The following is a 57,671-nucleotide window of genomic DNA, read 5'->3' on the forward strand; positions in this document are numbered from 1 at the left end:
CGAATGGTGTGTTTTCAGGAATGCGAGTTTCCATGTTTTATCTCCTTGAATATGCTGGAGATACAATGCCTTTTTGCTAATTATGTTCCAAAAGTGAATAGATATGCGCCAAAAAGGAATAGGAAAAATCTAAAGCTAAGATCGAGATCATCATGGTGGGGCATTTTCTTTTGAAACTTTTGTTTAAAACGCGTTCATAGAGAGTTTTTGTTGATCATAAAAAAGGGTGTGAAAACGACAAGGTACGCCTATAGGGCTTTATGGGGTCATAATAATATAGATGCTTTTTTGTTTATATTCTTTCATAAATTTGAATTTTTATCTCATGACAACGTCTTGGTCGATAAACATATGATAAGCGTTACGAATGGGAATATATTTATGTTTCATAAATAAAAGCACATTTTGTATAGAGAGCTCTTTCTTTGTGTTTTCGCTATTGTATTCTTTTGACAAATGGTTTTCTTTTTGATTGTATCAAAAAGTTTAAAGAGAGACCTTGTTAGGATATAAAATGTTTCGTTCAACTTTTTTTAAAAATCGTGAAATCTATGGACCTCTTTGTATTGGCTTTGATCCGAGCCATAAAGTTTTGCAATCGTGGAAACTAAGCTTTGATTATAAAGGTCTAAAAGATTTTTGTGATATCCTCTTAACAGCGGTTGTGGGTAAAGTGGGGATGATAAAGCCGCAAGTCGCATTTTTTGAATTATATGGTGTGGAAGGTCTTCAAGCTCTCAAAGAACTGATTGAAAATGCACACGAACAAGGCATATTGGTTCTGGCGGATGTAAAGAGGGGAGATATTGGCTCTACTGCTGAAGCCTATGGTAAAGCTTGGCTGGGTCCAAGCAGTGCGTTCAAAGCTGATGCCATCACAGTTAATCCTTTTTTGGGTTTTGATGCTCTTATTCCTCTGATAAAGGTTGCAGAAGAAACAGGAGCAGGAGTTTTTGTGGTTGTTCAATCCTCTAATCCAGAGGGAAAACAAATACGAAATGCGCTTATTGGTGATCAGACACTCTCTCTTCATCTTGCACAGTGTATTTGTGATTATAATTCTCAGTCTCCGGTTCTCCATCATAATATTGGTCCCATAGGTGCGGTTATAGGAGCGACATTAGGATCTGAATCAAAAGACACAATCGAGCAGTTAAACAATAGTCTGTTTCTCGTTCCGGGTATTGGTGCCCAAGGTGGAACAATGACACAATTAGCAAATCAATTTCCACAAAGACTTTGGCAGAATGTTATTCCCTCTGTATCACGCTCTATTACAGATGTTGGACGAAATATTGTTGATTTAAAAAATGTTATCAATCATTTTGCAGAACAAGCGCAAAGCACACTGATGTCTTGAGGATTTTTGCATCTGTAATAAATCTGAAGAATTTTGAGAGGGAGGGCTTTTGAGGGGGATGTTTCCGATTTATCCAGAATCAACAGTTGCTTTGTGGTTTCATTCAAAAAGCGCGGATGTCTTTTCATTGAATGTTAAGCGGGCATTTCATGTTGAGCGGGAGGCTATGTTCCTATTGAAAGTACAAATATTTTCAGTAGATTGCCTTAAGGGTAAGGGTTTACATCCTTCAAAAGCAAAAGCTTATGCATATTGTTACCAGTTTCCAGTTGATAAAGTTATTGCAGCGTTTGTTTCTATAAGATAGACACACGTTATCGGTGAATATATATATTGTTGTTAGAGAAAAACATGTCATCAAAACAAGAAAAAACCAAAGCCCGTTTACCCCGTGGTTTTGTGGATCGTACAAGTGCACAGTTGTATGCAACTGAAACAATGATTGCGCAAATTCGTGAAGTCTATGAACTTTACGGTTTTGAAGCACTAGAAACTCCAATTTTTGAATATACAGATGTGCTGGGTAAGTTTTTACCGGATTCAGATCGTCCAAATGCGGGCGTTTTTTCGCTACAAGATGATGATGAGCAATGGATGTCTTTGCGCTATGATCTTACCGCGCCTCTTGCTCGTTATTTTGCCGAGAATTTTGAAGTTTTGCCAAAGCCTTATCGCAGTTATCGTCTTGGCTTTGTTTTTCGCAATGAAAAACCAGGTCCAGGGCGGTTTCGGCAATTTATGCAGTTTGATGCGGATATTGTTGGAACACCAACGGTTGCAGCTGATGCCGAAATTTGTATGATGGCAGCCGATAGTTTGGAAAAACTAGGGTTTCAGCATCATGAATATGCCATTCGTCTGAACAACAGAAAAATTCTCGATTGCGTTTTAGAGAAAATTGGTTTGGGGGGAAATGAGCAGGCTGAAAAGCGCTTAACTGTCTTAAGAGCAATTGATAAACTGGATAAATTTGGTTCTGAAGGGGTGCGTTTGCTTTTGGGAAAAGGGCGTTTGGATGAAAGTGGTGACTTTACAAAAGGGGCGGAGCTTAAGGATAAAGAGATTGAGTGTATTCTTACCTTAACTGCTGCTGGAGCTGAAACAGCAGAAGAAACGCTTGAGGTTCTTAAAGAAGTGGTTGGTGATCATGTTCAAGGGCGTGAGGGAATTCGTGAGCTTGAGGAAATGCAAGCAATTTTTGTCGCAAATGGCATTCAGAATCGTATCAAGATTGATCCATCGGTGGTGCGTGGACTGGATTATTATACAGGTCCTGTTTTTGAGGCTACGTTGCTTTTTGATGTTTTCAATGATGATGGGCAGAAAGTTGTTTTTGGCTCCGTTGGTGGTGGTGGGCGTTATGATGGATTGGTGGCACGCTTTCGTGGTGAAAACATTCCAGCAACAGGTTTTTCAATCGGGGTCTCACGCTTGATCGCTGCTTTGCAAAATCTTGGAAAGTTGCCTATGAAAGAGTCAACAGGGCCGGTTGTTGTGCTGATGATGGATAAAGAGCCAGAGGCGGTTGCTGGTTATCAAAAAATGGTGATGCAGTTGCGTGGTGCCGGAATTCGTGCTGAGCTCTATTTGGGGGCATCGGGGATAAAAGCGCAGATGAAATATGCAGATCGACGCCAAGCGCCTTGTGTGGTTATCCAAGGCTCACAAGAACGTGAGAGTGGAAAAATACAGATCAAAGATTTGATTGAAGGGGCGCGGTTATCTCATGAAATTAAGGATAATCAAACATGGCGTGAAAGTCGACCAGCACAAGTGACGGTTGATGAAGATCAATTGGTCAAAACGGTACAGGATATTTTAGCAGCTCAAAAATGATAATGGTAAAAGTCTTTATACAAGTGATTGTTCGAAATATTTTGGAAATTTGAAACTCAATTTTTAAAATTTGTACTTTGCTCGTTTACACGTGCTGACGCACGCGTTCAAAATCGAGTTTTTGGAGTGCGTTCGGAATAAAAGAGAGATTTTTAAAGAGGTAAATAAGCGCTATTTGCTATAAAATGTGCCCTTCTGAGGATGCGATGATAATGCGTTAAAATGAGCAAAAAAATTTTAACGAAGAAAAAACTCTGAGAAAATTAAAGGGTTTTACGTAACGCTTCTGCAAAAGTTTATAAAAATATTGACAAGTTCATATTGGCTTCATCTTTGAATTCTCATCTATGAGTATCAAATCCTTTGATGTTCTCTTCTTGGACATTACAAAATCTAGTCTTATTGCAAAAGGAGGGAGAACTAGAGCGTTTTATCCTAAAAGACTTTTTAAGCTTCAAAAAACAATGGAATGACTTAAATCGAACAATTTTTTACAGGAGCATGTTTGGATGAATTGTCAGCTGCCATAATGGTAACTTACTGATAATATGTATTATTTCATAAAATCAACTCTTTAATGGAGAAATGAAAATGGTCCAATATGATTTTACTCTGCTCTATGAACGAAATCCCTTTATTCTTGAAAGACCTGAGAATATTGGAAAATCATTTAAACTTCCTCCTTCAAATTTCGGATTTGAAGATCTTCCGCAAATTACCTTTTCAGGCGCCTCGTCATGTCGGCGTATGATTTTTGGGCTATCATTTAGTGGTATGAAAGCATTTTTTGTGATGTTGTGGCAAGTAGGGAAAATGTTAGATGAGGGGGATGATGTGGATTTATGGTTTGATCAGATAACATTGGATCATGATATTCTTGAGGAATTTTTGACTTGTGATCTTTCAATTCAAGAACCAGAATATCTTAATTTTGAAAGTTTTAAAGAAGGTATCAAAGAATTAGAAAAGAATAAAATTGTAGCGAAGGGGACAAAAAAAGATTGTTATTTCATCAATCCAGATATTTTTGGTCTTCCTGAATGTGATGAAGATTTTGAGTTCGATGAAGAGGAAGAGATAGAAGCACACTTTACGGTAGAATACCCGAATAAACAACTCCTTTAACCGTTTTTCTCTTAGAGAAAAATAAAAGCTTAGAATAAATAGCCATGAGAACAGCAATGAGTCTGTTTATGGTATGTGAATTGGAATGTTTGCGGGATCTGTTTTGATTTAATATTCTCCATGAATGGTTCTTTATGCAGAGCGGTTTTTATGCCATATTTTCTTCTTTTTATGAGACATAAGTTAATTTGAACTGTGCACCTCTTCAAACAAATGTTTGATCTGTATTTTCTTTCTTGATACTTTTGTAAACTTTGCAGTAATGATGTTCATAGCTCTTGTATTTTGGCGCGTTTACGAGAGGTATTTTTACTCTTTTTAATCGTTTATTCATATGCCAATCCCACTTGCTAATGAGCAAGAAAATAGTTTTAAGGGATTCAATATAAGAAGGGATAAAATAAAACAATCTTATGATATTCGGCTCCTCTCATTCAATATGCAAAATTATAAATTATCTTTATAAATCAAAGTATTGTTCGATACAAAGTTTTTCTCAGTATGAGAAATTTAGCATTGATCTTGCATATTTCATCAATACGTTAGTCCTTGATGTTTCTGAGAGAGTTTTGCATGAATTTGCGCATTTGGCAATTGCATCCCCATTTTTTGATAGCGTGCAACAGCTTTTAACTCTTTGATTTTTTAGCTCCACAACGGGTCCAGATTTTTCATCAGCAATTTTTCAAGTTTTTTCAAAGCCGTTAAAGCATGAAATATTTATTGAAAAAATTATTGCTGTAATATTTTTTCACAGAAGGCGCACAATCAACTTATCGTGTCTGCTTTCACGAATAGATGTTGTAAAAAGTAAACGACACAAATCTTCCTCCTCAGGAAATTTGTGTCGTAAAATTTTGTTTAAATAGACGATTGGGGGAATTAGCTTTTCAAGGCTTCTAAAACATGTTGTGGTGAAGAAACTTCATAAGGATCTGTTGCACAATTATCTGAAAAACCTGCTTCTTCGAACCATTGTTCAACCACACCATCATTAATAACAGCTGCATAGCGCCATGATCGCATGCCGAAACCAACATTGTCTTTTGCAACCAGCATACCCATTTTGCGTGTGAATTCACCAGAGCCATCGGGAATTAACTTCACGTTTTTGATATTTTGTGCTTTTCCCCAAGCATTCATGACAAAAGCATCATTGACGGAAAGGCAATAAATTTCATCAATACCCGCTTGTTTAAATTCATCATAGAGTTTTTCAAAATCAGGCAGCTGAAAGGTTGAGCAAGTAGGGGTAAAAGCTCCAGGAAGAGAAAAAAGAATAACACGCTTTCCTTTAAAGTAAGCATCGCTGTTAACTTCTTGCCACCGATAAGGATTGTCTCCAGCCATTGATTCATCGCGTACGCGTGTGTGGAATGTTACATTGGGAACTGTTTTTTTCATCATCATGATGCTCCTGTATTCTTTTACGAAAATTTTGTTTTAAAACAGCCTTCGTATTTAAAAACATATGGCAAAAAGCGTTTTAAACAAAAGGGCTTCTTTAAAAATTCTTACTTCTAACGAGTGTGCAAATATTTCACACTTCCGTCAAGTAGAATTAATGGTCGACTTTGGATACTCTTCACCTTAAAATTATAGGAAATCATATAAAGGTATTGATATGACCATAAAGACAGTTTTAACCACGGCTTTTGAGGGGCAAAAACCGGGAACGTCTGGTTTGCGCAAAAAAGTGTCTGTTTTTCAACAACCCCATTATGTAGAAAACTTTATACAGTCTCTTTTTGATAACATTGGGCCTCTTGAAGGAAAAATGTTGATTCTTGGGGGAGATGGGCGCACTTTTAATCGTACTCTTCTTCAGATTGTGTTGAAGATGGCGGCGGCGCATGGTGTTTTTTGTGTTAAAATGGGAAGGGGCGGTATTCTTTCTACACCTGCTGTTTCGCATCTTATTCGTAAAACTCATGCCCATGGTGGACTTATTCTTTCTGCAAGCCATAATCCTGGTGGTCCAGAGGGAGATTGTGGTATCAAATACAATGTTTCCAATGGTGGACCGGCTCCTAATTCTTTATGTGATGCTATTTTTGCAACATCGCAACGTCTTTCCTTTTATAAAATTCTTGAAGCACCAGATATTGATTTAGATAGGCAAGGTACGGTCTTTATGGGAGCCATGCGGATTGATATTATCGATCCTGTCACTGATTATGTTGCTTTGATGCAGGAGCTTTTTGATTTTGACTGTATTGCTAAGGCCGTTGCTCGAGGTCTTACTTTACGGTTTGATGCCATGCATGCGGTAACAGGGCCTTATGCTCATGAAATTTTTGAAAAATGCTTAGGATTTTCTGAAGGGACAGTGGTTAATGGTATTCCTTTGCCAGATTTTGGAGGCGGTCATCCAGATCCCAATTTGGTTTATGCCAAGGCTCTTTATGATTTATTGATGTCAGAGCAAGGACCAGATCTTGGCGCAGCCTCTGATGGTGATGGAGATCGTAACCTCATTATTGGTCGTGGGCAATTTGTCTCGCCTTCGGATTCTTTGGCTATTATGGCTGAACATGCACACCTTATTAAAGGATATCGAAAAGGTGTTGTAGGGATAGCGCGTTCTATGCCAACGGGGCGTGCTGCTGATTTAGTTGCGGAAAAACACGGATTAAACTTTTTTGAAACGCCAACGGGATGGAAGTTTTTTGGAACCCTTTTGGATGCGGGGAAAGTAACCTTTTGTGGTGAAGAAAGCTTTGGAACGGGCTCTCATCACATCCGCGAAAAAGATGGTTTATGGGCTGTCCTATTTTGGTTAAATCTTTTAGCGGTAACAGAAAAAACTGTCGCACAGATTGTTCAACAGCATTGGTCCACCTATGGGCGTTTTTACACGTTACGGCATGATTATGAAGAAGTCGAAGCAGATAAAGCTTTGGCATTACTAGAGTATTTGCGTGCGCACTTACCACATGCAGGAACTGAAATTGCTGGATTTTTCGTCAAAAAAGCAGATGATTTTACATATCATGATCCTGTTGATCAGAGCGTTAGCACGCGGCAAGGTATACGTATTTTTTTCGAGAATGGAGCACGGTTGGTGGTTCGTTTGTCGGGAACAGGGACGCTAGGTGCTACTTTACGACTTTATTTTGAACAGTATGAAAGTGATCCGCGCAAACACAATTTTAATCCGCAAGAAGTTCTCCAACCTTTGCAACAGGTGGCACTAAAACTGTTAAACATACAACAAGCATTGGGGCGAGATCGTCCTGATATTATCACCTAAGATCATTGGAATGTTTTTTTGTAAAGGTATGATGATTGATCACATGGATGTGATTTTAGGGGCGTGATTTTATGTGCCATAAGCCAGAGCTTAACTCTATTTTTAGGCGAGAATTGTTTTTTCCTCTCTTACATATCAATCGGATTCCTAAAACTGCCGGATTCTTAAAACTAAATGCTGTAGGAAATTATAATCGAGCATAATCGGAGCATTTATGTCCAATGGGTTTGCTCAATGGCTTGATAGAAATTTTTGTTTAATAGGGGAATGTTTCTCATACAAAACAAAATACGATCATTGTTGCACATTTCATATGTTTGTTTTAAAGAAGCTTCTCTCTCAAGACGCTAAAAACGCATCTTATGCGTGTTGCTTTGAAAGGGATAACCGGCCATCCATTGAGCAGCATCATTTTTACGCTTATGAGAGAGTAAGACGGCACCATCATTCACTTTGCCCGCTTTCAATGTTGGCTCTTATATTTGAGAGTGTTTAGTATTTTGGATAATCGTTTTACACGGATTTTCCTACTTGTAACATGCAAACAAAAGGCTTTGGTTGTTTCAATGTAAAAGGGGTTGAGAGAATCTCAGCTTATTTATCGGCTCTCATTCAATATACAAAACCATTAACTATGATCATAAATTAGTTTGTTCTCTAACATTATGAATGCTTTACTTAAATAAAAGGTCAAGTTGAGGCTATCATTTTCTTGTTTCTCAGTTTTTAGCTCTTTGGAAGCGTTTTTATTCAGAGATGTTCCTTTTCTAATTGTTTTTTATTCATTCGTTAATTGTATTGCTGATGTGTAAGAAAATGATTTTGATTAATTTATTAGAGAGAATGAAGTGAGTAAATTTTATGATATGCGGGGGCTCATTTAAGTTATATAATGATCAATCATTTTTATAAACTCATGTATGGTGTGTGATGATAGCATTCATGAACACAGTTGGCAGATGAGGATTGAAACAAAGGGAAATGTTTTTCTAAAATAATGGACAATAAGCACTTCTTGCTTTATGACCAGTCATAATGAATGATTTTTCTTTTAAAAGGGGAATTTATGACCCAATATCCCAAATGTCCTCGTTGTGATTGTCTTTATACTTATGAAGATGGTGAAAATTTTGTGTGTCCTGAATGCGCACATGAATGGCCGCAAAAAAACGATGATACGGTTCTTGTCAATACTGTTTATGATGCCAATGGTCAGATTTTAACAAACGGAGATACCGTTATGGTGATAAAAGATCTGAAAGTAAAAGGCGCTTCATCTGTTTTAAAAGGTGGTACTAAGGTAAAGAATATTCGCTTGGTGGATGGAGATCATAATATTGATTGCAAAATTCCAGGGATTGGTCAGATGAGTTTAAAGTCGGAGTTTGTGAAAAAAGTTTAAGCATTTGTCCTCTTGCAATTGTTTTTGGATTTCGTTGGTTTTCTATTTTTACATTCTTCTCTAATTGGGCATATTTTTCTCCAGTGGCTTCTTTTCTTGTTTCATAGATTACACCAATCAGATAGAAGCAATATGTTTTCCTTTATTGCAAAGCCATGTATCGCAGAGAAATAGCGACTCTGTCTTTTTCTTTTAATATGCGGTTATGGCGGACTGGATGTTGACTCACAAGCAACAATAAAAGTATGCGCTTTATGAGAAGAACAATACCGTAAAGTAGACAAACTTATTCCTGCTGAATTGAAAAAATATTCTCATTTTTTGTATCAGATAATTTTTCAAACAACCATAATAGATCTGGCTTCAATGTATTTATTTTTTACAGGTAGTTATATTTTTGCGTCATGTTTATGGAAATGAGATTGAAAATGATAGGGGGGAATTCTTGATTTTAAGAATGGAAAAAGGACGCTATGATCTTGATAAGGTCTTATTGCCATGCATTTTCCAGCTCTTAGTACTGCAACAGTCTCTTATAAAAGTGTACATAAGAGCTATTAAAAATAGTTTTTGTTATTATCCAGTTTGTGCTGTGTAAGCGGACGATTTTGATTGATTCAACATGGAACAGAATTGAAATAAGAAGAATGTCAGAATTCTCATTGCAAGTTGCAAAATGTGATCTTTGTCGAGTGGCTGAAACAACATATTGATTTATAATAATAAATTAGCGCTATTCATATTGAATTAGAACCCCGAATAACGTGGGATTCTCTCATTTCAAATCTGTTTCATGTTGAATCAATTAAAATCACTTGCTTGCACACCACAAGCGGGGCTGGCGTGTGGGTAAAAATGAGGAAAGAAAGGATTAAAAATGACTCTTATGAATTGTCTTAATGAAAGAGCTGTCGCATCATTAGAGGCTGGCAGATATGATGATGGTGCCGGCTTGCTACAAGGAGTATTTTGCGTGATTTGTCGTTGGAAGCACTGAGAAAGATAGAGCAAATGAGCACTCTATCTTACAATATTTTCTTTTTTGGGTTTTCTTTTTTTTAACGAGGTCGTGTTTTCCTCGTTAAAATTGCATGACAAGATTATAAAACAAAATAAATTTAAAGTGCACATCCATGCATTGTACTTCTGTGTACGTATAAATTGGTTTATTGAAACAACTTATGCTCTTAAAAGGGCAGAAAGCTTTTTAAGGCATATGTGGAGGTGAAAGGTGAGTGAAGGTATCATTATTGGACAGATTTTTTTAACAGTACTCTATTTTTATGGCTGCATGGCTTACTTCGAGAATTTCAGGAATAAAATGACGTAAGATCTTTACATTCCATGTTTGAGCACTGTTGAAGAGGGGCAATCGGTGTGGTTATTTTACCTATTGAGGTCAATATTTATTGTGGCATGGCTTCAACGCCTAAAACTTCAGGGATAAAATGGCGTAAAAGATTTTCAATACCATGTTTGAGGGTTGCCGTTGAAGAGGGACATCCAGCGCAGGAGCCGCGCATATTGAGATAAACAATACCATTTTCAAATCCACGAAAAGTAATATCTCCACCATCATTGGCAACCGCTGGGCGGATACGCGTTTCAAGCAGCTCTTTAATGGTTAAGACAATATCAACATCTTTTTCGTCATAAAATTCTTCGTTAAGGGCATGGGTTTGTGCTTGTGTTGTAGCGTTGGTAGTGATCACTGGCTCATTGGATAGAAAATGTTCCATGATTGTGCCTAAAATGACGGGCTTGAGATGTTGCCATTCCCCTTCTTTTTTGCTTACGGTGATAAAATCATAGCCTAAAAAGACACCATTGATATTGGGAATATTAAACAGTTTAGCCGCCAAAGGTGAGTTTTTAGCTGCTTCTTCAGGGTCACGAAATTCTAATACGCCCTCAGAAAGAACCACGCGTCCTGGCAAGAATTTAAGAGTTGCAGGATTTGGGGTGGTTTCAGTTTGTATAAACATAGATTCTCCTTTTATAACGAAGGCTTGGGAAGATCTTACATTGTAGAATATTATATTTTTTAGGCAATAGATCTAATATCTTCATCGGCAAGATTGCTAGGAATAACAATGACAGGGATTGAAAAAGCTGTTCCTTTATTCCCGATTAATTGAACAAGGGGTCCTGGTCCTTCTGTATGTCCACTGGCTGCTAAAACAATCAGTGCAATCCTTTTATCTTCGTCGATCAGTTTAGAAATCTCATCAATTTTTTTTCCTTCACGCACTACTATTTCTGTTTCAAGCGCATGGGTGGTGCGGACTTCACTGGCAATGTCTCCTAATATTTTATGAGCACTTTGCTTTGATTCTGTACGCATAACGTTGTTTACACCCAGAAAATGTTGAAATTCTACACTATCAACGACACAAAGTAATACCAATGTTCTACTGGTATTTTGGGCATGCTGTGCGGCAAACGCAACGGCACGCCGACACTCTGGTGTTTCATCGATAATAACTAAGTTTTTTTTCTTTGGTTCTTTTTTCGGATTTTGGGGTTTGGAAATCATGCACTTTCTCTATTTTGTACAAACGATTTTTTTGCTCTCTACAGTTTTTAGTTTTATTATTTTTATGTATCGTGCAAAAATCCAATAATTTCACGAATTTTTTTCATATTTTCTTCTGCGAGCATACTAGCACGTTTAGCGCCATCATGCAAAACAGAGTCGATATAATCATTTTCTTGATGAAGGCGACGTAATTCTTCTGTTATAGGGGCAAGCTTATGGACAACAAGGTCGGCTAGAGCTGTTTTAAAATGCGAAAATTGTTGACCAGAAAATTCTAAAAGAATCTTTTCTTTGCTAACTTTGGCAAAGGCGGCATAAATACCAAGCAGGTTATCTACTTCTGGTCGTTCTTTTAAAGCGGCAAGGGTATCGGGAAGTGGAGCCGAATCCGTTTTGGCTTTGCGTATTTTTTTTGCGATAAGATCAGCGTCATCGGTCAAATTAATGCGTGAAAAATCTGAAGGATCTGATTTTGACATTTTTTTCGTCCCATCGCGCAAAGACATAACGCGTGTGGCTGTTGTTCCAATTAGTGCTTCTGGAAGAGGAAAAAAGCCTTGTCTTTTTTCTTCATCTGTTTGCATAGAGATGCCAAAATTTAATTCGGCAATACGCTGTGCATAGTCGTTGTTAAATTTTTGTGCAATATCGCGTGTGAGTTCAACATGCTGTTTTTGATCTTCGCCTACTGGAACATGCGTTGCACGATAGACTAAAATATCAGCAGCCATCAAAGTGGGATAGGCAAAAAGCCCGATGGATGCTTTTTCGCGATCTTTTCCCGCTTTATCTTTAAATTGTGTCATGCGTTGAAGCCAGCCGATACGGGCAACACAATTAAAAATCCAGGCGAGTTCAGCATGTTGAAAAACACGTGATTGGTTAAAAATAATGTGTTTTTGAGGATCAATACCGGCGGCTAAAAAAGCTGCTGTCACTGTTCTGGTGGATTCGCGTAAAGTAAAGGGATCTGGGTTGACTGTGAGCGCATGCATATCCACAACACAATAGAGGCAGTGATGAGAGTTTTGCAGTTCAACCCAACGCTGAATGGCTCCAAGATAATTGCCAAGATGTAAATGACCACTCGGTTGTACGCCGGAAAAGACAAGTGGTGTGAAGGTATCCATAGGAGTGCTCTTTCTTCAATTAAGGTTATTCATTTTATTGTTTTTGACAAAGTATAGATATTATGAGCGTTTTTTCAAATTTTTAAGCGTGTGAAAAAAGGAACGGGTGTTGAATAAAAAATAGGCACTAAAATAGATCAAAAATATGCCAATCATGATCCCAGCTAAGGTGATCGCGCGCAAGAAAAATGATGCTTGTGAGGATAAAGGAAAAGACAAAAAACCAAGCACATTCAATCCGTAATAGAGGGCTAGTGCACTCAAAAGAGTTGCCATCATGAGACATAATATTCGTTTTATCAGTTGGAAGTCGTATTTCCAATAACCGCGTTTGATAAGGACACTCCACAGCAAAAGGGTGTTGGCCCATCCAGAGGTAATTTCAGCAATAACAATGCCTCGTGCAGATAGAATAGGAAATAATGTTAAGGCGAGACTGATATTGATGAAAACGCAAATACCTGTAAAAATCATCGGTGTTTTGGTATCTTCATGGGCAAAAAAATTAGGAATAAAGACCTTAATAAGAACAAAAGCTGGAAGTCCTAATCCATAAAGTTCTAGTAATTGTGCAACATGGTGTGTTGATTGACTGGTAAATTGTCCTCGCTCAAAGAGCAAACTGACAATGGGAGTGGAGAGCAGCAAAAAAGCAATGGATGCTGGAAGTGTTAACAACAATGTTAATTCAATAGAGCGATTTTGTAAATGGTGGGTTTCTTTATGCTTTTTGCTCCGCAAAGCGCGTGTTAACTCTGGTAAAAGAACGGTTGCAACGGCAATGGCAATTACGCCTAAAGGCAATTGATAAAGACGATCAGCATACATCAAAGAAGAGACAGCACCCGATTGACTAGAAGCAATGTTGGTATTAATAAGCAAATTAATTTGCGTGATGCCACCTGTGATGGCTGCGGGGAATGCTAAAGTTAATAGCTTACGAACATTAGGACTTAAATGGGGCTGGCGGAAGGAAATTTTCATTCCACTTTGACGCAAAGCAAGGGCAATTAAGGTGAGTTGAAGAAGCCCTGCTGCCAATACACCCCAAGAGAGATTTAAGCCGATATGCCAAGCGTCAAGTTTATAGATCCAAGCATAGGCAAGCACACCAATCAGAATAATGTTTAAAAAGAGTGGGGCAATGGCGGCAATAAAATAGCGTCGCAGTGCATTAAGCATGCCCCCCATCATGGCAGCAAGCGACATGCAGGTTAAATAGGGAAACATGATCGCCGTAAAATGAATTGTGGCGTTAAGCTTTGTTGCATCTTCGGTAAAACCTGGAGCAATAATGGTTCGTACCAAAAAAGGCATACTGAGTTCCATCGCAATCGTTAACAGTAAGAGCAGTGAAAAGAGAACGCCAAACACCTCTTCTGCAAACTTGCATGCCGTTTCGTGACCATCTTCAGTGATTTTTTTGGCAAAAAGAGGAATGAAAGCAGCATTAAAGGCACCTTCAGCAAAAAAACGGCGGAATGTGTTGGGAAAACGGAAAGCAGCATTAAACGCATCAGAAACAGGACCAGTTCCTAGTGCTGCTGCCATAAGCATTTCGCGTACGAAGCCAAAAATACGGCTCACGAGGGTTCCGGAAGCAACTGTTGCAATTTTTTTAATCAATGTCATAAAGATATATCAACTTTGTTGTAAAAGAGAAGCGATGACAGGAGAAATAAAGCGTTTTAAATCGTAAAAATCTGATCTCTATCCTAATCAAGGATACTTTTTGAAAGCGTTTTACGACGGTGTTTATCTTTCTGTCAACAATGGTGCTTGAAGACTTTTTTATGTTCCTTGTTTACTGTTGCATTAAAATTTTTATTGTTGCCATAAAATAATTAAAATTTCTTTTTCAAACTGAAATATGGGAGTGATATCATAACAGTTTGAAGAGACATGTAGGGATATATAATGATAATTTCTCTTTATGGTGTGATGTCGTGAATAGTGCAACCCAATGCCGTTCTGTTTTATGTGAGGGGTGTGACCCTATTAAAAGAATGCAAATAAAATAAAAGCGTGGAGCAATACGTAATTTCCATTATTTATTCATTATTTAAAAAAAAACAGCGCTTTAGATGTTTTAAAAAGTCGTAAGGCTGAGCTAAAAGGTGATGGTAAAACTGGTGATTACTTTTCACTTTTACGGCTTTATGTTCTCCCCAAATGTGGCTGCCTTCCCATTTTAGAGATTACATAAACAAGAGGATAGGAAGACATGATCTTTCAACAGCATTTTTCTTGTTCAGGTTTCTTTTCACAGTTGATGAGGATAAAATCTGAGAAAATAAGATAAAGTTGCTCTCTCATGGTTTCCATTCTCGTTGAGGTGCGATTGATTTGCCGATGAAGGCAAGGGGATAAAGGCTATCATTTTTACCAGAGGGGGCGAAAAAGTTAAAGTTTATGAACCTTTTAGACATTCATTGCCATTGCTTTTGCGTGCGCCGTTTTGTGAGGTTGAATATTTTCTTGTCTTTTGGGACTTTGATTGACGTTTTCTGTCATTTTTTGCACTTTAATTGCTTCTTTATCAGGCGTGTTGGAACATTTTTTTTCATTGTTTTTCTTTATAGATTGATGCTGGTTTGGTGCGAAGCGCTCATCGAATTTATGGTTATAAAAATACATGGGTTGTATATGCGGTTCTATCTCTTTTATCTGCTTGATTATTTCCATAATCTCTTTTGCTTTAATGGTTGATGTGCCAAGACTCTTCGCAAGTCTTTCAGGATTATTTTCTTTTATAACTTCATGCTCGTTTGAAGATAAGCGCTCATTGATTTTTTTGATATAAGTCCTTATCTCCCCCCTTAATTCAGGAGAGTTTGATAACATTTCTTGCTGTTGTGCTTTTGACAAGGAAAGGAGATTTTTCATCCAAGCCTTAGGCATTTCTACCGACTGTTCACACCGCCTTTGTTTTACATGATGGGTATGGAGAATGTCTCTTTCTGTTTGTTTAGAAATATTGATATAACGATCAATGGCTCTACAGAGGGGCAAAATATTTTCTTCAGCATGGGCGCGTGCGTTGTTTTTTATGCCAAATACATTGCTACCAGAAAGCTTAGAAATCGATTGGGGAGAGGTGGTAATTTGATAGGTGAGTTGTTCTCCTTCAGTATGATTTTCATGGATCATCTCAATTCTTTCCCGCAAAATATGACGATTGCCATAAATGATTTGGCACAAAGTTTCTATTTCTTTTCTTCTTGCTTGAATGGAAACGTTGTTTTTTATCCTTGTGGCAATTTCATTGTTGGTAAGGGGGGCTATTGTTTGTGCGGGGATAAGCACTTCTTGCTGGTTTTGAATTTTTGGTGCTGTAAAGGAGAGGGCGTCACCGATTTTTAATGTCTGTATTTGCTCTGGGGTGAGATCTTTTTTATTTCCCAAGATGAAAGTTCCGTTAGCATCAAGCATAAAGCCATTGGGTCCACTGCCTCTGTAAAAGCCTTTATAGGTATGACCTTCTTTTGCTGTTATAATAAGATGATGATGAATACTCTCAAGCCCGATATGTTTCATACTGTCCATGAATTCTTTTAAAATAAGTATTTTTTCTGGATTTGAGATATCCTCAAGCAGATGTTTCATTTCTTCTTTATCTTTATGTTTTAGCGATGCAATGCTGGCAAGATTCATGCGTTTTTCTGTTACAAGAGAAAAGTCGAGTGTGTGGCCAGCAACTTGCCCAAGTTTTTCAAAAAACATTCGTTGTGTGCGTCCATTACCTTCTCTGAAAGGATGCGTATAGTTGAGTTGTATCAACATTTCAGTGACATGTTCAATAAATGTTTCGCGGGTTAAGCCTTTTAAACTATTTGTTTCAGCAAGTATTTTATCTAAATTTTCTAGTCCCTCCTGTATCTGTTTTGCTGAGGCAAAAGAAATACCAGCTTTTTTCATCATTGGCATATAAGCAACGGTACCATCTTCAAATGTAAATGGTTTTTCGCGTGTTTGTCCGGCCCATTCAAAAGTATTTTTAAATAGGGTGTGATGAATATATTGGAGATATGTGGAGGTTAGTTTTTGTGGTGGCGCTTCTTGGCGCAGATGAATGATTGCTTTTGTTGTATCATGGGCACATTGCACTTTTAATTTTCCGTAATCTTTTATTCTATATTTATTCTTTAAGGTGATACTATTGGGGTAAAAGAAATTACGGTGTATTGTCTTATTTTCTTCGGTTTCAGGTGGTGATGATAATTTCTCCTGTAAGGTGAGAGGGATGGTGTCCGTTTTTCTTGTACCAGTATCCCAGTATGCCATTGCTTTTTTGATAGGCTGTTTTTCTATTTCTGGATGATCAGAGCGTGTTTCCTTTGTCATTTTGACAGATATTGGATCATTTGTCGCTGTATTACTGCTCTGTAAAATATTTTTTTGAAAATCTTTTTGCATTTGCCTCATAGCGGAAGCCGATTGAACAATTGGTTGTGCCATTTGTTCTTTTTCTTGTGCTTGCAAACTTTTGGGCATAACTTCAACGCTGTCATGTAAAGCATGAGGGGCAATCCACGGTGAAAAATGGGCTTGTTCTTTTTTCTTTGTTTGAATGGATGCGTTGTCTTTGCTCTTTTCAGTTATTTCATCGTTTTTAAGAGTGGCTCTTTTTTCTTCTTTTTCTTCTGGAAGCAATGTTTTTTGCTGGGTTTTTTCTGGTTTTTGAACTTTTGGTGCTGTAAAGGAGAGGGCGTCACCGATTTTTAATGTCTGTATTTGCTCTGGGGTGAGATCTTTTTTATTTCCCAAGATGAAAATGCCGTTGGCATCAAGCATGAAGCCATTGGGTCCACTGCCTCTATAGGTACCATGATAGGTTTCTCCTTCTTTTGCAACGACAGCGAGATGATAATTTTTTTCATCTAATCCAAGCTTTCTCATAGAGTTGGTGAATTCTCGTAAGAGGAGCAATTTTTCTGGATTTGAGATATCCTCAAGAAGATGCTTCATAGGCTCTGGGTTGCCATGTTCCATGGCAGCGGCGCGGACAAAGTCTTTACGTTTTTTGCTCACAAGAGAAAAGTCTAGCTCATGTCCTGCTGCTTGAGAGAGTTTTTCAACAAACAGTCTCTTTGTGCGCCTATTGCCCTCTCTGAAAGGATGCAAGTGGTGCAAATCTATCATTATACTAGCTGCTTGTTCAACGAATTCTTCGCGCGTTAAGCCTTGTAAATTATTCTTTTCAGCAAGCGTTTTATCTAACTTTTCTAGTCCCTCCTGTATTTTTCTGCCAATCGCAAAAGTTTTTGTAAATTCTTTTCTTTTCAAAATGGGCATAGAAGCAACAGTGCCATCTTCAAATGTAAAAGGCTTTTCGCGTGTTTGTCCGGCCCATTCAAATGCATGGGAAAAGAGGCGTTGATGAAGGTATTTTAGATAAGAGGCATTAAACTGCTCTGGTAGAGGTTCTTGGTGCAGTTTTATCATTTCTTTTTTTACATCATTAGAACAGCATTCTTTTAATATTTCTTTATCTTTGATGCGGTATTTATTTTTAAGCACTTTGCTATTGGGGTAGAAAAAATTTTGCGCTTCTTCATTGATTTGCTTTGAAATGGCTGCATTAATTACAGAGTGTTGTTCTTGCAATTCTTCCTGTGTAGAGGAGGCACAATGTTCTGTGTTTTCTTTCATGCATATTTCCTTTCAAATGGTAACATTATTTTTTGAAATCTTCTTTTTTACATTTTTTGCCTTATGTTATTTTCATAGCGTTTTCTTCAAAGAAGAATGCCTATTTGAATGATTGAAAAAATTGACCTTATTCGCATGGAACAAAGTTAAAGTTTATAATTTTGAAGTATTATCGTGAAATTTTATCAATGAATTCTGTAAAATAATGGGGTGTCTTATTCAAAGTTTTCTGTATTTCACACACCGTCTTTGGTGCAATCTTGGCAAGATAATTGCACCAAAGTTTTGGATAAAAAGCCAACAATTAGGAGATTTATCACGACAAAGCCATTGCTTTTGATGTTTCGGCTCTGCGCGGTCGAACATGCGGCTGGTCTTCTTGTCTAGAAGTTGCTGCAACTTCTAGATGCCGCTTTGCTGTTGAGCGTTCAGGCAGCTTTGGAGGCTGCGATAAGCTTTGCTGCTTTTGTAATTTTTTATCGAAATCGGTAGGTGGTTGATAACGTTTTTGTTGTTCTGCCTGATGGTTTTGCACAATGGTTTCTTTTAACTGTTTTACAGTTTCAGCATACTCCTTAATGACGGTACAAAGAGTAGGAAGATTTTCTTCAGCGGCTTTGCGTGCTCCATTTTTTACGCCAAGGACTTGCTTACCAGCAAGTGGAGCAACAGATGCAGAATCCTTTTCAATTTGAAATACAAGCTCTTCTCCCATCTCTGGAATTTTGTGCATATCTTCTATTCTATATTGCAAAATAAATGGATCATTATAAACAATTTGGCACCAATATTGGATCTCTCTTTGACCATATTGAACCGATGGATCTTGTTGAACTCTGCGGGCAATTTCCTGATTTGAGAGAGGCTTTATTTTCTTTTCTGAATTGAGCGGATTTTGTAAATGTTGATTTGTTAGCTCTTCCTCTTGTGTTTGTCGCTGATGTTGTTGTTCCGTGTGAGAACCTTGTAAAATATTTTCACTTTTTGTATATTTTGAAGTATACACATAACCGTTAATGGCAGCACATAGGGTGGGAAGAGTTTCTTCAGCTTTTCTGCGCGCATGGTTTTTTATGCCAAGAACTTTTCTACCAGCAAGCTTAGAAATAGACTTAGGCCGTTCTGTAACATCCCATAAGAGCTGTTCTCCCATATCGGGGTTTTCTTTGATTGCTTCTATTCTTTCATTTAAAATAAGTCGGTCGCCATAAACCTTTTCGCTCAAAAATCGTATTTCTTCTTGATATGCTACGAGCAATAGCTCTCTTTCCATTGTATTAATAGATGGTTTTTGTTCGTGAGACGGTTTTGGTTGTTCAATTGCTGTGTGTGGAGAGGAAGTTTTTGGGACGACAGTATCGCTTTGTTTTCTGTTTTCCATACGGTGCGGTTTTCTTGAAGGCGGGACGGCATATGTTCCACTGTCTTGTGATGATGAACTGCTTTGCTGCCTGACTTTCATATGTGATGATGTTTTGGGTCTAACACTTGGTTCGTGTGTTTCAGGATTTTGAATTTTTGTGCCGTTTTGTGCTCTTTCTCTCATGCGTGGGGGAAGGGGCGGAGCCACTTTTGTCTGTAGAGAAGGGGATTCTTGAGCAGTTGGTTTGTTTTGTTCTCTATCTTTTGCACGCGGTGGTCTTTGTGGGGCCATTTTTATGCGCGTGGAGGGGCTTTCTTGGGTTTCATGCTTTTGGATTTTTGCGTCGGCTTGTGTTTTTTCTCTCATACGTGGGGGCGGGGGCGGAGCCATTTTTTTTTGCGGGGAAGGGGACTCTTGAACTGTTGGTCTATGTTGTTGCCTCTCTTTTGCACGCGGAGGTTTTTGTGGAGCTGCTTTTGTGTGCGTGGAGGAGCTTTCTTGGTTTTTTGAGTTGGAGATTGTTGTGCCGGTTTGTGTTTTTTCTCTCATGCGTGGAGGAAGGGGCGGAGCCACTTTTGTCTGTAGGGAGGGGGACTCTTGAACTGTTGGTTTATGTTGTTGCCTCTCTTTTGCACGCGGGGGTCTTTGTGGGGCTGCTTTTTTTTGTGGGGGAGGCGTCTCTTGGTTTTTGGCGTTAGGAGGCATTGTGCTGGTTTGCATTGGGCTTTTCATACGTGGGGGAGGTGGTGGAGCAACTTTTGGGTGGGGGGATAAATTTTCTGGGCGTTTTTCTACAGTTGCTTTTGGCAAACTTTGAGAAACTTGGGAAGGAGGGGTTCTGGTGGGGGATTGTTCAGCCGGTTGTTGAAATTTTTCCATCATTTCGGTGATAAAAGGGGAGGGATTTCTTTTTTTCATGCATGTTCCTTTCAAACTCTTCCAATATTGTTTTTAAATACTATTTAAAAATGTACGTTGGTTTTTATTCTGTTTTATGCTTTTTCATTTGTTTCTATGAGAGAGGATATGAAACTGAATGGTTTCGCATGATTTGACTCTCTTGGCTCAGATCATATTCATTCTCTAAAGATTGTTTTCTCCAGTGTTTGGGTTAAGGGACGGAAAAATAAATTTTGTTTCAATTTTCTCTCTTTCTTGGCGCAAACACCTCTTTCCTGTGTTGCGCCAAGACGTTGGATTCAACGTGAAAACTTATGTCTGTTTAGCTGGCAAAAGCCATCGCTTTTGGGGCGGCAGTTTTGCGAGGACGAATATCTGTTTCTCTTTGTTGCGTAGAGGGTGTTGCTCCTTCATGCGTTACTATTGAAGGCTCCGGGCGTTGAGTAGACTGTGAGACGCTTTGTTGTTGATGCAAATTTTGCGCTCTGTCAGAAGATGCTTCATTGTGTTCTTGTTTTGTCTGCTGAGTTTTTGAAAGGCTCTCTCTTACTTGTGTTACAGCTGTTGCATAATTGTCAGCGGCGTCAATGAGGTGAGAAAGACCCGCTTCAGCATGTCTGCGTGCTTTATTTTTAAAGCCACAAAAGTTACGACCAGTGTATTTGTTAAAAGACTGAGGATTTCCGGCAAGTTGCTGTGCCAGCTGTTCTATTGTTTCAGGGTTTTGGAAAAGCATTTCCACCTGTGATTGCAAAATGTTTGTGTTGCCAAAAACAACTCCGCACCAATATTGGATTTGGGCATGGTGTCTTCTGACTTTTGAATGTTGGTGAATTTTGGTAGAAATTTCTGTCTCTGAAAGCGTTTCTTTTTCGCGTTGATCTGATTTTTGTAGAAGTTTAGTGACAGCTTCCTTCCCCATTAAGCGTTCATAGTTTTTGAGTTCTTGCTCTGGAGATTGTAAGAGGCTCTCTCTTGCCTGTTTTACGGCTTCTGTATAACAATCAACGGTGACACTGAGAGCGGAATAACTCTCTTCCGCTTGTCTACGCACTCGATTTTTAAAGCCCAACATGCTGGTGCCGGAAAGTTTAGCAAGACTTTCAGGATGGGCTGCCATGCGCCATGAGAGCTCCTCTCCTGCAGCGGGATTTCTTTGAATTTCCTGCATTTTTTCTTGCAAAATGTTTGGGTTACCATAGGCACTTGCGGATAAATGTTGGATTTCTTCTTGATAGGTTCGAACCAATGAATGGTGTGGAAGCAATAGAATGATCTCTTCCTCTGAGAGAACTCTTGTTGCCCTTTGTAATGCTGCTTGTGAAGGAATTGTTGCGTGTGTCGTTTCAGGTTTTCTCTGCCTTTTGGTAGAGCCGCCTCTTGTTAACGAAGCTGTTGGATTTGTTGATGCATATACAGTTTCTTCTCTTAAAAGAGATTGTCTTTCCTCATCTTCTTCCGGTATGGATGACAGTCTTTTGCTTTTTGAAGGCGTTTCTTTAAGAAGGGGGGCTGCTGCGCCTGAGACTTCTGCCGCTGCTTGTTCATAGAGCTTTATAAGTTCTTGTATTGAAGAGGATGGAAAAGGATGAGGGTGGGTTTTTTTCATGCATGTTTCCTTTCAAAAATTGTTTTAGAAAACCTCTTTGGTGCATTCTTGCCTTTTATGCTTGGATCGCTTTGAGATAAAAGAAATATCGAGCTGAATGAGCTTCCAAAGATCTGCGCTATTTGCAATCAGCTTAATGGACATTTGTGTCTTTTATACAGTTTTTTTGTGAAATATTATCAATAAGTTATCAATAGTCGGCATGAATTACAGGCGCCATTTTTAGGGCTATTTTTTGTAACATTCTAAAACAATTCTTGGCGCAATCGCGATAAAATGATTTGCGCCAAGAAACTCACTGAAAAAAAGATTACATGAAAAACAAAAACTATCTGTTTTTATGTTTATGCCCCCTTACATGGCATAAGCCATTCCTTTTTCTCCGTGTCTTTGTCGTTGAGGGCTGTGCTCTGGACTATTGTGTTCTTGTCCTCTTGTGTGATGATGACGATGATGATGATGGTGTCTCTCAACTTGCTGAGAATTTTCTTGATGGCGTCTTTGTTCCGCTAGAGGGGTTTGCGATAGTCTTGTTGCTGCGTCTTGTACAGCTTTCGTATAACCATCAACGGCATCAACGAGCGATCTAAAACCATCTTCAGCTGCTTTGCGTGTTTGATTTTTTAAGCCAAGTGTGGAGCGGCCAGCAAGTTTATGTATAGATTCAGGATTTTCAGCAAGTTGATTTGAAAGGTCTTTTCCTTTAGTGGGATCTGTAAGTATTCCTTGCAAGTGCTGCTGGAAAATCGTATCATCGCCATAAACAATTTTACTCCAGTGTATGACTTCTTCTGCATGTGCTTGGACGTGTGGATTTTTTAAAAGCATGACACTTATTTGATCAGCTGTGAGGGAAGATGGAGATCTTCCTCTTTGGTGCGGAGCAACCGTTGTATAGTCGGTTTCAGGATCTTCTGTCCTTTGATGTTTACCTCTTGAAGAAGGGGTAACGCTGCTAACTGATGCGTATAGAACATCAGTTTCATGTCTTGGAGAAGCAACCGTTGTATAGTCGGTTTCAGGATCTTCACTCCTTTGAGCATGATGTCTGTCTCTTGAAAGAGGGGAAGAGGTGCTAACTGATGCGTATAGAACTTCCTCTTCTGGGGTTGGACCGCGCTGGTTTCCTCTGGTTGGTTTATTAACTTTTGCATAGAGGGCTTCTGGATTTGCAGAAGGGCTTGGATGATGTTTTTTCATACATGTTTCCTTTCAATATTTTTAGAAAACCTCTTTGGTGCATTCCCCACTTTTAGTTTTGATAACTTTTATATAAGGAAGATATCCAACCGAATGACCTCCAAAGATTTTGCGCTATTCATATTGATATGTAATGAACATTTATGTCTTTTATACAGTTTTTTTATGAAATATTATCAATAAGTTATAATAAATTACAGAATCCATTTTTAGGACTATTTTTTGTAATATTTTAAAACAATTCTTGGTGCAATCACGATAAAATGATTTGCACCAAGAAACTCACTGAAAAAAATTACATGAAAAACAAAAACCTATCTGTTTTTATGTTTATGTCCACTTACATGGCAAAAGCCATTCCTTTTTCTCCATGTCTTTGTCGTTGTGGGCTGGGCTCTGGACTATTGTATTCTCGTCCTCTTGCGTGATGATGATGGTGGTGATGTCTGTGTTCTGGGTCTCTTTCTGGACTTTCGTGTCTTTGACTTCTTTCTCTTTCCTGCTCCCGTGTAAACTGTTTATGGAGCTTTTGTGTATTATGTATATGTCTCTCAAGAGCTGAGCAAAGGTGGGTAAACTCATCTTCAGCTTCTCTGCGGCTTGGAGATTTTACACCAAGTATTTTGTGACCTGCAAGCTTACCAGCGCTTTCAGGATTTTCTGCAAGCTCCAATAAGACTTTTTCTGCACCCTGAGGATCATCAAGGATCTTCGCAAGTGGTCCATTCAAAGCATGTTCGTTTTTATAAACAACTCTGCATCGCTCTTGGATTTCTCTTACACCATATTGAAAGTCTACGTTTGTTAAAAGCTTTGTTGTAACCACATCTTTTGGGGTTCTGGGAGGGGAGATTCTGCCTCCGCCAACGCCTTGATAGATGGGATTTTCTAGTTGTTCAGACTCTTGCCCGCCTTCAGCCCCCATGCCAACCGTTGTATAGACAGATTCGAGTGGTCTTTGGGGAGAGGGCTCACCACGTTCATCAAAGTTAAGCTCTGCATAGAGATGTTCTGGTTCATGGGGATGTCGTCCACCCTGTGCACCTCCACCAATTGTGTCATAGGGTGTTTGCCAACCTTGCGCTTCCAAGTCCGTTACTCTATAGGGGTCTACGAGTCTGTCGGCACGCCGCCCATCACTTGGTCTTCCACCAAGTCTGTCATAGGGATTTCCTAGTGGCTTTTGGGGAGCAAAGATCGTTTCTGCTGGTTGTTGAAGTGTATAGTGTTGTGGGTTGCGTTGTTCTTTGGGTGGTTTGTTAACCTTTGCGTAGAGGTCTCCTACATTAGAAGCTCCTAGATTTTGTTGTTCAAGTGGCTTTTGGGGAGCATAGATCGTTTCTGCTGGTTGTTGAAGTGTATAGTGTTGTGGGTTGCGTTGTTCTTTGGGTGGTTTGTTAACCTTTGCGTAGAGGTCTCCTACATTAGAAGCTCCTAGATTTTGTTGTTCAAGTGGCTTTTGGGGAGCATAGATCGTTTTTGGTGGTTGTTGAAGTGTATATTGTTGTGGGTGACTTTTTTTCATGGCTGTTTCCTTTCAATATTTTTAGAAAACCTCTTTGGCGCATTCCCCACTTTTTTGATATTTTTTAGGACAAAAGAAGAATATCAAACTGAATGGTCTCCAAAGACTTCGCGCTATTCATATTGATATGTAATGGACATTTATGTCTTTTATACAGTTTTTTTATGAAATATTATCAATAAGTTATAGGAGATTACAGGATTCATTTTTAGGACTATCTTTTGTAACATTTTAAAACAATTGGTGGGCGTAATGGAGATAAAATGATTGGTATAAAGAGTTCTGTTGGAAGGCAAAAGTTCACGCGTTTTTAGCCGGTAAGAGCCAGCGATGAGGAACGACTAACTTTCAAGCTGCGAGCTTGGCATTGTGCTTCTTGGGTGTTCTTTACAGTATTCGCAATTTCTTTTGCTTTGCTTTCCGATGTCCCAAGGAGGCAAGCTAGTCTGGTATAATCTTTTTCTTGTATGGCTTTACGATCTTCTGAGGATAGACGATTGTGTAGTTGTCGTGAAAAGGTATGGAGTTCTTGTCGCAGTGAACGAGAATGGAATAAAGCTTCCCTTTGTTGTTCTTCTGGTAAGGCAAAAAGGTTTTGTAAATTTTTTCCAGGTTTTTCGACAGTGTGGTTCAGGCGATTTTGTTCTCTTTGGTGTTGCTCTAGAATTGCATCTTTTGTTTGTTGTGTTATTGCGCCATAATTTTTAAGGGCTTGGCTGAGTTGTGGAACAGCCTGTTCGGCTTGTCTGCGATTTGAACTTTTCATGCCAAGTATTTTACTCCCAGCAAATTTAGAAATTGATTGAGGGTTTTGTAAAGTTTCATCGGCAAACTGATTTCCTAAGTTTGGAGCTGCCGTTATGATATCTAATGTTGTCTTTAAGGTGTGAGTTTTACCATAAACAGTCTTTGATAAATTTTCGATTTCTTTTCGGCTTCCTTCAACATAAGCGTCATTTGAAATCCTTTCAAATAACTCTTCATGGGTAAGAGGGGCTAAAGTTTCTTTTGGGATCAGTGTTTCTTTTAAGCTTTGAACGTTGGTTTTTTGAAAGCAGAGGCGGGCACCGTTTTGTAATGTTTTGACGAGTTCTGGGGTGAGATCATCTTTGTGTCCGACGACGAAAGCCCCTTCTATTTCCATGACAAAACCTTCTGCTGAAAAACCTCTAAAGACGCCTTCATAGGTTACATCTTCCTTTGCTGCAACAACAACACGATCGTTAATTTCATCCAGTCCAGCGTTTCTCATTTGGGAGACGAATTCTTTTAAAACAAGGGATTTTTGCGGATGGGTGATATCTTCAAAAAGATCTTTCATCGGTTGGGAATTGCCATATTGCATGGCTTCAATACAAGCTGTTGTCATGCGTCCTTTTGTGATGAAAGAAAAGTCAATGGTATGTCCTGCGGCTTGTCCAAGTTTTTCCATAAACATTCGATTGACGCGCCCATTGCCTTTTCTAAAAGGATGTGCGTGCTCTAGCACCATAAAAACATCAGCGGCACTTTCAGCAAATTCTTGGCGCGATAAACCTTTTAAATTGTTCTTTTCATTAAGTGTTTTTTCGAGTTGTGTGAGTTCTTTTTTAATCTGTGGACCGATAGCAAAAGGAACTTCATAACCTTTGGGACGCATCGCCGGCATATGGGCAGTGGTGCCGTCTTCAAATGTAAAGGATGTATCGCGGGTGTGGCCCGCCCATTCAAAAGTTTTGTAGAAGAGGCTCCAGTGGATTAGTTTTAGATAGGAAGCATCAAATTTTCGTGGGGGTGGTTCATGGCGAAAATTTACGGCTGCTTTAGTGACGTCATGGGTACTGCGTTGATACAGTTTTTTAGGGTCTTTGATGCCATATTTATTTTTGAGTGTTTTGGTTCCTTTATATAGATAATTTTGCTCTAACATGTAATCTCTCCTAAGTAGGTAGGGTGGTGGTTGATGAGCGTCTTAAACGCTGCATGTGAAAAATTCCCCTTCGCGTATTCTTTTGAGATTTTGGGTGTTATGAGAGGGAGTGCTTTTCCCTTCAGTGTATGGATGTTGTATCAATCGTTTTGTGATGCTTTTGAAAAGCTTTTCTGATGTTTCCTTTGTTTATTATCTTGTACTGTAAAATGCTGGTATTTAGGGCGCTGATATGAAGCCCATGAGTGGTCAGAAAATGGATTTTCTATAAATTGACTCTGGGTAAAATCTTCGTTTTTTGAGGTGTAAGGAAGAGGTCAAAAAGAAAAATGTTGCTTAAAATTGTTGTTTTTTCCTTTAACAAAGTTGTTTGCAAGAGCGCTTTGATGAGGGGCGTGGATATAGCGGGTGTAATCGCTCTTGGTTAGTGGATGGTGCTGGTACTTTTCATACACAGCTCTCAGATTGGTGAATCTATGGGCAAAAGCAGTCATCAAAAATTTTTCTCCATTATATTTTTTTTATTGCTCCATATGAATATCTTGCCATACGAACATCTTTTTTGTGTATTTTTGCAACAAAATGTTTTTTACTTTGTGTTGTTGCTCTTATTGTGTGCGCTGCTTTAAGATTTAAGACCCATAAGAGAATAAAAACTTTTCTTTGGTTGGGGAGAAAAGCCTTTTTCAGCGCTTTATCATTAAAATAGAACACTTTATGATATCGTAAAGGGGGAAAAGCTTGTATAAGAATGATTTATTCATTTTGGTGTATATCTTGGATGTTTTTTGGGGGGGAGGGAGAAAATCGATGTTTGTCGTGTGGGTGTTTTGAGAACTTCTTGTCTCAAAGGCAAATCTTTTGTTGATTATGTTCTTTAATGGAGGAACGCCCTTGACGTAAAACAGAATACCATTGGGGTGCTAATTCACGGGCTTGTTTTAAAGAGACATCTTTTAACACACCCATTTGGCGACGGTGCTCATAAATAGTACAACGTTAAAGCCCCCCATGAAGTGTATAAAATCTATTGAGCTTTCCCATTTTTACGCTTCATAAAGAAGCCAGTATCCTCACATACTTTGAGTGCCTAATGTTTCGGACAAGACCTTGGTCCTTAGAGACGGTTCATAAAAAGGTATGCCTTTCTTGTACAGTTTTACTCTACATGAGGCTCTCGCTTGTGACATGCAGGCGACAGAGTTTTGATTGATGCAACACGACATGGAACAGATTTAAGATGAGAGAATCTTACGCTATTTAGTCTCTTATTTAACAAAAAAATATAAATTATCATTTATAAATCAATTTATTATATAAATTATAGATGAAAAACTTTGTAGAAATGGGTTCCTTTTCCAAGTGGAGATATTAGTGTCGCTATTGGTTGGGTGTATGGGCGTTTTTATAAAGACTTTTTAAAGACCATGGGCGCTGATAAAGCTGATAAAACGATGCACAAAATATAAAACAGAAAATATAAAAAGAAAAATCATGGATTTTTTGAACCTGTTTTTCTTGTATGCGGGCGGTTATTTTTTGTCAATATCGCATCATGGAGGGTAGTTTTTCTTTTGTGGGGTAAAGTGGTTTTTTGTAGCTGCGGCTAACATTTCTTTCCTTCTGAAATAGATGGCGCAACCACATCGCGAAGGGGAGCCTTGCATCAGAATAATTTGTTCATCTTGACGCATTTCTCGAATAACTTCGTGGGGTAAAATGAGTGCTCTTTTTAAAATATTCATATAACCACGAAAATCGACTCCATCTAAGACAAATAAAATAGGCTTTTGTAGCTTTCGTTGGTAGTAATCATGACGTTTAAAAGGAATTAACAATTATCCTGTCCAATTGCTTTGGATATGGTGTATATGCTATGTGCAAAATTGGTGGTAGGGCGCTTAAGTAGTCTGTTTTTTGCATGTATGATAAGAATATTAAAATATCTCTTTCACATAGGTGTTTAAATCAAAAAAACAAAGTTTCATATTTTTAGTTGGCCATAGCAAGTGTATTTGAACGATTTTGTGTGCGTGTGTAGAATTGGCTATGAGTGTTCCTTGCTTTTTGAACAATGTCGGTAATTTCTCGTGCTTTCTGTTCTGATATACCAATACTTTGTGCAAGTGTTTCATAATCTTTATTTGTGATCGCACTACATTCGTTTGATGAGAGACGATGTTCTAAACTGTTTATAAAAGTACGGAGCTCTTGGTGTAATTGAGGAGATTGAGACAAGATTTCTCTTTGTTTTTCCGGTGATAAAGCAAAAATAATTTGCAAGTTTTGACTGGGATTCTCTACCGCTTTTCCAAGGCGTTCTTGTTTAATTTTATGGTCTCGAGTGACTATATTATAGGTAGCTTCTACAGTATACACATAATTCTCAATTGCAAGAGAGAGCACATCAAGATAATTTCGAGCGTGTACACGTGCCGGATTTTGTAGACCGCATATACTAAAACCTGCAAGAGGAGAAACAGAGTGCGGTGCCTGTTTAATCTGATTAGCAAACTGTCTGCCTAATTCTGGATTTTTAATAATCTCTTCTATCTGTTCGTTTAATACGTTTGCGTCACCATAAACAGCTTTTGCGTAAGCTCGGACTTGCTTTTGAGCTTTGAGAACGTAACTATCTAGCGCAACTGTTTTGGCACATTCACTTTTTGTGAGAGGCGCTAATGTTTCTTTTGGAATAAGCGTGTTTTCAAGCTCTTTGCTGTTGGGGGCGGTAAAGGTAATGATATCACCAGGTTTTAGTGTTTTTAATCGTTCTGGTGTGAGATCATCTTTGCTACCAATGATGTAAGTTCCTTGCATATCGAGTATAAAACCTTCTGAATAACAACCTTTATAAGTTCCTATATAGGTTTCTCCTGCCTTTGTTGCCATAACAAGGCGATCATCCACGTTGCGTCCCGTATTGTTTATGTGGTCCATAAATTCTTTTAAAAGACGTATTTTGGGGGGATTGGAGATATCCTCAAAAAGATCTTTCAACAGTTGTGTATTGCTATATTGCATTGCTTCGCTACAGGCAGCCATCATACGTTTTTGTGTGACAAGCGAAAAGTCAAGCTGATGTCCTGCAGCTTTGGCAAGATTTTCAAAAAAGACTTGTTCTGTGTGCTCATTGCCATCTATGAATGGGTGGATTTTGTGAAGAGAATAAAATAGACTCGTTGCTTCCTTGACAAATTCTTCGCGTGTTAAGCCTTGCAAATTGTCTTTTTCGGCAAGCGTTTGATCTAATTTTTGTAAGAGTTCAGGGATTTCTTCACCGGTTGCAAAATTATTGCCCCATTCCATTCTTTTCATTTCTGGCATGGCGGCAATGCTATCGTCTGTAAATGCGAAGGGGATATGGCGCAGATGTCCAGCCCATACAAAGGTATTTTTAAACAATTGTTGGTGGATATGGCATAGATAAGTTGAATTAAAATATTCTGGCAGGGGTTCTGCACGCAGATTGATCATGGCTTTTTGCCTATCATGTGAGCATTTTTCCAGAAAACGTTTTAAATCTGTTTCTCCATATCTATTTTTGAGAATTTGGGTACCAAGATAGATATAATTATGGGGTGAGGGAATTCCTTTTGTTTTTTCTTTTGCTTTGGGCATTGTTATATTCCTTATAATGTTACATTGTCTATGAGAGTGTGTTAAACTTTTTGTTTGAAAATCCCCCACGCATATTGTTTTGAGATGTTGAGACTTGGGTGAGGAAAAAATCCCTCAAATTCGTAGGTGTTTTTGAGTGTATCAATCTTTATCTTGGCACTTTTTTCTTTTACTGAGAGAGAATGGTTCATTTGGGTTGTTTTCATGCATATTGTCTTTTAATTTTTTTGTAGAAAAATTTCCCTATAAAAGCGGTGCCTTCAAAAGTTTCCTGATAGGATTCTCAAAGCATAGATATGATTGGTATTTATTATTTGGAGATGAGGAGAGTGCTTTATAAAGAAAATTGGCATTGGTAAGCACAGGCATAATACCATCATTTAAAGACTTTTCCCCATATTTTTCTTGTTGTATCAAGCGGGAATTCCTTCTTTATAGGCTTTTATGAGATAGAATCTCTGCTTTTATCCTTTGATGTTTTTGTTTTGATGCATGGCCTCCATTAGAGGGTGTTTTTTAGTTTTTCTTTTGTGGAGCAAAGCGGTTTTTTGCAGCTGCGGCTAACATTTCTTTTCTTCTGAAATAGATGGCGCGTCCACAACGTAAAGGGGGTTGTCCTTGCATAAGAATAATTTGTTCATCTTGACGCATTTCTTGAATAACCTCATGGGGTAAAATCAGGGCTCTTTGTTGGTAATTGACGTTGTATGAACTTTTTCCTAAAGATAAGCCTCTTGATTTGTTCGTTCCGGTTACTTCAACGGTCATTTGACCACAGCGTTCTGAAATGTCTTTGGCAGTTTGGAGATCTTTAATGGCAGCATAGCTGACAAAGGAACAACTTTCAAACCATGAACGTGCTCCTGCTTCTCCAAAGTGGTTGACCAACTGGCCAGAGGATTGATAGAAGAGCATCAAGGATGTACCGTATTTACGTCCACGGTCGCGGGCTTCTTCTAAAATATTCATATAGCCTAAAAGATCAACTTCATCTAAGACAAATAAAACACGCTTTTTATAGTTACCGTCTGCTGTAACCATGGCATTGAGAAAGGCGCCAATAATCACACGTCCAATAGCAGGATAACTGTTTAAAATGCTTGCGGGGAGATTGAGAAAAACATCTGTATTGCCATTGGTAATATCTGAGGAAAAAAAATCATCTCCGCAGACAAGATCTGCATAATTGGATAAAGAAAGCCATTGGGTGTCTTTTGAGGCGGTGGTATAAACCCCTGAAAAGGTTTGCTCTGCCATTTCTGTAAAAATACCAACCATTTCACGAATAAAAGGAGAAGGTGTTGTTTCTTGAATCATGCGTAATTGATTAACAACAGCTGTTTCTGATTGAGAGAGAATACCACGCAATGTTTTTAAATTGCGCTCGCTGTCTTCATATTCATCAGAAAATACAACATGAGCAAGAAGAGCTGTTAATAGATTATGGGCTTGTGTTGAGAAATATTCCGCTGAAGAATTGTCTGATTTTTTATCTGTAAGAAGCAACTTTGAAAAGCTTACAATATTTGCTTCGCGTTGTGTGCGTGGTACGCTGTCGTCTAAAAGCCAATCGATGACATTAAAGTTTTTTGTTAACAATGAGTTAGGGTCGAGAACAATGACATTTCTATTTCCCATTTTTTGACGCGCAAATTTGACCATTGGGGCAACTTCTGTTGAAGGATCAAGACAAATAATAGACCCTGGATAGGTTAAACACGTAGGAACTACTGTACTTGTTGTTTTATAGCCACCAGAACCAGCAAAAAAGATCATATGAGTTGAACCAAAATCAAGATTAAAGGTTAGCAAAGGGGCTGTTCCACCCTTACCCCATGTTGTTTTATTGCCAGGTGCAAAGGGAATGTTGCACACATTATCTTGATCGACACGGTATCTTTCACCCACAACAATTTGCCCATTGGCAGGAAAGATTTTTGCTGCCTCTCTTAAATTCATCCAAGCGGCCTCACCAAAAATACCTTTTTTTGCACGCTTGACCTTATTTTTAGGTGGAGAGGTTGTTATGAATTGAATGATGGAAAGAAAACCACCAATGATGATGCCAAAGACAACCATGGGGTCCATGAATTGAAGCGCATAGCTCCACGTTATTCCTTGTTGGCCAACATAGGGACTTAAACGTTTTATTTCACCACCAATATAGTAAAGAGCGGTTGTTCCAAAAAAAACAACGGAGACAAAAGTGATTATTTTACGTAAGTGCAGTTTTTGCGACAGACTATACAACAATGAAACAGCAGCCGTTAGTGCTAAGACTAATAAAGGCTCAGAACGAAGAGTCCAATAAATTTGATCGCTCTTTAGTCCATTTGTTATTAACAGTAAAAAATGAGGGACAAGGAATATCGTTAAAGCACCTAAAGCGATTGGTGTTAAAATAAGTACCATTTGTGTTTTGGTATATTTCATTGTATTTTACTCTCAATTCTATCAGAATATGTTGCGAAATGCTCTTTTTCAGGTACGTGATATTAACTCTCATCTCTTTTTGCAAAGGTGCAGATAACGCCAAACAGTTTTCGTTTATGAGCCTTTCTCATCAAGGAGGAAGGTTTTATCCATTCTTAGCAGGCCATAGCGAATGCTTTGGAATGGCGCATTGTGCATATTTGTGCTTGCTGATGTACTTCTTTGGTTTGCTTAATAATTTGTGTAATTTGTTTGGCTTTATTTTCTGATACACCAATGCTTTGAGCCAGTGTTTCATAATCATTATTTTGAACTGCTTTATGTTCATTTGGTGAAAGACGGGTGTTGATCTTTTTTACAAAGTTGCTGAGCTCTTTTTGACATAAAGAATTTTTTGCTAAAGCTTCTTGCTGTAATTCTTTTGGCAAGGCGAGGAGATCTTGCAAGCTTTGACTTGGCATTTCTATTGTTTTTGCAAGGCGACTTTGTTCTGTTGCATGTTCTTGCGTGATTTCCTTTTCAGCATATTTTACAGCATACGCGAAATTTGCAACGGCAGTACAGAGCATACCAATATGATTTTTAGCGTTTGCACGTGCCTGATTTTGTAGTCCACATAAACTGAAACCTGCAAGACGAGAAACAGAGCTCGGTGCCCTTTCAATCTTGTTGGCGAGCTGTTGGCCTAAGCTTGGATTTTTGATGATTTCTACCATCTGTTTGTCTAATGTTTTTGTATTACCATAAACAATTTTTGACAGTTTCTGGACCTGTTTTAGGCTTACGTGGACACAGGCATCTTCTGCAACCATTTGGGCCGTTTCATTTTTTGTCAAAGGGGCTAATTTCTCTTCTGGAATAAGAATGCTTTCAAGCTCTTTTGTTTTGGGAACGGTAAAGGTAAATTTATCACCGGGTTTTAATGTTTTGAGTTGTTCTGGTGTGAGATGTTCTTTATTGCCGATAATGTAAGCTCCTTTTACATTGCAGGCAAAGCTGTTAAGACCAGCACCTCTATAGGTGCCCGTGTAGGTTTCACCTTCCTTTGTGACCATAACAGGGCGATCATTCACACTACGCCCAAGTTCTTTCGTGTTGCTCATGAATTCCTTTAAAAGAGGTATTTTATTGGGATTAGAGATATCGTCAAACAGATGTTGCATTGGTTCTAGACTGTCATTTTGTATTGCTGCAACACTAGCAACCAACATGCGTTCTTTTGTAACCAGTGAAAAATCAAGCTGATGCCCTGCGGCTTTGGCAAGATTTTCAAAAAAGATCCGTTGTGTACGTCCGTTGCCTTCTCTAAAGGGGTGTGTATAGTTGAGAGAGGCAAATATTTTGGCTGCTTCATAAGCAAATTCTTTGCATGATAAATCCTGCAAATTATTTTTTTCGGCAAGCGTTTGATCTAATTTTTGTAAACCTTCTTGTAATTCGCTACCGACTGCAAAATTTGTTATTTTTTTCATTACTGGAGCGACGGCAGTAGTACCATCTTCAAATGTAAAGGGAACATTGCGGGTTTGTCCAGCCCATTCAAAGGTATTTTCAAATAGACATTGATGAATAAGGCATAGATAGGAGCTATCAAACTTTTCTGGTAAGGGGGCTTCACGCAGATTAACCATCGCTTTTGCTGAATCATGCGCACATCTTGCCGTAAAAGCGTCAAGGTTTGTTATTCCATATTTATTTTTTAATGTTTTGCTTTTAGGATACATATAATGTTCAGGGGAAGGCACTGTGGATGTCACATCTGTTTTTTTTAATTTTTCTTTTGGCATTGTAGCTTCCTTATAATGTCGTGTTGTCCATAAGAGTATTAAATTCCTCGAGTGAAATATTCCCCTTTGCGTATTCTTCTAAAATTTTCAACGTTTTGGAATGAAGCGCTATTCCCTCTATTGCATGGGTGCTGATGGCTGCTTCAACGGCTTCACGGCGTTTTTTCAATTCTTCTTCTGTCATCGATAAAAGATTTTCTCTGTTTTCTGTTTCTTTGGTTTTCACGCATTTTTCCTTTTATTTGCAATCGTTTCTTTAAAAGAGCCTTTGGCAGCCGGTGTGATCTTCCTTTAGTCCCCTCCAAAGATGTTTCGTTGTTTGAAGGGATCGTAATAAATTTCTGTGACTTTAAATTTTCCTTCAATCCGTTTGCATTGGATGATGATATCAATCATTGAAATCAACAGTCCTCGAATATCATCACGCTCTAAATCACCACCGCCTTCACTTTCTTTGACCAAAAGGGTCATCTGCTCAAAGGCTGCAAGGGCTGTTGAGGCATGAACCGTTGTAATGGAGCCTGGATGACCTGAATTGACATTGCGGATATAATAAAAGGCTGTACCATCTCGAAGTTCTTGCAAAAGAATACGATCAGGACGCATCCGTAAAGATGATTCAAGCAACTCTTTGGGGCCAACGGAGGCTAAGCCTTGTCCATCTTTTGAATAGAACATTGAGACATGGTTAGGGTGTGGTATCACCAATTCTTGTGTATCTTCGATGGTGATAATACGCTCTTCTTGAGGGATTTTTGCGATTAATGCTTTTGATAATGTTGTTTTACCCGAACCGGTTTTTCCCGCAATTAAAATATTTTTCTGGCATTCTACAGCTTGATTTAAAAAGGAGACAAAGTCTTTATTACAGTAGGCATGAGCTAAGTTATGCTCGATGATTTTGAGTTCGTTAAAACGAGAATGATAGTCATGCAAGGGCGTGAAAGATACCCGTTCACATAGCGAGAAGAGGCCCTTATTTGCGAGCTCTTCGAGAGAAAAACTCTGCGATGACGGTTTACGAATTGTCATACTAATCGTGTCTTTTTCGACAGCGGGCGGAATGACAATTTGAATACGCTCATTGCCTGGTAGCGTTGCAGATAATATTGGGTTTTTGTCCGATATGTTTTGCTTGGAATAGGATGCGACAACTTTCGCAATCCCCATAAGCTCATTAAAAGAGAGCCCCGGTGCTTCTATTGTTTTCCATCCATCAAATCCTTCAGTCATGACTTGATAGGGACGATTGATAACAATTTCAAAGAGTCTATCATCTTTCAAAAAAGCACTGATGGGTTCAAGTTTTGTGAGAACAATCGCAACGGTTTCATCGCTCATGGTATGTAAGTTTGAGTTCATTCTAAAGTTACCGCAGAATTTTTGTAAAAGTTTCTTGAAACAGCTCGATTGATAATCTGTTTTTTGTTTTCGATGACTTTCAATTTATAAACGCTGGAAAAATCTAAATCGCGGGCAACAAAGATATTCACCATTTCCCCTTGGTTTTTGGATAATGTTGGAGGAATATTGGCGTAATTTTCTACGAGAATGTTTGCGATGTTTTGTCCTGAAGAGATTGTTTCAGTTTCTTCTTTTTCCTGTTTTTTTGATAAACGTTTATTGGCATAGTGTGTTGCATCTTTTATTAGTGAGACAAGAAGCGCAGACCCAATCCTCTCGAGCCAATGGTTATCAATATCTCCATCCATACCAGAACGCCCTAAAGCATCCGTTGCCGGTGAAGCTAAAGATATAATGATACCATTGGGGGTTTTTGCTCTATTCCATAGTACAAAGAGACGTGTTTGGCCTTTTTTCAATCCGGCGCGATATTCACCAACAATTTGGGTGCCTTTATCAAGAAGCACAACACGACCATTGTCTGATAAGATATCTCTGGAGATGATACAACTGGCAAAACCTTGTTGATCACTGTTGATGGCTGTTTCTAAAATACAAGGAATAGAAGTTCCCATCGCGATGATGTAGTTTCGATTGCCAAGGGTTGAAGCACGAATACCTTCAAGCACTGTGGGTTTGAGAAGATGATTAAAACGTTGTGTCGTTTCATCAGGTTTGCTTTCAAGTTGGTGAGGCAAAGCACCATTATTTGTTTGTGAATCTATTTTGCCTTGTTGTGTACTTGCATAAGCTAATACAGGAGCACGTTGTGCTGCTTCCAGCAGTGAGTTATCAGAATTTAATTGATTGATGTTTGGTGTTGGTAGCTCGACTTTTGGTAATAGAGCGTTATTTCGTTGAGGCTGTTCAAAGGAGGGAGGGGTAGGCTTTGCAGGACGAAAAAGCTCTGTTTGTTTTATAACTTTTCCTTCTTTTGAAGATTCAATTGGTTGCTTTTTGTCTGTAACAAGTGTTGAATAGGCTAAATAAAGACAGACACTGAAAAGAATAATAAGAGCAATAGCTTTCCCCGCATTGTTCTGTTGACTTTTCCCTTGAGCATTTTTTATTGTATCGCGATCATTAATGCTTTTTTCATCCACGGTGTTATTCATGGCTGCTTCCTAGGTTCACTTTACGTTGTACAGATGGTGATGTCGTACCTGTTTCAGGATTAATTCCTTTTGGTACGAACCTTTTGTTAAAGATGCACAATACTTCATTCCCACGTCGTAGCGTGAATTGTGCAGCTGTTGCATGAACAATAACCTTGTTGCCTTTAATCGATTTGGGAATAAGCGCTTCTTGCCCATCAGGCGATACAATGTAAATGGCAGGGATTTCAATGTTGCCTAAAAAGGTAAAGGTTGTTGTTTTCCCATTATCATAGACAGAAGCAGGTTCAATAAGAGATGAGCCTTGAGCTTCATAAGCCCAATTGCGTGGTCCAAAATCTTCATGGATATTTAAAATATCATTGACAAAGTTTTCTTCACGTTGTTTTTCTTTTTCTGCTTCGGCTAATTTCTTACGTAAGGCTTCATCTTCTGGATAACGAAACTTTACCAAGAAATACGTCTCATTGCCGGCTGAAACATCGCCTTCACGGACTTGTAGCTCGAATTGATAAGAGCGTTGTGTTCCATCTTGGCGGCTTGTGACAATTTGTAAATTTGTCACAGGCTGAACTTCACGTGGTTTGAGAAAAACAAAGTGTCCAGCCGGTGCAACTTGCCAAGCAACCGAATTTCCAATTCCTACATAGGTTACTTCTTCATCAACGGCAAATTCTAGTTGAACCGAAGAGCGAATGGAGCCAATGATTTGTACGACGTTGTAGGGGTCATAATTGACAAATCTGATGCGGTTATCTTTACGTGCACTGACAGGCGCTGTTTCCGCAAGTGAGAGAGCTGTGTGAAAGCTGACAGTGATCGTAAAAATTAAAGAGATTGTTTGTAAAAGTCTGATCATTTTATCACCTCTGGATCAGATCTATATTCCGATACTTGAAAACCAAGAGGGTTGATAAGACGATCAGACGTTGAAATGTGTGCGTTCACGTAGGAAAAATTTAAGATTGAAATCCAATGGGAAATATTTTCTTTTTCATTCAAGTCTCTGATCGTTTTATAGTAACGAACTTGGATAAGATCTTTACTTATAAAAGAGATTGATTTGATTGTGATCGTAGCAATCATGTTATGATAAATATTTTGCGGACTTTCTGGATTATTGCCCGCGTACCATTTTGCAAAACGGTTTTGTTCTTTTGGAGAAGATAAAAGAGAGACTAAGCGAAAATTGTTTTCTGCTTCTGATGCTTGAAAACCTTCACGAGCGCGAACATATTGGCTGGCAAAATAACGCGTTATCGCTTCATCATAGTCGTTAGGGGATTCTTTTAGGGCGCTTACAGTATCAATAATGCCTGTTGAGTTATCAACGCGGATAACAAAAGGCTCTACCGTTTTCAAAGGTGTCAAAGCTGCGACAGCTAAAGCCAGCGCAATTGTCATCAATCCAAAAAGCACTGTTAAAGCCATGGAGATTTTCATCCGCACGCGCATGCTATGCATGCGATCAATGTCAAATGAGCGCGCTTCTTTTATATATTCTTCAAGGGCATCACTTTTCACGCATAACCTCCACAGTTTTATCAGATCGTGCTTCATGAATAACCGGCTTTAATAAAGCTGAATTGGCTATTACTTTTTCACTTTCCAAAGTATTGAGAATGATGGGAGTGGTAACAGGCTTTACACTCTTTTCTGGGTAGACAATGTTTTTATTGTCCCAATTCCACTTATCTTTATTTAAAGCGCGTGTATGTTTGCCATTACAGCGTGGTGGTTTTTTAGGGCCACTCAAAGAGGCACAACCAGTAAGAGCGATTGTTAGGACCATAACAAAAGTTATTTTTCGTTTCATTTTTTGAACTCACAAATATCTTGGAATACAATGCATGAGAGCCTTTGTTCTGAACATTTTTACAAGTTTATGTGATGCAAGGTTTTGATTGGTTTTATTGTTAGACCCAAGATGTTAGATTTTATCTGGAACAGGATCATGGCGTGTACGCCAAAGGGCGCACACAAGGCAAAAACAAAAATGCTTATTCTTTTAAAGAGGTGCTTTATCTTAAAATCGACCACGACCGCCTCCAGATTTACCTGCTTTTGCTGCCGCCCCTGCCGCACTTCTAACAGCGTTACCGGCAGCTCCTGAGATTTGTGAAGTGGCACTTTTTACTGCATTGCCACTCGCTCTTGCACCATTGGAAAGCATTGTAAAAATCTGTCCTCCTGAAGAGACACCAGCGTTAAAGTATGGTCCGCCAGAGGCCAGCGCTGTTGCAATACCAGGAAGCGCACGGAAGATAATAACTCCTATGATCGAAATGACGATGACAGGGGGAAAAAGAACATAAATTGATTCATATGAAACTTTGAGAACCTGTAGGATAACTTGACATATAATGGTTCCAAGCATGATTACGAGAACTTGTAAAATGGTAAAATTGATCAAAGTTGTAATCCATGCATCGGAGTATTTTCGCGTTGCATTGAACAAATACAAACTAATGAATAGAGGCCCAAGACCTATAATCATGACGAGTGCAACTTGTGCAAACATTTGCACAATAAAACCACCTATACAAAAAAGAATAACCGCGAGAAGCATGATAGAACCAAGAAGACCCACAATGATCTTTTCAAAAAACCAAGCATTGTATAAGACTTCTTGATAACGCGAACTTGCCTTTAACAAAATATAATCAAAAACATTGGAGCTTGCAGGATTACTGTTAAGCGCATTCCCAATAGCATTGGATAAATCATTGAAGAAAATATCCTTGACATAAGTATTAAATGTATCCGCATTCGTTGCCATTGTTGTAACAACAACGATTTTAACAACATTATTGAGAAGACTATGCATGGAAAGCGCAACGCGACCTGTCATAACATTATAGCCATAAAGAAAGATAAAAATGATTGCGGCGAGATTTAAGGGCGCTGAAATAGCAGAAGACAGCCCACTCACCGTCGTGTCCATCACATTATCAAGGGGTTTTAAAATATACCCAGAAACGCTTTCAAAGGGAGAAAAACTAAAGTCTGACATTTGTACTTGTACTTTCAAGTTTTTCTTTTAATTCTTTTTCTTTTTCTTTTAATTGTGCCTCAAGATATTTATGCTTTTTTTGTTCCTTTTCTTCACGTAATTCATCTTTTGTCTTCGTATCTCTTGCTTGAATCATATCAAGAGACTGAAGTTTTAAAGAAGCTACTTGAAGATCGGCTTGAAGAAGAGAAAGCTTTACTTGAAGATCTTGTCGAAGGGCTTGCAATTCTTCTGGTTTTGTGTCTGGTTTTGATTTAATATTTTCAAGTTGTTGACTTATGTCTTTGATTTTATTTGCAGTGTCAGTTGCGCTTTTATAAATGTTTTCAGCTGTTTCTGATTTTGCAGCATCTAATTTTTGTGTGTTCTCGAGTGCTTGTTTATAATATTCATCCACATCAGGTGTTATTTGCGCTATTGCATGAGAAATAAAAGAAAAAGATAACAGTGTAACTAAGCCATATTTTTTCATTGATTTTTTCTCCTTTGATAAAATATGGGCAGCCATTTGTCAGGGGCAGCTCCATATTCGTTGATAATTTCATTCATGAGTTCAATGTTTTTTGTTGTGCCGCTTAAAACGGCGATCTCATCATTCATTCCACGTAAGTTAAGTTCTGCAACGACGGAACTTTGTCCTTGTTTGATGAGAAAACGACGGGATTCTCTGCTTAACTCTGACTGTATCAGTTCAAATTCACGCTCAGTAAGTTTGAAAGCTTCGACATAATCATTGTAATTTGCTTTTTGATTTGGAAAAAATATTTGGGTGGGGCATTGCTCAATGATTGTGTGCGCGATTGTTGAGTTCAAAGCATCTTTAGGGCTTTGTGTTGCAAAGAGCATCATGCCATTTTGTTTACGAATTGTTTTTAGTCGATCTTGCGCAAAAGCTTTAAATGAATCATCTTCTAAAGCTTTCCAGAATTCATCAACGACGATAATGATGCGCCGCCCATCAATCAAATCAAGAATGCGGTGAAAGAGATACATCATTAAGGGGCGACGAATTTCTTCATTATCTAAGAAATCGGTCATGTCATAGCCAATGAACTGCGCATTTAAATTGAGATCATCTTGATCATTATCAAAAACCCATCCTAAATCATTGCCTCTAATCCAGCGTTGCAGCCGTATGGCAATCCCTTCTTTGGATGTGTTGTCAAAAAATAGTTGAAGGGCACCAAGAGAGCGCTGGGTTGGGGGTAAGTTTTCCAAGGAATCAATGGCTTTGGCGATATCTTGTCGCTCTTCTTCTGTTACGATTTGCCCTTCAGCGGTCACCAGCTTTAAGATCCAATTACGAAGAAAGATTTTATTTTTTTCGGTGTATTCCATGCCCTTTAAGGGAGCAATACCCGTGGGCTGCCCATTTTTTAAAGGTTTATATTTCCCTCCTCCAGCCCGTACAAAAATCTCTGCTCCTTGATCTTTATCAAAAAAAACCATTGTTGGATTGTGTTTTTGTAATTGTGCAAGAAGAAAATTAACAATCACTGTTTTACCAGATCCTGATGGACCACAAACAAATGTGTTTCCAAGATCGCCATAATGAAAATTAAAATAGTAAGGTGAACCAGCCTGTGTTTTTAGCAATGCGACAGCAGCTCCCCAAACATTATCGTTCAGTTTGCCAACAGGGAAAGAATGGAAGGGCGATAAAGCGGCAAAATTTCTGCTGGTAATGGCGCCTGAACGCGCACGATAGCTAAAGTTTCCAGGAAGCTGTGCCCACCATGCTGCTTCCAATCCTAAATCTTCTCTGGCAATCACGGCTCCTCCATTGGTTAAATGGGAACGTGCTTTTGATAAGTTTTCAGACAATATTTTAGGATGATCAGCAAAAACAGCTAAAGAAATGTGGTGTTCTCCCAAAACAAAACGGTTTGATTCTAAATCATCTAGCGCTTCATCCAGTGCATCGATTTGTGAGCTAGCACGGTCAGCTGCATTGATCATTTGATTTTGTTTGCGGCTCATAATCGCACTGGCGGCTGCCTTACTTTTAAAGACAAAGGATTGTGTTAAAATGAATTCAAATGGCACCGTAAGCAGACCATCAGTCATACCTGGGCGTGTTTTAGAAGGATACTCTTTCCATCCAAACATGCCCACAAAGCGTTCATTGCTTTCATGGCGAATTTCGATAATTTCTTTCCCAAAAATAACACGATCCGAGTAAATTGTTGAAGCAATAGTTCCAAATGTGAGAGGAATACGCTCACGTCTTCCCCCCACTAGCTGGTGGAGAAATTCACTTTGTTCAGCAAATAAAAGTCCTTCATGTTCATAGATTGATAGTAGACGGACTTCATACTCTTCCAAACCTTGCATAAGATCTTGACTTAACTCTTCGAGTTTACGAATAGCTTCTTCATCGGGCTCAGATTGTGTTTTCTTCGCTTTGCTCAAGCGCTGAAAAAATGAAACCAGCTTTTCTGTTTTATCCGCGGCCGGATTCCAAACCAGTGAAATAAATAGATCATTTCTATACAGTTCTTGCGAAACCATTTTCTTTTTATATTTTTCATCTAATGTTGTTGCAAAAGATGAAAGAAAATGACCTTCTGGGTATATCGTTTCACGGCGGCGGATGATGTGAGAATATAAAGCAAGCCGTTCATCTGCGATATTTTTTAAAAGGGTGTTTAATTGGTTGTGTAAAGAATTTAATTGATCAATATCCGCGGTGTCGAAATTTATACCCTCAACAGCCATCACAACCATTAAACAGCGTGAATTTAAAGCAACGACATGTTGGTTGATGTAGCGTATATAGGGAATATATTCTTCAGGCAAAGTTTCCCGTTTCATTATTGACATCTGTTTCACCAATTTCGTTCCTTCAGCTTAGTTCCTTATAAGTGCGGATAAGGCGTAAAGGGGAGGTTGAACCTCCTCCCCATCGGTTGAGGTTTTTTTGTTTTCCTCGGGTATTGAGCCATGCAAATAATACGCGAAATTGGTTGTGATCGTACTTTGTCACTTCTCGCAAAATAAAGTGTATCCCAATCCCAAGACCAAACATGGTAAAATCACTGGTCAAAATGAAAAGAATGGATGTCGCCATGACATTGAGCGCCATGGCTTCCATTGTAACACCAGCAAACATGGCTGGGCGCGTACAGGCAAGGAAAAGAGTATCTTCGTTCATTTATGTTGTGCCCGCTAATTTACCGACAAGAGCAGGGGCACCAAAAACAATAGCAATCCCCAGAACACAGTAAGCTGCTTTGCGTAAATCAATAAAGCCGTACATCCAGCCAATCCCCACAGCAGCAACACATATAATAGCAATAAGCTTTGCCGTTGGACCCGTCATCATTGTGACAATGTTGCCTAAAACACCATCAAGATTTCCCAGACCACCTCCACCAGTAGTAGAAGAAGCAGCATAAGAAAAATCAGATACAAAAACTGCCGTAAAAAGCAGCATGGTCACGATAAAAATGATGTTTTGGAATCTATTATCTGTCATTTTACCTCTCTTTAACAAATAATATTTGTTCATATGTCGACATTCCATTGCCTCTAACAAACTGGAAAGTGCTGTCATTTGATGACAGTTTAATTCTTCTCGTTTGTTTGTTTTAAAAGCCTTGATCGTGGATCTGTTCACTCTCAAGCTCTTCTTCGTAAAGAGACAGAAGTCTTTTCAAATTGAGATTGTGTTACATGAAAATGGCAATTTTAAGTTGTGTATATTGGTAAAAATAACAATATTAAAATAATGAAAGAAAGAATATCATTCTTTACAAAATGTAGTTAATCTGCAACACTTATATTTGGATTTTTTCTTTAAAAACAAGGGGATTGCTGATCAATAATCTGACATGATAGGAAAAAAACGAATTTTTTGAGCGAGCGTGTTAAGAGATGCTATTTAAATTGATTGTTATTATTTACATTATGGGGGCTACGGTGTGGGGATTAAGCCAATATAAAGATAAAATGGATTTCAGCATTCTTAAAACATTTGAGACGCAAGATATCCAAGATATTGTCGATCTCTATCGAGAAGAAAAAAAGTTGGGTAGATCTATCACCAAACAGCAATTAGAAAAAAATGAACCAGCTCTCGATGTGCAGAAGAGTGTTTCATTAAATGATGTTGCAAATAATGCTGTTGTTTTTCATGGTAAGGCTTCTGTTACAAGTGGGGTTACATTTAAATTACTGACGCCTGCTGCACAATCTTGGCGCTCACATATCTCCCGTGATATTCATCTTTATGGTGTTGACACATGTGCACCCCGTCAAAAAGCAAGATTAAATGATCAAGAATGGCCCTGTGGTGCGGTTACAACGGCTTGGCTTGTCACCAAAACACTTGGGCAGGATTTATCCTGTAAACAGGCTTTGATGCACAATGGTGTTTATTATGCGCAATGTTTTGTTCAAGGGGTTGATTTAGCTGAGGAAGGTCTTAAAGAAGGTATGTTGGTACTCTCAAAAGAGGGGAAAAATCCTATTCCAGCCCAGTATCATCATGCGGAAGAAAAAGCACGTGGCAATAAGATTGGTCTTTGGTCGAGTGATTTCACTGAACCTTTAAAATGGCGGCGAGATAATGGATCCTATAACCCCTTTGCTAGTCCATGATTGGTTTTAACGAACATATTTACTTAAATTTTTATAGAGAAAACTTTATCAATAAAATTGTACCAAATCGTAGAGCAAATTTGAATAAACGGTGAGATTATTTTCGTTTAGGAAGTAAATGGATGGTACTTCCCTTTTCAAGGGAGGGTTGCTTTCAAAATCGCTTCTCTATTTTTACTTATGTGTTTTATAAAAGCAGGAAAATGTCATTGTTGGTGGCAAAGCATTTTTGAGTATTTGTGTTTGAAGGAGAAAGTGAGGCGATAAAAAACGCTCAAGAAACGGATTTCTAGAGCGGTGTTGATAAAAGTAAAAAATAAACAGATCCCAAAATGGTGTAACGTTTGATATAACGGATAAAATCTTTCACAATGCCTTAAAAGAATTCATAGCAAAAGTTTTTTCATCAGAATTTTTGTCTTCAGGATTGGATCACGTTTTTTACTTCTTTAAAAGTGATCAATCTGTTGCATTCCTTGAAAAGCTTTCATAATTATCTGCTTTTAAATTCAGACTTCCAAATGATGGATGGATTTCAAATAGACTCTACACGAAGAAATCTTCGTAAAATGATTTGCATTGCTGATTGTTTTCTATATATCACAAAACGTTTCTATTTAGGCCTCGATGGAGGAACAATAATCAACATACAAATAGGTAAAAAGAGTTCATACTTTTTTGTTATGGCTTTGTGGTTTAATGATCGTGAGACTTAAGTATTATAATGCTCATAGGCTTTCTATAGGGTTAGGGGCGATGCCTATTGCAATGTAACTATTTGAAATCAGTTGGACAAAAGCATTAATGCGTCTTCTGATTTCATCATTTGTATTCAGTTTGGGCTCTTTCCCTTCTCATTGTATTTTATGACAAACTCATACGATGGCTATTGTGAGCTCTTCTTGCGTTACTTTACTCAGAGTGTTCACTTTGAAAGCAAGCAAGTGATAGTGAGGCTGTATTCTCATACAGTGTGAAAATTCAACCCTCATTTGGGGGGATGATATTAACAGATAAGGTATTTAAAGAGGAGTAAAATGAAAAAAATTATTTATTATGCATGACTCTATTATTCGTCGTGGGGTGTGAAAAACCTATAGCGTAGAAGATTTAAAAAAAGATGCAAAATTAAGAGAAGAATGGGGAACGAAGTGTTCTCTTTCAGGACAAGCTGTTAAGGAATCTAAAAGCTGTCAAAATGTTTTACAAGCAGATACTGAAATGTTTTTCTCGCCAAAGCTTGATGTTACAGACCGTGGTCATGCATCTCAACAGTAAAGTGTGATATAAAAATTCTAAAATAAAGAAGTTACGACTCAACGAATGCTCGCTTCTTCAATTGTTATAGCGGATTTTTTTATCATTTTTCATCTTTCAGATGAGCTCCCCAAATCATATTCGCAATCCTATTGTTTGTTTCATCTTTGTTAGATTGAGGATTATGATCATGAGAAAACAGGATAGCATTGTCTTATAGAAACATCTCTTAAGGTATCCAAGCCTATTTTGCGACGCTGTTCGTAAAGGGTATATAAAAAGCAAGTAAAATAAAATAGTTATGTCTAATATGGGGGAATAGGTGAATCTTGATTCTATTGAGTTTTTTTGCCTCTATCCCTCATCTTTTTGAAGCTTTTTTATCGCCTCTATAGCTAACCTTTTACGGTCTGCGCTCTTTGTGTAAAGAGATGCCATAGCATCATTTGTCCAGCCAAAGAGTGCTTTCAATTGTGATACTGTTGCACCAGAGTTAGCTGCGCGTGTTGCTGCTAATTTTCTTAATCCATGCGCCGATTTTTTAATTCCAGCAGCATTACAAGCGTCTCTAAATGTATCGCCAAAGCTTTCTTTGGAGAGTTTTTGATTAGTTTTACTACAGATGAATGTTTCTACTCCAATAGGACCAGCTTCAAGCGTTTTGGCTAATTCCGGTAAAATAGGTAGAAAGACATCTGTTTGGAATTTACTTTTCTCTGTCTTGAGATGAATAATATTGTCTTTGACATCTTTCCAGCCAATTCGTACCGCATCACCACGACGCAAGCCCGTATATAAAAGAACATCAATCCAGACACGTTCATGGGTACCATGATGCCATTTGTGATAATATTTCTCAACATCTTCTTCTGTCCAAACAGGAAAGCCGCTTTTATTTTTAAGAGGAGGTTTTTTGACGCCTAAAGTTGGATTATTTTCCAAAAGACCTTGATCAATTGCCCAATTAAAAAGTCCATTAAGGGCTTTCAGAAAGTTTCTAGCCATTGCTGGTGTTTCTTTACGCCGTTCAACACCGGCTATAATATGTTTCTTTTCAATTGCTTGGTATGGAATATTTCCTATGGAGTCGCATATCTTCATAAGAATGTATTCTTTTTGTTTCTTTGTAGTATTAGAGTAGCTATGCCAATTAGAGCTGTTAAAGTATTGTTTAAGCAGCCATGCAAATGAACCTTCAACAAGTTTACCGGTTTTGGATTTAGGAAGTATAAGCCCTTGTAACTCGGCAAGTGCGCTTTTGTAGTTATCAACAAACTCTTGCGTTCCATAGGTACCGCGTATTCTAATGCGTTTGCCGTGACCAATACGTACATACCATACAATTTTGCCATGTTGAGTAATTTGTTTAACGAGATGAGGGGGGCGTGGTTTTGGCATGGTGATCACCTATAAGACGATATCAAATTCATAATCATCACGAGATAAATTCCATATTTTATCAGGATGTGCTGTTGAGTTTGGTATTGGAATATCTGCTTTAAGGTAGATAAGCAGTTCACCGGTAGGTTTGATTTCTATGAGTTCGCATTTTTGCTTTTTTGCTTCTCTTAAAGCTCGTGCAATGTCTGCTTGCGTTATGATAGCTTTACGAGGCGCCATATCTTTTCTCCTTACATTGAGATGCAATTCACATGTGGCGTGAATCACGCATTACTTGAAAGTTGTTAGGAAGGGGGGGCTAGGAGCCATTTGTGAAGAGAAGCACCCCCATATGTAAAAAATCTGTAAGTTTATTTTTTAGATGTGCTTAATTTCATATTTCCAATCAGGCAATTGAGTGAGAGCTAATGCGAGTTGTCCTCTATGACACATGCATACATTGGCTTCAAAACAGGTGATTGCAACGCGCTTTTTGTTTAAAAAAATTTGATATAATTTGTTTATTGCACAAGAATTATTCTTGAGAGTTGTATTTCGATAATTTTTAAAAAGGCGGTCATAATCTTTTTGTGTTTTCAAATTTCTTCGTTTTTCAGAGGCAATTCCAAGTTCAGGCATATGCATATATTCAATATCAATGTTGCTTACAGCTTGCTCTAATTGTCTTTTTGAAAATCCGTGTTTTCTACTTATTGGATTTTTACGAACATCACATAAAGTTTTGATATTGTTTTCTATGAGACAACTAAGATAATTCTCAAGGGACCTACCTTCATAGCCAATGGTAAAAAAACAAAATTCCTCATCTTTAGCAGGCTGTATGATAATATGTTCGATGTTACACACGTTTAATTTCCTTATGTGAAAGGGTGGGGGTGCTCGTAGATATGCGGGGAACAAAACACCCCCATAAGGTTAAGCAGCTTTTGTTGAGAGTTGTTTTATCTCTCGTTCTATCTCTGCTAAAAAGGTTTCAACAGCTTGATTGATCTGTTCAATTTGTTGATCATCACGGAGAATACGCTTGACTTTCATGCGTAAGTGAAAGAATTCCCCCGTAAAACGTGGGTCATAGCTTACGAAATCACACCACTTTCGTTCTGTACAAGCCATTTGGAATTGCATTTGTGCGTGATATTCTGGTTTGATTTCGTCACCTATACAAAAGCGCATATGTGTTACTGATCTTGGGCATTTGACTTCGATTAAACCGTCTTCTCCAATGAGACCATCGGGGCTAGCACCCGCCGTTTCTATTGTGGGGTGTTGGATAAAGCCGCACTTTGTTATATCGGCATCATAAATGAAGCCATATTCTCTCAAGGCATCTTCTTCATGTTCAATACCCCATCTCATATCTTCAGTTTCATAATAGGGGCTTGTTTCGCCTGTTAAGCGCTCCGTTATGAGTTTGATTTTGTAGTCTTCATATTTGCTCGTAGGCAATCCTTTTGCTGTCTTACTGATAATGTTGTAAACATTAGATGCGGTGACTTTACCCAAGCGCGCTTGAAACCATTCTGCTGTTCTTTGTTCCATATCACACCGCCGTTCTTTGTTCTTGTGATACATATTCTATATCTTGGACGTGAATATATTCGGCATCTTGTATAGGAACGTATGTTTTCTCTTGTGGTGGGAGAGATTGTAGAGCGCTTTCTCTTTGAATTCTTGGCTTGCTTTCTAATATTTTCAAAACGTCGTCTGCTGTTTCACAAGACATATCTGTTAGCTTTTCTACTTTTGCATAAGAGAGAAGCTTATTTTTATCCGATTCTGTTTGTTCGATTAATTCTTCGATTTTTATAAGCATATCTTGAGAAACCAATTGTTTTGGAATGCTATGGTTTGTTTCATTGATACGTTTTGCTTCATCTTCTTCATAAATACCGGAAAGCCCGAAAGCATAGCGAGCACATTGTATAGTGGCTTTATGGCGCAACATACGTGCTGGATATTTTTGCCATGCTTCACTTTTTTCTTGTTCGCATTCTTTGCGATATTCGGTGACTTCGATAGGGTCTTTAATCCCTTTGAGACGAATAGCACATTTGATAGCAATGATATTCCCATCTTCATTGAGTTGATCTTGAAAGGTCATGCCATCAAAGTCAGGATTTGATTTGATGATCTTTATCCAACCGTCGATAGAAACAACGGGTATGATGCCGCCGCCTTTTTTAGGGAGTGCATAGATTTCTTTTGTTAAAGGGTTAAGTCCATAAGTATTGGCAACAAAAAGAAAAACGGCAAATTCTGCATCAGTGATGACACTAGCATTTTTATATCCAATACAAGTTTTTATGATTGTTTCTCGAAATTCTTCAGCAGAAAATCCATATTTTCCTGCCATTTCTTTTAAAAAAGTGGAATTTGTCATCTTGATTTCCTACATTGCGCGCAATTCACCCGTGGCGTGAATCACGCTGGTGTTAAAAGTTGGTTTGTGTTGCTAGAAAGGAATGTCGTCTTTTGTTGAAGAGTCGCCGTTCTGGGCGGTCATAGTTTGTTTACAATCTTCTGAATTATCATAAATTTTTACATTGCCATAAATTCTTGAATCGGCATAAATAATCACATTTCCATAAATTTGTGTGTGTCCAAAAATATGTCCATCATATATTTTGACGTTATTATAAATTTTTGCATTGCCAAAAATCTCGGCACAATCACCAATTTGTGCTTTATCATAAACCTTAGCACTATCGTAAATCTTGGCACAACAATACGCCTTGGCATCATTATAAATCCAGCAATCGTCTTTTTGACTTAAATTGTCTTCATACTCTACAAAGCCGCCAAGGTCGCCTGCTTTAACATCACCAAAATCTTTTAATGCACGTATGCGGTAAAGCGTAATGTATCCATCAAACTCAATTGTTTCATCAGTAAGTTCATATTTCTTTTCCATGATTACTATTTCTCACGTTCTTCGATTATGGTGGAGCCACTAATTTTACAATTTCCAGCAATGTTTACACGACAGCAAATATATGCTTGATTGTAAATTTTAGCATTTCCGTAAACGTGTACACTTTCCCCTATAACAGAATTCCCATAAATCCGCGCATAGTCAAAAACCTTGGCATTATCTCCAACATAAGCACCACCAACTTCGGCATAATCAGAAACTTGTGCATTGCCATAAACGCGTGCATTCCCATAAACCCGCGCATCATCATAAACTTTGGCATCACCGTAAACGTGTGCATTGCCAAAAATCCAACAGTCTCTCTTATGGCTTAAGTTGCTCTCTTTTTCTATAAAACCGCCGAGGTCACCTTTTTTGACATATCCAAAGTCTCTTAAGGCTCTAATTCGGTGAAGAGTTCTTCCATCAAACACAATTTTTTCATCAGTAAATTCGTATTTTTTCATCTGGTTTGTTACCTAGTTGAGATTCTTTTATCGCCATCAATCCAGTCGTCCCAACATACACATGCTTCACCGTAAATTTTTGCATGACCGTAAACATGCGCATCACCGGAAACTTCTGCATTGCCGTAAACACGCGCCCTATCATAAATGTATGCCTTTTCGTAAACTTGTGCATTGCCATAAACTTCTGCATTATCAAAAACGTGCGGTTCACCGCAAATATATGCATCACCGTAAACTTCTGCATCACCGTAAATGCATGGTTCATCGCAAACTTCTGCTTTGCCATAAATACGAGAATTGTTGTAAACATGTGCATAACCGTAAACTTGTGCATTTTCGTAAACCTTAGCATCACCAAAAACCTTGGCATAACCATAGACTTTTGCATAATCCCCAATCCAGCAATTACCACGATGCGATAGGTTGTCTTCTTTCTCGATATAGCCTCCTAAATCACCTTTCTCGACGTTTCCAAAGTCTCGTAATGCGCGAATGCGGTGGAGAGTTTTGCCCCCAACTTCGATTGTTTCATCAGTAAGTTCATATTTCTTTTCCATAATGATAGCCTCTTAATGCATGCTTTGTCTTTTAAGCTCTTGAGACAGCACCCCCATGCCTTTTGTTGTGATTTTTGCTGAAGGAATGACTTTTTCAGTTCCATTTTCGGTTTGAATAGTGAGGGTTGAGCAATCCATTAGTCCTTTTTGGATTTTATCCTGATAAGGCAATAAGCGATCCCCGAAAGTGCGTCGATACACCCATCCTTTTTTCTGTAGGAAGAGAATGAATTGTTTTGGTTGCATTTCGAGCACTTTAGCGGCTTCAGTAAGACTGAAGAGCCCATCAGAGCGTTGCAAGCTTTCCAGAGCCATTGCTTTTGGTTTTAAATCTTCAATGATGATGTCTTTACGCTCATTTTCATTTTTTAGATGAGTTAATACACCTAACATTACTTGTGGACTTGAGTAATCGATTTGTGGTGTAACAACTTGCTTTGCACGCCGCTCGCATTCAATAAAATATTGACGGGCTTGTTTTCCTTTTTCATTACGCTCTACCATGGAAAGTTCTTTTGCCATTTCCAAGGTGAGATGATAATTAATTGCAATAACAGATCTAGATTTTGCGCTCGCCAAATTTGGTGACCGCAAATCTTGTGTTTTTACAAAGTCTTGTCCTTCTATAAAATTGTATCTGCTAATACGGTCCTTAATCCAATTGGAAAAGTCTCGTTTTGCTTCTAAGAATGCGTGCAAGTCACGAGCATTGACTGTCTGAACGCTTTCTTCGTTAATGGTGTTATTTGTAATAGTGATAGGATTATTCATAAGTTTACTCCATCCGATAATTTAATAAGAGGAAAGAGGGGGGCGCTTTTAAAAACGCCCTCTGTAGTATGTATAATGTGGGTAGTTTGGAATGACATCCGAAAGAGTTAAACGGTGCTGCTGTTCATAAGTACCGTATGTTTCATCTTCATATCGCTGCTGTTCGATTTCTTCTAAAAAAAAACCGTATGCTGTGCTGTGTAGAATAAAGTCATGCGGTATTTTGCCATCAAAACACTTTTGTTCACGTAGTTTGAGATAAAACTCAGCAATATCTTCAGAGATATCTTCGCAACGATTAGTCGTTGGTTCTACGCGCAAAATTTGGACAGCATTATCGGTTTGGTCGATAAAATTGATAATGTCCTTTTCTTCTAATAAAGGACCAGATTTAGCGAGATTTTGTTCTTCATTTTCGCACATCACTAAGAGAATTTCATCAGAATTTATAAACACTGGTTTATTCACAAATGCCTCCATACTGCCTATTGGCAAAAGTTATTTTCTAAGATATGGAACATATGTATGCGCATATTGCACATATGTCAACAATAAAATGTGCAACATGAACATATTTAGTGAGTATTATATTATTTTGGGATATATAAAATGGATGATATTGATAACCTTATAATGGAGGCAGTGAATAAGCTTAGTATAGATAAAAAAAGAAGGTTAATTATTATTCTTCGTCTTTTAGAGTATCTAAAATGCGAAGAAGCCACTGCTTTTTTTCAGGAGATATATTTTTTAGAGCGTTAAAAACTTCTTCTTGAAGTTCGCGGTCTGAAAGAGCAGTTGTAGATTTTGTTTTTATCCCCTGTCCTTCACCAGTCAATAACCAACCTGTACTTACGTTAAAAGCTTTTGCGTATCGACTTGCGGCTTTATTGATGCCGCGAACTCCTTGTTCATGTTGTATATAAGTGTAATATGGCCAGCCGTAATATTGAGCTGCGGCTCGGGCAGATTTAAATCCTTTGGCAATTCTTGCTTCTGTTAAGCGTATAGCTTGGTCGGGTTTTTGTTCTTGCATTCTGACAACTCCTTTCCATTCATAATGCACATATTATATGTGCTTTTCGACTTGACTTTTTTCTGTGCACATTGCACACTTAATTTTATGAATAAGATAGAAGCAAAAAAAATACGCAAACGCCTTAATCTTACGCTGGACGAAATGGCAGCGTTATTAGGCGTTAACAAATCAACAGTATGGCGTTGGGAAAAATATGGTGTTCCTTCAAGAGGGGCAGTGGCTTATCTTTTAAAATCTTTATGCGATCAAGAGCAACACCCCCCAATGTCGAAAATTTGCAAGAGCTGCGGTGTTGATCACACCGGAGAAACTTTACAGCATTAAGGAGATAAAGATGAGTTCGAATGAAATTTTATGGATAGCAGTGGTTTCAGTTTTGCTCTTAAGCGGAGTGATGTTTCGTATTGCATTGCATTATCGCGATCAAGTTAAAGCACTTAAAGAGCAGGTTCAAGATATTAAGAAAAAAATGAAAGAGAATGAGTTTAGGTATTTAAAGGAAAGCAAGCAGACAATTGATGAATGTGATGCGGATCTTGAAGAACGTGACAAGGAAATTAAACAACTGAAGCAAGAGATTGAAGAACGTGACGAGGAAATTAAACAACTGAAACAAAAGACTGAAGAGCATGAAAAGGCGTTCAGAAATGTAAGTGAAGTTGTAATGACACTCGAAGCAGATGTTCAATCACGTGATACGGAAATTAAAGAATTGAAGCAAAAGATAGATGCGTATCGAGAAGATTTTACACGGAAAAGTGAAAAGATACAGGCACTAAAAGCAGATGTTCAATCACGCGACGAGGAAGTTGAAAGACTAACACAAAAGCTTAAACAGCGTGATGAAGCAGTAAAAGCGCCGGCTCGTAAAAATAAGAAGAAGGGTAAGTGAGGAGAGAAAGATGAGTTTAGTAGCAATTGTTATTTCCTTAATTGCGAATGTGATTTCGTTTTATGCTGTTCATGACTCTTCTAAAAGAGTGCGAAGGCTTAGAAAAGAGCTAGCAGAAAAAAATGAGTTAATAATGTCACAAAAAGCATTGATGGAAGGACAGCTAGCAGAAAATGAAGAGAAAATACAACATTTACAAGAATTACAAGCAAACGTGCAAGAATGTTTAGAGAAAAGCACTAAAGGGCAAGAATGTGTGATGTCATATGAAAATATTTATGAAAATATTCAAGTCTCTAAAGCTGTTCGTACGCTTGTAAGAGAGTTTATAGAACTAAATCCCATTACAGATGAACAAGAAGATAGATCGCAGGAATTATTGCAACAATTAATGAGGGATGAGCAGACAAAGATTCAAGCAATTAAAGTTGTTAGAGCTTTTGAAGAATGGTTTATACCACGAAATACCATTACATTTGCACAACTAGACTATTGGCCGAGGTCTCAAGAGTTATTGGGGCATTTATTGGGGTTAAAGCCACTGACATGGGAAGATCTTGCTAAAAAAAGTCCTGAGGAACAACAGAGCTATCTCGTACCTGGGAAAACTATAGTGGATTGAAAGCATTTTTTAAACGAATACAGTGAGCGAAAAAATTCACTTTTTCTGGTGGATTTTCAGGATCTATAGCAGTGTGTTCCATAGTAAATATTAGATAAATTAATGGATTTTTCTTGAGAGGCGAAATGGTAAGAATTAGTTCTAATGAGCCAAAAGCTATGAGGCTAAATGGGTCAATATCTCCATGTATTAGAGGCTCTGTTTGGGGTTGTTTAAAACAGAGGTATTTGGAGCTTTGGGGCTGGATTTGGTATATATCTCCGAGGGGAAAAACGGTTGAATCAGTAAATCCACGATAGACTGCGTGAATAAATTTATAATTTCTATCATTCTCTATACTGATGGAATTAATTTTAATTATGTGTTTTGTAGGATTTGCAATGGTTAATAATATATCAATTAATAATTGTGATTTATTATCAGGATCATTATGCATCACTATACGCTGTACAAAAACATTAAGTTTTCTCTGCTCTAGAATTTCTGTCTGTTTTTCTAGAACGTTAGCAAGCTTTTCCATTGATATTGCTTGTTGTTTAGTTGAATTAGCTATGTCCATGGCATTAGCTAATTCTGTTTCAAATTTTTCTCGGTCTTCTCTTCTGAACTTTGCAGCTTCTATTCGATCTTCATTTCTTAAATTCAATGTCTGTTTAATAGAACGAAAAGAAAAAATTGCGGATAATAAAGCACCAACCGAAGAAAGTGCAGAAAATAAAACAGAAAACGCAGAAAATAATACAGGATGCTGTTCTATCCAATTTAAAACCGCTTGCATATTTCTTACACCCTTCTTTCCTTCATTTTCAGAAAAAAACAATCCTATAAAACACATTTTGTATGGAGCGGCGTGGTGATTAACACGATTCTTTGTTTTGATCTAGGTACCAAAACGGGGTGGGCGATACGTGGTGCAAGTGGTGACATGTTCAGTGGTACCGTGAATTTTCAATCGCGCCGTTTTGAAGGCGGTGGAATGCGTTACTTGCGCTTTAAGCAATGGCTATCAGAAATAAAGCAGACAGCAGGTCAAATTGACGTGGTGTATTTTGAAGAGGTGAGGCGTCATAAAGGTACAGATGCAGCGCATGTTTACGGTGGTTTGTTAGCAACGTTAACGGCGTGGTGTGAACAGCATCAGATACCGTATGAGGGGATACCAGTAAGTACGATTAAGAAAGCGACGACAGGCAAGGGGAATGCGTCGAAAGAAGAGATGATTAAGGCGGTGCGTGCAAAAGGGCACAATCCGAAAGATGATAACGAAGCAGATGCTTTAGCAATTTTATATTTAGTTAAAGAAAGGGAATTGGGGTATGTCCATTAAATTACCATGGACGAGGCTTTTTGCAGACAAGTGGGCAATAGTTGTTGATTATTTGCCTGCTGTAGAGGGCAATATCTATATGCGATTACGGTTACGTATGTTGCGTACTGGTGAACCTCTTTTTTATAATATTAAAGTTTTATCTCATTACACTGGTTATTCAGTGAAGAAGTTTGAAGCGGCACTGAATGTTTTGCTTGAAGAAGGATATTTCATTCGTTTAGCAGATGGTCGCTTGTGGAATTTAGATGTTGAAGAAGAGCTTACTAACTCTCATGAGAGTTTAGAAAAGGTATCAAAAGCATCACGATCAAAGAGATTATCGGAGAGAGCAAAGAAAGCAGCGCAGGCAAGATGGGATAAACATACAACTTATACTTGTGATGCTTGTGATGATGCTCAAGTTACTGAAAATACTGATAAAAACGATGCTAAAGCAATGCTTAATGATGCTAAAACGATGCTTAATGATGCTAAGCATGCTAAGCATGATGCTAAAGCGATGCTTAATGATGCCTATATATATAACAATAACATTAACAATAACAATAAAAATAAAACTATTATTTTATCAAAAAGAGAAATTGATTTTGAAAATTTAGAAACAAACGATTTTGTTGAAAAGGCAATCGAGTGTGATGATGTTCAATCAGAACAAATCAAAACGATAGAAACCAAACAACCAATCATTCGCGAGCAAAATATCAATCTTTCAAACGAAGTTAACAACCGATGGCAAATTAACGAAGCGATGATTGCGAAATTGCCTTCACGAAAAGTTAAAAAGGTTGGAAAACAACTTTCAGAAATCGTTGATAAGATAATGCCTGCTTATTTTCCAGAGAAAGCAAACTTTTTTGAAGGAACAAAGAAAATAAGGGAAAAACAAGAAGTTGAAAGAATACTAGAAGATTTCAAACCCGATTTTCAATACGCAACTGAACAAGGATTAACGCATGATGAAGCCTTATCAGAATTTGAAAAATTTGTACGCTTTTCAAAATCCAACCCATGTCGAAATGCAAATGAACGCGATTGGCAAAGCGCTTGGGATAATTGGATTACGCATCCAAAATATGGATTGGTAATTAAGAAACACAAAAAATCAGAAGTGAAAAAACTATATGAAAGCGCATGTTATAAACCACCGTCAAACAATTTCGCAAATAACCTTTCAGAAAGCTTCAATCAACTTGCAACAGCGATCTACGCTTAAAGACACTTATGGATCCGAAAAAACAGCAAAGTAGTGAAGTTTGCTGATGATTTTGAGAATATATATGCGTTTAAATTGACAGAAAGGCACCGTACAGAGCGATTTAAAGATTTTGTGATAAAAACCACATTGAAATTAAAAACGCTTCTGTACGGTCCATTTTGAGGCAAATAAACCCATTGGTAAAGTTATGGATTTAGATAGGGGATATTAAACCAGATGTTTTTAAAAAAACGTAAACAGAAGGGGGGAAAAAAGTTCGTTGCAACGGCGGTGGGGCATGCCCCATGGGGATTAGGGGTAGCAGAGTATTTTTACAATCTTTACGAATATGATGATGGTACAAGAGAATATGAAGAATTTGACGGTGGTCAGTATCATGAGATGCCTGAGAATGTTGATTACAGTACCAAGGCGCAAGTGAAAGCTT

At 38.2% G+C, this 57,671-nt stretch carries 50 protein-coding genes and 3 pseudogenes (1 of these 53 running past the window's edge); 14 read left to right on the top strand and 39 right to left on the bottom strand.

Translation table 11 applies throughout. The features are described 5' to 3' along the window. The first annotated feature begins 514 nt into the window (after window positions 1-514). The 4 genes from pyrF to ACFIMI_RS07050 all read left to right on the top strand — a co-directional run bounded on the left by pyrF (window position 515) and on the right by ACFIMI_RS07050 (window position 4,321). Window positions 515-1,360: an orotidine-5'-phosphate decarboxylase gene (pyrF, locus tag ACFIMI_RS07035; protein WP_375692382.1), complete on the top strand. Its 846-nt coding sequence runs from the start codon at window positions 515-517 to the stop codon at window positions 1,358-1,360. Between the two features lie 58 nt (window positions 1,361-1,418). After that, window positions 1,419-1,667, top strand: coding sequence for a hypothetical protein (locus tag ACFIMI_RS07040; protein WP_375692383.1), 249 nt, complete (start codon window positions 1,419-1,421; stop codon window positions 1,665-1,667). Window positions 1,668-1,711: 44 nt separating this feature from the next. Further along, window positions 1,712-3,196, top strand: coding sequence for a histidine--tRNA ligase (hisS, locus tag ACFIMI_RS07045; RefSeq protein WP_375631319.1), 1,485 nt, complete (start codon window positions 1,712-1,714; stop codon window positions 3,194-3,196). Window positions 3,197-3,787: 591 nt separating this feature from the next. Further along, window positions 3,788-4,321 carry a replication protein gene (locus ACFIMI_RS07050; protein ID WP_375613583.1) on the top strand — a complete coding sequence of 178 codons (534 nt, stop codon included), beginning with the start codon at window positions 3,788-3,790 and terminating at the stop codon, window positions 4,319-4,321. Window positions 4,322-5,203: 882 nt separating this feature from the next. Here the strand turns inward: ACFIMI_RS07050 and ACFIMI_RS07055 are convergent. Continuing rightward, window positions 5,204-5,728 (bottom strand): peroxiredoxin, encoded by a 525-nt coding sequence (locus ACFIMI_RS07055; protein ID WP_375631347.1) that lies wholly within the window; start codon window positions 5,726-5,728, stop codon window positions 5,204-5,206. Window positions 5,729-5,945: 217 nt separating this feature from the next. Here ACFIMI_RS07055 and ACFIMI_RS07060 point away from each other — a divergent pair, with 217 nt between their 5' ends. Then, the gene (locus ACFIMI_RS07060) at window positions 5,946-7,574 is read left to right on the top strand and encodes an alpha-D-glucose phosphate-specific phosphoglucomutase (RefSeq protein WP_375692384.1); all 1,629 of its coding nucleotides are present in this window, start codon (window positions 5,946-5,948) and stop codon (window positions 7,572-7,574) included. Between the two features lie 1,066 nt (window positions 7,575-8,640). Then, the gene (locus tag ACFIMI_RS07065) at window positions 8,641-8,976 is read left to right on the top strand and encodes a zinc ribbon domain-containing protein YjdM (RefSeq protein ID WP_375618296.1); all 336 of its coding nucleotides are present in this window, start codon (window positions 8,641-8,643) and stop codon (window positions 8,974-8,976) included. Window positions 8,977-10,382: 1,406 nt separating this feature from the next. Here the strand turns inward: ACFIMI_RS07065 and ACFIMI_RS07070 are convergent. The 26 genes and pseudogenes from ACFIMI_RS07070 to ACFIMI_RS07195 all read right to left on the bottom strand — a co-directional run bounded on the left by ACFIMI_RS07070 (window position 10,383) and on the right by ACFIMI_RS07195 (window position 43,654). After that, window positions 10,383-10,961 carry a NifU family protein gene (locus ACFIMI_RS07070; RefSeq protein ID WP_375668492.1) on the bottom strand — a complete coding sequence of 193 codons (579 nt, stop codon included), beginning with the start codon at window positions 10,959-10,961 and terminating at the stop codon, window positions 10,383-10,385. A 59-nt stretch (window positions 10,962-11,020) separates the two neighbouring features. Continuing rightward, window positions 11,021-11,512 carry a universal stress protein gene (locus tag ACFIMI_RS07075; protein ID WP_375612177.1) on the bottom strand — a complete coding sequence of 164 codons (492 nt, stop codon included), beginning with the start codon at window positions 11,510-11,512 and terminating at the stop codon, window positions 11,021-11,023. Window positions 11,513-11,574: 62 nt separating this feature from the next. Beyond that, window positions 11,575-12,645: a tryptophan--tRNA ligase gene (gene trpS, locus ACFIMI_RS07080; protein WP_375613581.1), complete on the bottom strand. Its 1,071-nt coding sequence runs from the start codon at window positions 12,643-12,645 to the stop codon at window positions 11,575-11,577. Between the two features lie 60 nt (window positions 12,646-12,705). Then, window positions 12,706-14,277 carry a murein biosynthesis integral membrane protein MurJ gene (gene murJ, locus ACFIMI_RS07085; protein WP_375692385.1) on the bottom strand — a complete coding sequence of 524 codons (1,572 nt, stop codon included), beginning with the start codon at window positions 14,275-14,277 and terminating at the stop codon, window positions 12,706-12,708. Window positions 14,278-15,066: 789 nt separating this feature from the next. Further along, complete coding sequence (locus ACFIMI_RS07090) at window positions 15,067-18,297, bottom strand: BID domain-containing T4SS effector (RefSeq protein WP_375692386.1); 3,231 nt, start codon at window positions 18,295-18,297, stop codon at window positions 15,067-15,069. A 316-nt stretch (window positions 18,298-18,613) separates the two neighbouring features. Then, the gene (locus tag ACFIMI_RS07095) at window positions 18,614-20,578 is read right to left on the bottom strand and encodes a BID domain-containing T4SS effector (protein ID WP_375692387.1); all 1,965 of its coding nucleotides are present in this window, start codon (window positions 20,576-20,578) and stop codon (window positions 18,614-18,616) included. A gap of 304 nt (window positions 20,579-20,882) precedes the next feature. After that, complete coding sequence (locus ACFIMI_RS07100) at window positions 20,883-22,169, bottom strand: BID domain-containing T4SS effector (protein WP_375681942.1); 1,287 nt, start codon at window positions 22,167-22,169, stop codon at window positions 20,883-20,885. Between the two features lie 354 nt (window positions 22,170-22,523). Then, the gene (locus ACFIMI_RS07105; protein WP_375681943.1) at window positions 22,524-23,369 is read right to left on the bottom strand and encodes a BID domain-containing T4SS effector; all 846 of its coding nucleotides are present in this window, start codon (window positions 23,367-23,369) and stop codon (window positions 22,524-22,526) included. Window positions 23,370-23,709: 340 nt separating this feature from the next. Then, complete coding sequence (locus ACFIMI_RS07110) at window positions 23,710-24,894, bottom strand: BID domain-containing T4SS effector (protein WP_375689125.1); 1,185 nt, start codon at window positions 24,892-24,894, stop codon at window positions 23,710-23,712. A gap of 310 nt (window positions 24,895-25,204) precedes the next feature. Next, a complete protein-coding gene (locus ACFIMI_RS07115; RefSeq protein ID WP_375692388.1) occupies window positions 25,205-26,803 on the bottom strand; it encodes a BID domain-containing T4SS effector in 1,599 nt (532 codons plus the stop codon). A gap of 858 nt (window positions 26,804-27,661) precedes the next feature. Further along, a pseudogene (locus ACFIMI_RS07120) lies at window positions 27,662-27,781 on the bottom strand (integrase); the annotation flags it as partial. A gap of 575 nt (window positions 27,782-28,356) precedes the next feature. Beyond that, window positions 28,357-28,548: pseudogene (locus tag ACFIMI_RS07125) on the bottom strand (type IV secretory system conjugative DNA transfer family protein); the annotation flags it as partial. A 247-nt stretch (window positions 28,549-28,795) separates the two neighbouring features. After that, a complete protein-coding gene (locus ACFIMI_RS07130) occupies window positions 28,796-30,424 on the bottom strand; it encodes a BID domain-containing T4SS effector (RefSeq protein ID WP_375692389.1) in 1,629 nt (542 codons plus the stop codon). Between the two features lie 516 nt (window positions 30,425-30,940). After that, the gene (gene traG, locus ACFIMI_RS07135) at window positions 30,941-32,857 is read right to left on the bottom strand and encodes a Ti-type conjugative transfer system protein TraG (RefSeq protein WP_375692390.1); all 1,917 of its coding nucleotides are present in this window, start codon (window positions 32,855-32,857) and stop codon (window positions 30,941-30,943) included. A 155-nt stretch (window positions 32,858-33,012) separates the two neighbouring features. Further along, a complete protein-coding gene (locus tag ACFIMI_RS07140) occupies window positions 33,013-34,644 on the bottom strand; it encodes a BID domain-containing T4SS effector (RefSeq protein WP_375613572.1) in 1,632 nt (543 codons plus the stop codon). Between the two features lie 10 nt (window positions 34,645-34,654). Beyond that, window positions 34,655-34,828, bottom strand: coding sequence for an antitoxin VbhA family protein (locus ACFIMI_RS07145; protein ID WP_275065231.1), 174 nt, complete (start codon window positions 34,826-34,828; stop codon window positions 34,655-34,657). Window positions 34,829-34,935: 107 nt separating this feature from the next. Then, window positions 34,936-36,006 (bottom strand): P-type DNA transfer ATPase VirB11, encoded by a 1,071-nt coding sequence (virB11, locus tag ACFIMI_RS07150; RefSeq protein WP_375613571.1) that lies wholly within the window; start codon window positions 36,004-36,006, stop codon window positions 34,936-34,938. Continuing rightward, window positions 36,003-37,163 carry a type IV secretion system protein VirB10 gene (gene virB10, locus ACFIMI_RS07155; protein ID WP_375692391.1) on the bottom strand — a complete coding sequence of 387 codons (1,161 nt, stop codon included), beginning with the start codon at window positions 37,161-37,163 and terminating at the stop codon, window positions 36,003-36,005. Before virB10 ends, virB11 begins: the two co-directional genes overlap by 4 nt. Next, window positions 37,156-38,022 carry a P-type conjugative transfer protein VirB9 gene (gene virB9 / locus ACFIMI_RS07160; RefSeq protein ID WP_375612192.1) on the bottom strand — a complete coding sequence of 289 codons (867 nt, stop codon included), beginning with the start codon at window positions 38,020-38,022 and terminating at the stop codon, window positions 37,156-37,158. The genes virB10 and virB9 overlap by 8 nt, the downstream gene beginning before the upstream one ends. Further along, a complete protein-coding gene (locus ACFIMI_RS07165; protein ID WP_375610599.1) occupies window positions 38,019-38,723 on the bottom strand; it encodes a virB8 family protein in 705 nt (234 codons plus the stop codon). The genes virB9 and ACFIMI_RS07165 overlap by 4 nt, the downstream gene beginning before the upstream one ends. Then, window positions 38,677-38,979 (bottom strand): type IV secretion system protein VirB7, encoded by a 303-nt coding sequence (locus ACFIMI_RS07170; protein WP_375618278.1) that lies wholly within the window; start codon window positions 38,977-38,979, stop codon window positions 38,677-38,679. Before ACFIMI_RS07170 ends, ACFIMI_RS07165 begins: the two co-directional genes overlap by 47 nt. Window positions 38,980-39,189: 210 nt before the next feature. Further along, the gene (locus ACFIMI_RS07175; RefSeq protein ID WP_375610597.1) at window positions 39,190-40,176 is read right to left on the bottom strand and encodes a type IV secretion system protein; all 987 of its coding nucleotides are present in this window, start codon (window positions 40,174-40,176) and stop codon (window positions 39,190-39,192) included. Then, window positions 40,163-40,648: a type IV secretion system protein VirB5 gene (locus tag ACFIMI_RS07180; protein ID WP_375613569.1), complete on the bottom strand. Its 486-nt coding sequence runs from the start codon at window positions 40,646-40,648 to the stop codon at window positions 40,163-40,165. Before ACFIMI_RS07180 ends, ACFIMI_RS07175 begins: the two co-directional genes overlap by 14 nt. Continuing rightward, complete coding sequence (locus tag ACFIMI_RS07185; protein ID WP_375613568.1) at window positions 40,645-42,999, bottom strand: VirB4 family type IV secretion/conjugal transfer ATPase; 2,355 nt, start codon at window positions 42,997-42,999, stop codon at window positions 40,645-40,647. The genes ACFIMI_RS07180 and ACFIMI_RS07185 overlap by 4 nt, the downstream gene beginning before the upstream one ends. 22 nt (window positions 43,000-43,021) lie before the next feature. Beyond that, complete coding sequence (locus ACFIMI_RS07190; RefSeq protein WP_273723684.1) at window positions 43,022-43,330, bottom strand: type IV secretion system protein VirB3; 309 nt, start codon at window positions 43,328-43,330, stop codon at window positions 43,022-43,024. Continuing rightward, entirely contained in the window at window positions 43,331-43,654 is a 324-nt protein-coding gene (locus tag ACFIMI_RS07195; RefSeq protein WP_375613587.1) for a TrbC/VirB2 family protein, read from the bottom strand. It abuts the gene before it with no gap. A gap of 398 nt (window positions 43,655-44,052) precedes the next feature. Between ACFIMI_RS07195 and ACFIMI_RS07200 the strand changes: the two genes are divergently transcribed. Together ACFIMI_RS07200 and ACFIMI_RS07205 are read left to right on the top strand one after the other, a co-directional pair. Continuing rightward, window positions 44,053-44,778: a hypothetical protein gene (locus ACFIMI_RS07200; protein ID WP_375613567.1), complete on the top strand. Its 726-nt coding sequence runs from the start codon at window positions 44,053-44,055 to the stop codon at window positions 44,776-44,778. 1,149 nt (window positions 44,779-45,927) lie between these two features. Next, window positions 45,928-46,056: pseudogene (locus ACFIMI_RS07205) on the top strand (hypothetical protein); the annotation flags it as partial. A gap of 333 nt (window positions 46,057-46,389) precedes the next feature. On the opposite strand, the gene ACFIMI_RS07210 reads toward ACFIMI_RS07205, so the two are convergent. From ACFIMI_RS07210 to ACFIMI_RS07260, 11 genes are all read right to left on the bottom strand, one after another. Next, complete coding sequence (locus ACFIMI_RS07210; RefSeq protein ID WP_375664031.1) at window positions 46,390-47,433, bottom strand: tyrosine-type recombinase/integrase; 1,044 nt, start codon at window positions 47,431-47,433, stop codon at window positions 46,390-46,392. A 9-nt stretch (window positions 47,434-47,442) separates the two neighbouring features. Further along, window positions 47,443-47,655 (bottom strand): hypothetical protein, encoded by a 213-nt coding sequence (locus tag ACFIMI_RS07215; RefSeq protein WP_375634357.1) that lies wholly within the window; start codon window positions 47,653-47,655, stop codon window positions 47,443-47,445. 138 nt (window positions 47,656-47,793) lie between these two features. After that, on the bottom strand, window positions 47,794-48,282 hold the full coding sequence (locus ACFIMI_RS07220) for a DUF488 family protein (protein WP_273791658.1): 489 nt from the start codon (window positions 48,280-48,282) through the stop codon (window positions 47,794-47,796). Window positions 48,283-48,351: 69 nt separating this feature from the next. Next, window positions 48,352-48,975, bottom strand: coding sequence for a lambda exonuclease family protein (locus ACFIMI_RS07225; RefSeq protein ID WP_375692392.1), 624 nt, complete (start codon window positions 48,973-48,975; stop codon window positions 48,352-48,354). Between the two features lies 1 nt (window position 48,976). Further along, window positions 48,977-49,816, bottom strand: coding sequence for a recombinase RecT (locus tag ACFIMI_RS07230; protein ID WP_375681006.1), 840 nt, complete (start codon window positions 49,814-49,816; stop codon window positions 48,977-48,979). Between the two features lie 72 nt (window positions 49,817-49,888). After that, window positions 49,889-50,347 (bottom strand): hypothetical protein, encoded by a 459-nt coding sequence (locus ACFIMI_RS07235; protein WP_375637977.1) that lies wholly within the window; start codon window positions 50,345-50,347, stop codon window positions 49,889-49,891. Between the two features lie 5 nt (window positions 50,348-50,352). Next, window positions 50,353-50,814 carry a hypothetical protein gene (locus tag ACFIMI_RS07240; protein ID WP_375692393.1) on the bottom strand — a complete coding sequence of 154 codons (462 nt, stop codon included), beginning with the start codon at window positions 50,812-50,814 and terminating at the stop codon, window positions 50,353-50,355. An 8-nt stretch (window positions 50,815-50,822) separates the two neighbouring features. Beyond that, window positions 50,823-51,374 carry a hypothetical protein gene (locus ACFIMI_RS07245; RefSeq protein ID WP_375655515.1) on the bottom strand — a complete coding sequence of 184 codons (552 nt, stop codon included), beginning with the start codon at window positions 51,372-51,374 and terminating at the stop codon, window positions 50,823-50,825. Between the two features lie 12 nt (window positions 51,375-51,386). Further along, entirely contained in the window at window positions 51,387-52,145 is a 759-nt protein-coding gene (locus ACFIMI_RS07250; RefSeq protein WP_375635088.1) for an antA/AntB antirepressor family protein, read from the bottom strand. A 48-nt stretch (window positions 52,146-52,193) separates the two neighbouring features. After that, entirely contained in the window at window positions 52,194-52,613 is a 420-nt protein-coding gene (locus tag ACFIMI_RS07255) for a hypothetical protein (protein ID WP_375613784.1), read from the bottom strand. A gap of 214 nt (window positions 52,614-52,827) precedes the next feature. Further along, window positions 52,828-53,181 (bottom strand): XRE family transcriptional regulator, encoded by a 354-nt coding sequence (locus ACFIMI_RS07260; RefSeq protein ID WP_273791732.1) that lies wholly within the window; start codon window positions 53,179-53,181, stop codon window positions 52,828-52,830. A gap of 87 nt (window positions 53,182-53,268) precedes the next feature. Here ACFIMI_RS07260 and ACFIMI_RS07265 point away from each other — a divergent pair, with 87 nt between their 5' ends. Genes ACFIMI_RS07265 through ACFIMI_RS07275 form a run of 3 tightly spaced genes read left to right on the top strand, consistent with a single transcriptional unit; the run spans window position 53,269 to window position 54,698 of the window. Beyond that, the gene (locus tag ACFIMI_RS07265) at window positions 53,269-53,508 is read left to right on the top strand and encodes a helix-turn-helix domain-containing protein (protein WP_375610978.1); all 240 of its coding nucleotides are present in this window, start codon (window positions 53,269-53,271) and stop codon (window positions 53,506-53,508) included. 10 nt (window positions 53,509-53,518) lie between these two features. Beyond that, complete coding sequence (locus tag ACFIMI_RS07270; protein ID WP_375635079.1) at window positions 53,519-54,076, top strand: hypothetical protein; 558 nt, start codon at window positions 53,519-53,521, stop codon at window positions 54,074-54,076. Between the two features lie 10 nt (window positions 54,077-54,086). Beyond that, entirely contained in the window at window positions 54,087-54,698 is a 612-nt protein-coding gene (locus ACFIMI_RS07275) for a hypothetical protein (RefSeq protein ID WP_375610980.1), read from the top strand. Here ACFIMI_RS07275 and ACFIMI_RS07280 read toward each other — a convergent pair. Next, complete coding sequence (locus tag ACFIMI_RS07280) at window positions 54,685-55,476, bottom strand: hypothetical protein (protein ID WP_375632835.1); 792 nt, start codon at window positions 55,474-55,476, stop codon at window positions 54,685-54,687. The genes ACFIMI_RS07275 and ACFIMI_RS07280 overlap by 14 nt on opposite strands. Window positions 55,477-55,551: 75 nt before the next feature. Between ACFIMI_RS07280 and ACFIMI_RS07285 the strand changes: the two genes are divergently transcribed. From ACFIMI_RS07285 to ACFIMI_RS07295, 3 genes are all read left to right on the top strand, one after another. Further along, on the top strand, window positions 55,552-56,025 hold the full coding sequence (locus tag ACFIMI_RS07285; protein WP_375664595.1) for a crossover junction endodeoxyribonuclease RuvC: 474 nt from the start codon (window positions 55,552-55,554) through the stop codon (window positions 56,023-56,025). Window positions 56,026-56,122: 97 nt separating this feature from the next. Then, window positions 56,123-57,241 carry a hypothetical protein gene (locus ACFIMI_RS07290; protein WP_375692394.1) on the top strand — a complete coding sequence of 373 codons (1,119 nt, stop codon included), beginning with the start codon at window positions 56,123-56,125 and terminating at the stop codon, window positions 57,239-57,241. Between the two features lie 219 nt (window positions 57,242-57,460). Further along, window positions 57,461-57,671: the 5' portion of a hypothetical protein gene (locus tag ACFIMI_RS07295; protein WP_375651415.1), read on the top strand. Its footprint extends 179 nt past the window's final position; only the first 211 of its 390 coding nucleotides appear in the window; the start codon lies at window positions 57,461-57,463; its stop codon lies beyond the right edge, outside the window.

It is taken from the genome of Bartonella sp. AP4SXKL, from assembly GCF_042195845.1.
In the GTDB taxonomy this organism is placed as follows: domain Bacteria; phylum Pseudomonadota; class Alphaproteobacteria; order Rhizobiales; family Rhizobiaceae; genus Bartonella.

Excerpts from the sequence above, each read along its gene's own strand:
- ACFIMI_RS07060 (WP_375692384.1), top strand. The coding sequence starts at position 5,946 with ATGACCATAAAGACAGTTTTAACCACGGCTTTTGAGGGGCAAAAACCG.
- ACFIMI_RS07110 (WP_375689125.1), bottom strand. The coding sequence starts at position 24,894 with ATGAAAAAAAGTCACCCACAACAATATACACTTCAACAACCACCAAAA.
- virB9 (WP_375612192.1), bottom strand. The coding sequence starts at position 38,022 with ATGATCAGACTTTTACAAACAATCTCTTTAATTTTTACGATCACTGTC.
- ACFIMI_RS07130 (WP_375692389.1), bottom strand. The coding sequence starts at position 30,424 with ATGCCCAAAGCAAAAGAAAAAACAAAAGGAATTCCCTCACCCCATAAT.
- ACFIMI_RS07195 (WP_375613587.1), bottom strand. The coding sequence starts at position 43,654 with ATGACAGATAATAGATTCCAAAACATCATTTTTATCGTGACCATGCTG.
- ACFIMI_RS07275 (WP_375610980.1), top strand. The coding sequence starts at position 54,087 with ATGAGTTTAGTAGCAATTGTTATTTCCTTAATTGCGAATGTGATTTCG.
- ACFIMI_RS07040 (WP_375692383.1), top strand. The coding sequence starts at position 1,419 with ATGTTTCCGATTTATCCAGAATCAACAGTTGCTTTGTGGTTTCATTCA.
- ACFIMI_RS07280 (WP_375632835.1), bottom strand. The coding sequence starts at position 55,476 with ATGCAAGCGGTTTTAAATTGGATAGAACAGCATCCTGTATTATTTTCT.
- ACFIMI_RS07210 (WP_375664031.1), bottom strand. The coding sequence starts at position 47,433 with ATGCCAAAACCACGCCCCCCTCATCTCGTTAAACAAATTACTCAACAT.
- ACFIMI_RS07145 (WP_275065231.1), bottom strand. The coding sequence starts at position 34,828 with ATGACAGAAGAAGAATTGAAAAAACGCCGTGAAGCCGTTGAAGCAGCC.
- ACFIMI_RS07230 (WP_375681006.1), bottom strand. The coding sequence starts at position 49,816 with ATGACAAATTCCACTTTTTTAAAAGAAATGGCAGGAAAATATGGATTT.
- ACFIMI_RS07050 (WP_375613583.1), top strand. The coding sequence starts at position 3,788 with ATGGTCCAATATGATTTTACTCTGCTCTATGAACGAAATCCCTTTATT.
- ACFIMI_RS07105 (WP_375681943.1), bottom strand. The coding sequence starts at position 23,369 with ATGAAAAAACATCATCCAAGCCCTTCTGCAAATCCAGAAGCCCTCTAT.
- ACFIMI_RS07070 (WP_375668492.1), bottom strand. The coding sequence starts at position 10,961 with ATGTTTATACAAACTGAAACCACCCCAAATCCTGCAACTCTTAAATTC.
- ACFIMI_RS07055 (WP_375631347.1), bottom strand. The coding sequence starts at position 5,728 with ATGATGAAAAAAACAGTTCCCAATGTAACATTCCACACACGCGTACGC.
- ACFIMI_RS07075 (WP_375612177.1), bottom strand. The coding sequence starts at position 11,512 with ATGATTTCCAAACCCCAAAATCCGAAAAAAGAACCAAAGAAAAAAAAC.
- ACFIMI_RS07100 (WP_375681942.1), bottom strand. The coding sequence starts at position 22,169 with ATGAAAAAAACCCACCCTCATCCTTTTCCATCCTCTTCAATACAAGAA.
- ACFIMI_RS07200 (WP_375613567.1), top strand. The coding sequence starts at position 44,053 with ATGCTATTTAAATTGATTGTTATTATTTACATTATGGGGGCTACGGTG.
- ACFIMI_RS07235 (WP_375637977.1), bottom strand. The coding sequence starts at position 50,347 with ATGGAAAAGAAATATGAACTTACTGATGAAACAATTGAGTTTGATGGA.
- ACFIMI_RS07095 (WP_375692387.1), bottom strand. The coding sequence starts at position 20,578 with ATGAAAAAAAGAAATCCCTCCCCTTTTATCACCGAAATGATGGAAAAA.
- ACFIMI_RS07245 (WP_375655515.1), bottom strand. The coding sequence starts at position 51,374 with ATGGAAAAGAAATATGAACTTACTGATGAAACAATCGAAGTTGGGGGC.
- ACFIMI_RS07140 (WP_375613572.1), bottom strand. The coding sequence starts at position 34,644 with ATGCCAAAAGAAAAATTAAAAAAAACAGATGTGACATCCACAGTGCCT.
- virB10 (WP_375692391.1), bottom strand. The coding sequence starts at position 37,163 with ATGAATAACACCGTGGATGAAAAAAGCATTAATGATCGCGATACAATA.
- ACFIMI_RS07225 (WP_375692392.1), bottom strand. The coding sequence starts at position 48,975 with ATGGAACAAAGAACAGCAGAATGGTTTCAAGCGCGCTTGGGTAAAGTC.
- ACFIMI_RS07115 (WP_375692388.1), bottom strand. The coding sequence starts at position 26,803 with ATGTTAGAGCAAAATTATCTATATAAAGGAACCAAAACACTCAAAAAT.
- ACFIMI_RS07090 (WP_375692386.1), bottom strand. The coding sequence starts at position 18,297 with ATGAAAGAAAACACAGAACATTGTGCCTCCTCTACACAGGAAGAATTG.
- ACFIMI_RS07190 (WP_273723684.1), bottom strand. The coding sequence starts at position 43,330 with ATGAACGAAGATACTCTTTTCCTTGCCTGTACGCGCCCAGCCATGTTT.
- traG (WP_375692390.1), bottom strand. The coding sequence starts at position 32,857 with ATGAAATATACCAAAACACAAATGGTACTTATTTTAACACCAATCGCT.
- ACFIMI_RS07290 (WP_375692394.1), top strand. The coding sequence starts at position 56,123 with ATGTTGCGTACTGGTGAACCTCTTTTTTATAATATTAAAGTTTTATCT.
- ACFIMI_RS07265 (WP_375610978.1), top strand. The coding sequence starts at position 53,269 with ATGAATAAGATAGAAGCAAAAAAAATACGCAAACGCCTTAATCTTACG.
- virB11 (WP_375613571.1), bottom strand. The coding sequence starts at position 36,006 with ATGAACTCAAACTTACATACCATGAGCGATGAAACCGTTGCGATTGTT.
- murJ (WP_375692385.1), bottom strand. The coding sequence starts at position 14,277 with ATGACATTGATTAAAAAAATTGCAACAGTTGCTTCCGGAACCCTCGTG.
- ACFIMI_RS07240 (WP_375692393.1), bottom strand. The coding sequence starts at position 50,814 with ATGAAAAAATACGAATTTACTGATGAAAAAATTGTGTTTGATGGAAGA.
- trpS (WP_375613581.1), bottom strand. The coding sequence starts at position 12,645 with ATGGATACCTTCACACCACTTGTCTTTTCCGGCGTACAACCGAGTGGT.
- ACFIMI_RS07065 (WP_375618296.1), top strand. The coding sequence starts at position 8,641 with ATGACCCAATATCCCAAATGTCCTCGTTGTGATTGTCTTTATACTTAT.
- pyrF (WP_375692382.1), top strand. The coding sequence starts at position 515 with ATGTTTCGTTCAACTTTTTTTAAAAATCGTGAAATCTATGGACCTCTT.
- ACFIMI_RS07175 (WP_375610597.1), bottom strand. The coding sequence starts at position 40,176 with ATGTCAGACTTTAGTTTTTCTCCCTTTGAAAGCGTTTCTGGGTATATT.
- ACFIMI_RS07170 (WP_375618278.1), bottom strand. The coding sequence starts at position 38,979 with ATGAAACGAAAAATAACTTTTGTTATGGTCCTAACAATCGCTCTTACT.
- ACFIMI_RS07260 (WP_273791732.1), bottom strand. The coding sequence starts at position 53,181 with ATGCAAGAACAAAAACCCGACCAAGCTATACGCTTAACAGAAGCAAGA.
- ACFIMI_RS07215 (WP_375634357.1), bottom strand. The coding sequence starts at position 47,655 with ATGGCGCCTCGTAAAGCTATCATAACGCAAGCAGACATTGCACGAGCT.
- ACFIMI_RS07270 (WP_375635079.1), top strand. The coding sequence starts at position 53,519 with ATGAGTTCGAATGAAATTTTATGGATAGCAGTGGTTTCAGTTTTGCTC.
- ACFIMI_RS07165 (WP_375610599.1), bottom strand. The coding sequence starts at position 38,723 with ATGAAGCACGATCTGATAAAACTGTGGAGGTTATGCGTGAAAAGTGAT.
- ACFIMI_RS07180 (WP_375613569.1), bottom strand. The coding sequence starts at position 40,648 with ATGAAAAAATATGGCTTAGTTACACTGTTATCTTTTTCTTTTATTTCT.
- hisS (WP_375631319.1), top strand. The coding sequence starts at position 1,712 with ATGTCATCAAAACAAGAAAAAACCAAAGCCCGTTTACCCCGTGGTTTT.
- ACFIMI_RS07185 (WP_375613568.1), bottom strand. The coding sequence starts at position 42,999 with ATGTCAATAATGAAACGGGAAACTTTGCCTGAAGAATATATTCCCTAT.
- ACFIMI_RS07250 (WP_375635088.1), bottom strand. The coding sequence starts at position 52,145 with ATGAATAATCCTATCACTATTACAAATAACACCATTAACGAAGAAAGC.